The organism is Polaromonas sp. YR568, assembly GCF_943371715.1.
Lineage (GTDB): Bacteria > Pseudomonadota > Gammaproteobacteria > Burkholderiales > Burkholderiaceae_C > Polaromonas.
The window spans coordinates 56,767-113,911 of record NZ_CALRVW010000007.1 but is presented as its reverse complement, the minus strand read 5'-3'; the positions used below and the strand labels follow the sequence as shown (position 1 = coordinate 113,911).

The 57,145-nt window shown below is 64.3% G+C and carries 51 protein-coding genes (2 of these 51 running past the window's edge); 39 read left to right on the top strand and 12 right to left on the bottom strand.

Going from position 1 to position 57,145, the window contains the following annotated elements; translation table 11 throughout:
- From folD to AAG813_RS07520, 3 genes are all read right to left on the bottom strand, one after another.
- A protein-coding gene (gene folD / locus AAG813_RS07530) for a bifunctional methylenetetrahydrofolate dehydrogenase/methenyltetrahydrofolate cyclohydrolase FolD (protein ID WP_341913487.1) crosses the window boundary here: on the bottom strand, positions 1-61 show its start. The gene continues 785 nt to the left of window position 1, outside the view; only the first 61 of its 846 coding nucleotides appear in the window; its start codon is at positions 59-61; the stop codon falls past the left edge of the window.
- A gap of 86 nt (positions 62-147) precedes the next feature.
- Entirely contained in the window at positions 148-777 is a 630-nt protein-coding gene (locus AAG813_RS07525; protein ID WP_293592234.1) for a response regulator transcription factor, read from the bottom strand.
- Between the two features lie 34 nt (positions 778-811).
- A complete protein-coding gene (locus AAG813_RS07520; RefSeq protein WP_341913482.1) occupies positions 812-3,376 on the bottom strand; it encodes a PAS domain S-box protein in 2,565 nt (854 codons plus the stop codon).
- Positions 3,377-3,641: 265 nt separating this feature from the next.
- On the opposite strand from AAG813_RS07520, the gene aceE reads away from it, so the two are divergent.
- The 5 genes from aceE to AAG813_RS07495 all read left to right on the top strand — a co-directional run bounded on the left by aceE (position 3,642) and on the right by AAG813_RS07495 (position 11,938).
- Positions 3,642-6,419 (top strand): pyruvate dehydrogenase (acetyl-transferring), homodimeric type, encoded by a 2,778-nt coding sequence (aceE, locus tag AAG813_RS07515; protein ID WP_341913480.1) that lies wholly within the window; start codon positions 3,642-3,644, stop codon positions 6,417-6,419.
- A gap of 51 nt (positions 6,420-6,470) precedes the next feature.
- On the top strand, positions 6,471-8,168 hold the full coding sequence (aceF, locus tag AAG813_RS07510; RefSeq protein ID WP_341913477.1) for a dihydrolipoyllysine-residue acetyltransferase: 1,698 nt from the start codon (positions 6,471-6,473) through the stop codon (positions 8,166-8,168).
- Positions 8,165-8,749: an MFS transporter gene (locus AAG813_RS07505; protein WP_341913475.1), complete on the top strand. Its 585-nt coding sequence runs from the start codon at positions 8,165-8,167 to the stop codon at positions 8,747-8,749. Before aceF ends, AAG813_RS07505 begins: the two co-directional genes overlap by 4 nt.
- Positions 8,750-8,769: 20 nt before the next feature.
- Positions 8,770-10,632 (top strand): dihydrolipoyl dehydrogenase, encoded by a 1,863-nt coding sequence (lpdA, locus tag AAG813_RS07500; protein WP_341913473.1) that lies wholly within the window; start codon positions 8,770-8,772, stop codon positions 10,630-10,632.
- 307 nt (positions 10,633-10,939) lie between these two features.
- The gene (locus AAG813_RS07495) at positions 10,940-11,938 is read left to right on the top strand and encodes a tripartite tricarboxylate transporter substrate binding protein (RefSeq protein WP_341913471.1); all 999 of its coding nucleotides are present in this window, start codon (positions 10,940-10,942) and stop codon (positions 11,936-11,938) included.
- A 77-nt stretch (positions 11,939-12,015) separates the two neighbouring features.
- Here AAG813_RS07495 and AAG813_RS07490 read toward each other — a convergent pair whose 3' ends face one another.
- On the bottom strand, positions 12,016-12,564 hold the full coding sequence (locus AAG813_RS07490; protein WP_341913469.1) for a C40 family peptidase: 549 nt from the start codon (positions 12,562-12,564) through the stop codon (positions 12,016-12,018).
- A 236-nt stretch (positions 12,565-12,800) separates the two neighbouring features.
- Between AAG813_RS07490 and AAG813_RS07485 the strand changes: the two genes are divergently transcribed.
- The 3 genes from AAG813_RS07485 to AAG813_RS07475 all read left to right on the top strand — a co-directional run bounded on the left by AAG813_RS07485 (position 12,801) and on the right by AAG813_RS07475 (position 15,508).
- On the top strand, positions 12,801-13,946 hold the full coding sequence (locus tag AAG813_RS07485; protein WP_341913466.1) for a PQQ-dependent sugar dehydrogenase: 1,146 nt from the start codon (positions 12,801-12,803) through the stop codon (positions 13,944-13,946).
- A 53-nt stretch (positions 13,947-13,999) separates the two neighbouring features.
- Positions 14,000-14,857, top strand: a complete 858-nt coding sequence (gene asd / locus AAG813_RS07480; protein WP_341913464.1) for an archaetidylserine decarboxylase — start codon at positions 14,000-14,002, stop codon at positions 14,855-14,857.
- A gap of 336 nt (positions 14,858-15,193) precedes the next feature.
- Complete coding sequence (locus tag AAG813_RS07475) at positions 15,194-15,508, top strand: hypothetical protein (protein ID WP_341913462.1); 315 nt, start codon at positions 15,194-15,196, stop codon at positions 15,506-15,508.
- 108 nt (positions 15,509-15,616) lie between these two features.
- Here AAG813_RS07475 and AAG813_RS07470 read toward each other — a convergent pair whose 3' ends face one another.
- Complete coding sequence (locus AAG813_RS07470) at positions 15,617-15,790, bottom strand: hypothetical protein (protein ID WP_341913460.1); 174 nt, start codon at positions 15,788-15,790, stop codon at positions 15,617-15,619.
- A 14-nt stretch (positions 15,791-15,804) separates the two neighbouring features.
- Between AAG813_RS07470 and AAG813_RS07465 the strand changes: the two genes are divergently transcribed.
- From AAG813_RS07465 to AAG813_RS07415, 11 genes are all read left to right on the top strand, one after another.
- Complete coding sequence (locus AAG813_RS07465; protein ID WP_341913458.1) at positions 15,805-21,540, top strand: HAMP domain-containing protein; 5,736 nt, start codon at positions 15,805-15,807, stop codon at positions 21,538-21,540.
- Complete coding sequence (locus AAG813_RS07460) at positions 21,537-23,693, top strand: response regulator (protein ID WP_341913456.1); 2,157 nt, start codon at positions 21,537-21,539, stop codon at positions 23,691-23,693. The genes AAG813_RS07465 and AAG813_RS07460 overlap by 4 nt, the downstream gene beginning before the upstream one ends.
- Positions 23,694-23,703: 10 nt before the next feature.
- Positions 23,704-24,195, top strand: a complete 492-nt coding sequence (locus AAG813_RS07455; RefSeq protein ID WP_341913453.1) for a hypothetical protein — start codon at positions 23,704-23,706, stop codon at positions 24,193-24,195.
- Between the two features lie 3 nt (positions 24,196-24,198).
- Positions 24,199-24,456: a DUF5985 family protein gene (locus tag AAG813_RS07450; protein ID WP_341913451.1), complete on the top strand. Its 258-nt coding sequence runs from the start codon at positions 24,199-24,201 to the stop codon at positions 24,454-24,456.
- Between the two features lie 3 nt (positions 24,457-24,459).
- Positions 24,460-24,726 carry a DUF5985 family protein gene (locus tag AAG813_RS07445; protein WP_341913448.1) on the top strand — a complete coding sequence of 89 codons (267 nt, stop codon included), beginning with the start codon at positions 24,460-24,462 and terminating at the stop codon, positions 24,724-24,726.
- Positions 24,727-24,934: 208 nt separating this feature from the next.
- Positions 24,935-25,384 (top strand): response regulator, encoded by a 450-nt coding sequence (locus AAG813_RS07440; protein ID WP_341913446.1) that lies wholly within the window; start codon positions 24,935-24,937, stop codon positions 25,382-25,384.
- Between the two features lie 56 nt (positions 25,385-25,440).
- Complete coding sequence (locus AAG813_RS07435; RefSeq protein ID WP_341913444.1) at positions 25,441-25,869, top strand: hypothetical protein; 429 nt, start codon at positions 25,441-25,443, stop codon at positions 25,867-25,869.
- 58 nt (positions 25,870-25,927) lie between these two features.
- Positions 25,928-26,701, top strand: coding sequence for an ABC transporter permease (locus AAG813_RS07430; protein ID WP_341913442.1), 774 nt, complete (start codon positions 25,928-25,930; stop codon positions 26,699-26,701).
- Positions 26,702-26,751: 50 nt separating this feature from the next.
- Positions 26,752-27,756 (top strand): mammalian cell entry protein, encoded by a 1,005-nt coding sequence (locus AAG813_RS07425; RefSeq protein ID WP_341913440.1) that lies wholly within the window; start codon positions 26,752-26,754, stop codon positions 27,754-27,756.
- A complete protein-coding gene (locus AAG813_RS07420) occupies positions 27,753-28,424 on the top strand; it encodes a hypothetical protein (RefSeq protein ID WP_341913438.1) in 672 nt (223 codons plus the stop codon). The genes AAG813_RS07425 and AAG813_RS07420 overlap by 4 nt, the downstream gene beginning before the upstream one ends.
- A gap of 41 nt (positions 28,425-28,465) precedes the next feature.
- Positions 28,466-29,668: a YbfB/YjiJ family MFS transporter gene (locus AAG813_RS07415; protein WP_341913562.1), complete on the top strand. Its 1,203-nt coding sequence runs from the start codon at positions 28,466-28,468 to the stop codon at positions 29,666-29,668.
- Positions 29,669-29,772: 104 nt separating this feature from the next.
- Here AAG813_RS07415 and AAG813_RS07410 read toward each other — a convergent pair whose 3' ends face one another.
- Positions 29,773-30,351, bottom strand: coding sequence for a restriction endonuclease (locus tag AAG813_RS07410; RefSeq protein ID WP_341913436.1), 579 nt, complete (start codon positions 30,349-30,351; stop codon positions 29,773-29,775).
- A 278-nt stretch (positions 30,352-30,629) separates the two neighbouring features.
- Here AAG813_RS07410 and AAG813_RS07405 point away from each other — a divergent pair, with 278 nt between their 5' ends.
- The 3 genes from AAG813_RS07405 (at position 30,630) to serA (ending at position 35,283) form a co-directional block, all read left to right on the top strand.
- A complete protein-coding gene (locus AAG813_RS07405; protein WP_341913434.1) occupies positions 30,630-32,873 on the top strand; it encodes an ATP-binding protein in 2,244 nt (747 codons plus the stop codon).
- A gap of 113 nt (positions 32,874-32,986) precedes the next feature.
- The gene (locus tag AAG813_RS07400; protein ID WP_341913432.1) at positions 32,987-33,931 is read left to right on the top strand and encodes a DMT family transporter; all 945 of its coding nucleotides are present in this window, start codon (positions 32,987-32,989) and stop codon (positions 33,929-33,931) included.
- Between the two features lie 122 nt (positions 33,932-34,053).
- Entirely contained in the window at positions 34,054-35,283 is a 1,230-nt protein-coding gene (serA, locus tag AAG813_RS07395) for a phosphoglycerate dehydrogenase (RefSeq protein ID WP_341913430.1), read from the top strand.
- Positions 35,284-35,383: 100 nt separating this feature from the next.
- Here the strand turns inward: serA and AAG813_RS07390 are convergent, their stop codons facing one another.
- Positions 35,384-35,980: a thioredoxin fold domain-containing protein gene (locus tag AAG813_RS07390; protein ID WP_341913427.1), complete on the bottom strand. Its 597-nt coding sequence runs from the start codon at positions 35,978-35,980 to the stop codon at positions 35,384-35,386.
- Between the two features lie 366 nt (positions 35,981-36,346).
- Positions 36,347-37,318 (bottom strand): tripartite tricarboxylate transporter substrate binding protein, encoded by a 972-nt coding sequence (locus tag AAG813_RS07385; protein ID WP_341913425.1) that lies wholly within the window; start codon positions 37,316-37,318, stop codon positions 36,347-36,349.
- A gap of 288 nt (positions 37,319-37,606) precedes the next feature.
- Between AAG813_RS07385 and AAG813_RS07380 the strand changes: the two genes are divergently transcribed.
- The 3 genes from AAG813_RS07380 (at position 37,607) to AAG813_RS07370 (ending at position 40,006) form a co-directional block, all read left to right on the top strand.
- Complete coding sequence (locus AAG813_RS07380; RefSeq protein WP_341913560.1) at positions 37,607-38,041, top strand: hypothetical protein; 435 nt, start codon at positions 37,607-37,609, stop codon at positions 38,039-38,041.
- Positions 38,041-39,318 carry an Hsp70 family protein gene (locus tag AAG813_RS07375; protein ID WP_341913422.1) on the top strand — a complete coding sequence of 426 codons (1,278 nt, stop codon included), beginning with the start codon at positions 38,041-38,043 and terminating at the stop codon, positions 39,316-39,318. Before AAG813_RS07380 ends, AAG813_RS07375 begins: the two co-directional genes overlap by 1 nt.
- A 229-nt stretch (positions 39,319-39,547) precedes the next feature.
- Positions 39,548-40,006: an Lrp/AsnC family transcriptional regulator gene (locus tag AAG813_RS07370; RefSeq protein ID WP_096665338.1), complete on the top strand. Its 459-nt coding sequence runs from the start codon at positions 39,548-39,550 to the stop codon at positions 40,004-40,006.
- Positions 40,007-40,010: 4 nt separating this feature from the next.
- Here the strand turns inward: AAG813_RS07370 and AAG813_RS07365 are convergent, their stop codons facing one another.
- Both AAG813_RS07365 and AAG813_RS07360 read right to left on the bottom strand, forming a co-directional pair.
- Positions 40,011-40,898, bottom strand: coding sequence for a DMT family transporter (locus AAG813_RS07365; protein ID WP_341913418.1), 888 nt, complete (start codon positions 40,896-40,898; stop codon positions 40,011-40,013).
- A 224-nt stretch (positions 40,899-41,122) separates the two neighbouring features.
- Positions 41,123-41,824, bottom strand: coding sequence for a hypothetical protein (locus AAG813_RS07360; RefSeq protein WP_341913416.1), 702 nt, complete (start codon positions 41,822-41,824; stop codon positions 41,123-41,125).
- 306 nt (positions 41,825-42,130) lie between these two features.
- Between AAG813_RS07360 and AAG813_RS07355 the strand changes: the two genes are divergently transcribed.
- The 6 genes from AAG813_RS07355 (at position 42,131) to AAG813_RS07330 (ending at position 47,550) form a co-directional block, all read left to right on the top strand.
- Complete coding sequence (locus tag AAG813_RS07355; RefSeq protein ID WP_341913413.1) at positions 42,131-42,598, top strand: DUF2721 domain-containing protein; 468 nt, start codon at positions 42,131-42,133, stop codon at positions 42,596-42,598.
- An 89-nt stretch (positions 42,599-42,687) separates the two neighbouring features.
- On the top strand, positions 42,688-43,311 hold the full coding sequence (locus AAG813_RS07350) for an isochorismatase family protein (RefSeq protein WP_341913410.1): 624 nt from the start codon (positions 42,688-42,690) through the stop codon (positions 43,309-43,311).
- Positions 43,312-43,411: 100 nt separating this feature from the next.
- Positions 43,412-43,699, top strand: coding sequence for a ferritin-like domain-containing protein (locus AAG813_RS07345; RefSeq protein ID WP_341913407.1), 288 nt, complete (start codon positions 43,412-43,414; stop codon positions 43,697-43,699).
- A gap of 264 nt (positions 43,700-43,963) precedes the next feature.
- Positions 43,964-44,458, top strand: a complete 495-nt coding sequence (locus AAG813_RS07340; RefSeq protein WP_341913405.1) for a heme-binding protein — start codon at positions 43,964-43,966, stop codon at positions 44,456-44,458.
- Positions 44,459-44,629: 171 nt separating this feature from the next.
- The gene (locus AAG813_RS07335) at positions 44,630-45,607 is read left to right on the top strand and encodes an MDR family oxidoreductase (RefSeq protein WP_341913403.1); all 978 of its coding nucleotides are present in this window, start codon (positions 44,630-44,632) and stop codon (positions 45,605-45,607) included.
- A 29-nt stretch (positions 45,608-45,636) separates the two neighbouring features.
- Positions 45,637-47,550, top strand: coding sequence for a propionate--CoA ligase (locus AAG813_RS07330; protein ID WP_341913401.1), 1,914 nt, complete (start codon positions 45,637-45,639; stop codon positions 47,548-47,550).
- 147 nt (positions 47,551-47,697) lie between these two features.
- Here AAG813_RS07330 and AAG813_RS07325 read toward each other — a convergent pair whose 3' ends face one another.
- Both AAG813_RS07325 and AAG813_RS07320 read right to left on the bottom strand, forming a co-directional pair.
- A complete protein-coding gene (locus tag AAG813_RS07325; protein ID WP_341913399.1) occupies positions 47,698-49,116 on the bottom strand; it encodes a FecR family protein in 1,419 nt (472 codons plus the stop codon).
- Between the two features lie 63 nt (positions 49,117-49,179).
- The gene (locus AAG813_RS07320) at positions 49,180-50,508 is read right to left on the bottom strand and encodes a surface lipoprotein assembly modifier (protein ID WP_341913396.1); all 1,329 of its coding nucleotides are present in this window, start codon (positions 50,506-50,508) and stop codon (positions 49,180-49,182) included.
- 253 nt (positions 50,509-50,761) lie between these two features.
- Between AAG813_RS07320 and AAG813_RS07315 the strand changes: the two genes are divergently transcribed.
- The 8 genes from AAG813_RS07315 to soxB all read left to right on the top strand — a co-directional run.
- Positions 50,762-51,157, top strand: a complete 396-nt coding sequence (locus AAG813_RS07315) for a metalloregulator ArsR/SmtB family transcription factor (RefSeq protein WP_341913394.1) — start codon at positions 50,762-50,764, stop codon at positions 51,155-51,157.
- Between the two features lie 30 nt (positions 51,158-51,187).
- A complete protein-coding gene (gene soxC / locus AAG813_RS07310; protein ID WP_341913393.1) occupies positions 51,188-52,510 on the top strand; it encodes a sulfite dehydrogenase in 1,323 nt (440 codons plus the stop codon).
- Positions 52,497-53,648, top strand: a complete 1,152-nt coding sequence (locus tag AAG813_RS07305; protein WP_341913391.1) for a c-type cytochrome — start codon at positions 52,497-52,499, stop codon at positions 53,646-53,648. Before soxC ends, AAG813_RS07305 begins: the two co-directional genes overlap by 14 nt.
- A 105-nt stretch (positions 53,649-53,753) precedes the next feature.
- Positions 53,754-54,221, top strand: a complete 468-nt coding sequence (soxY, locus tag AAG813_RS07300; RefSeq protein WP_341913389.1) for a thiosulfate oxidation carrier protein SoxY — start codon at positions 53,754-53,756, stop codon at positions 54,219-54,221.
- A 153-nt stretch (positions 54,222-54,374) separates the two neighbouring features.
- The gene (gene soxZ, locus AAG813_RS07295; protein ID WP_341913386.1) at positions 54,375-54,686 is read left to right on the top strand and encodes a thiosulfate oxidation carrier complex protein SoxZ; all 312 of its coding nucleotides are present in this window, start codon (positions 54,375-54,377) and stop codon (positions 54,684-54,686) included.
- Positions 54,687-54,743: 57 nt separating this feature from the next.
- A complete protein-coding gene (gene soxA / locus AAG813_RS07290) occupies positions 54,744-55,541 on the top strand; it encodes a sulfur oxidation c-type cytochrome SoxA (RefSeq protein WP_341913385.1) in 798 nt (265 codons plus the stop codon).
- A 22-nt stretch (positions 55,542-55,563) separates the two neighbouring features.
- Entirely contained in the window at positions 55,564-56,208 is a 645-nt protein-coding gene (gene soxX, locus AAG813_RS07285) for a sulfur oxidation c-type cytochrome SoxX (protein WP_341913380.1), read from the top strand.
- A gap of 106 nt (positions 56,209-56,314) precedes the next feature.
- Positions 56,315-57,145: the start of a thiosulfohydrolase SoxB gene (gene soxB, locus AAG813_RS07280; protein WP_341913378.1), read on the top strand. 885 nt of this gene lie beyond the right edge of the window; 831 of the gene's 1,716 nt are visible here — the first part of the coding sequence; the start codon lies at positions 56,315-56,317; its stop codon lies beyond the right edge, outside the window.

Sequence of the window (57,145 nt, the reverse complement as noted above, 5' to 3'; positions counted from 1 at the left end):
TCGCGACGTCGGCGCGCAGTTGTTTCGACAGGGCGATGCCATCAATGATGTGAGCGGTCATGGTTTCTGGTCTTCAAGTAAAAACGCCCGCCAGTCCTTGAACCACGGGCGCTGTCAGCTATAAAAAAAGGAGTGAAGGAAGGTCGGTCAGGCGGCCTTGGGCGCGCTCGAGCCCAAGGCAATTTTCAGCAGGTCGGCCACGGTGTTGGCGTTGAGCTTTTCCATGATGTTGGCGCGGTGCGCCTCCACCGTCTTGATGCTGATGCCCAGGTCGTCGGCGATCTGCTTGTTCAGGCGGCCGGCGACGATGCGCTCCAACACCTGCGCCTCACGCGAGGTCAGCTTGGCCAGCAGGGCGTCGCGGCTGGCGGACTGCTGGTGTTCGCTGAAGGCTTCCTTGGCCTGGTCCAGCATGCGTTCGACCAGGCTGACCAGGGCCTCTTCCTGGAAGGGCTTCTGGATGAAGTCCATCGCGCCTTTTTTCATGGTGTCGACCGCCATGGGCACGTCGCCGTGGCCGGTGATGAACACGATGGGCAGCGGCGACTTGCGTTCGACCAGGCGGTCCTGCAGCTCCAGCCCGGTCATGCCGCCCATGCGGATGTCGACGATCAGGCAGGCGACTTCGCGCGGGTCGTAGCGGCTCAGAAAGGTTTCGGCAGAGTCGTAACAGCGAACGCGGTAGTCCTTGCCTTCCAGCAGCCACTGGAGCGAGTCGCGCACGCCCTCGTCGTCATCGACGACATAGACGGTACCTTTTTTGGGAATCAAGCTCATGCCAAACCTTTGCGTAAACGGTTTCAGAACCCTGTCAGGAAATGCCGGTCGGGGCGGCGGGCGCTTCTGCGGCAGCCGGAGCTGACGACAGCAGGGGTGTCACGGGGATCCAGAAGGTAAACCGGCACCCAACCACCTCGTCCCCATTGTAGAGGTTCTCGGCCTGCATCCTGCCCTGGTGCGACTCCACGATGCTGCGGCACAGCTTCAGGCCAATGCCCATGCCTTCGGCCTTGGTCGAGTAGAAGGCTTCGTAGAGACGGCCCATCACTTCGGGCGACAGGCCCTTGCCCGAATCCAGCACCGAAAACTCGATCACATTCTGCTCGGCGATGGTTTTGGGTACCACGCGCAGCTCCACACTGCGCCGCGCGGTGGGGCGCTGCGCCTGCGCGATCGACTCGGCGCCGTTTTTCATCAGGTTGATCAGCACCTGCTCGATCAGGATGGGGTCCACCATCACCGGCGGCAGGCGCGCGGCGATGTAGTGGCTCAGTCGCACGTTGTGGCGGCGCAGTTCGATGTCGGCCAGCTCCATGGCATTGCTGACCATGGTGGCCACGTCGGCCGAGGTGCGGTTCGGTTCGCTGCGTTTGACGAAGGAGCGTATGCGCTGGATGATCTGTCCGGCCCGGTGCGCCTGCCGGGCGGTTTTTTCCAGCGCCACCAGCAGGTCCTCGTTGCTGATCTGCTGGCCCTTGATGCGCGAGACCATGCCGTTGCAGTAGTTGTTGATGGCGGTCAGCGGCTGGTTCAGTTCGTGCGCCACGCTTGACGCCATCTCGCCCATGGTGATCAGGCGGCTGGCTGCCTGGGCCCGCTCGGCTTGCAGCGCGGCCTGCTCTTCGGCATGGCGGCGCGGCGTGATGTCGGTGGCAATCACCATCTGTGCGAGGCGACCGTCCACCCAGGTCAGGTAGCGTGAGCGCACCTCCAGCCATTTGCCGAGTTCGGGCACAAAAATCTCGGCGTTCTCGGTCTGGGCCGCGGTCAGGGTATCGGTCGGGAAACCGGCCATGCCGTCGACCGCGTCGAGCGTATCGTCCGTGGGCGCCACGGCGGGCACGCCGGCCTGGGCGATCAGGCTCATGTGGCCGGCCACATCACCGCCGAACCAGGCACGGTAGAGTTTGTTGGCAAACAGCAGTTCCTCGCTGCCCAGCGGCGCCACCGATACCGCCGCGTCCAGCCCTTCGAGCACCGTGGTGAAACGCTCGTACGACGCGGACAGTTCCTCGCGGATGCGCTTGGGCTCGGTGATGTCGGTCATCGAGGTCATCCAGCCGGTCTGCTGGCCGCGCGGGTCGATCAGCGGCGAGACATACATGCGGCCGTCGAAAATCGCGCCGCTCTTGCGTTTGACCCGTACCTCAAAACCGCCCGGCGTGGAGCGGCCGTGCAACTCGTCGTCGAGCCGTGCTGCAAGCATCTCGCGGTCCTGCTCGGGCCAATAGGGGAAGGGCGCAGTGCGGCCCACCAGCTCGCCTTCGCTCCAGCCGGTCATCTGGCAGAACGCCGGATTGACATAGGTGATGCGGCCCTGCAGGTCCAGCGCCCGCATGCCGGTCAGCATGGAGTTCTCCATGGCGCGGCGGAAGTTGGTCTCCGAGATCAGCGCTTCCTGCGCCTGCACGCGCCGGCGCGTGTGGCGCCAGGTGCCCAGCAGCATCCAGACGGTCAGCGCGCTCAGGGCGCTGACGAGCCAGAAGAAGCCGCTGCCGACCACACCCAGCGAGGCCCGGTAGCCCTGGGCCTTGAGCAGCAGGCCATTGCCGACCGGCGACACCGGAATCTCATACTCCTGCGCCTCGTCGGACATCGGCAGCAGCTTGGCCGCCGTGTTTCTCGGTGGCGGCAGGTTGCCGGCCAGCACCTTGCCCTGGTCGTCGAGCAGGGCCACCGCGTATTTGGCGGTCACTTCATTGGGCACGCCAAAGCGCAGCAGGCCGTCGATGGAGTATTCGCCCATGATGACGCCGTCGAATTTGCCCTGGTCGTCGAGGGGCACCTGCAGTTGCAGGCTGGGGGTGTTGTAGCTGGGGTCGTCCTTGACGGTCAGCGGGCGCGAATAGACAGGTTGTCGCAAATCGCGCGCCAGGCCAAAGGTGCTTTCCGTTTCCCCGCGTTTGAGCTGCTCGCCGGGCGCCTGCTGCTGCGACGAATTCGCGCTCGGCGAGATATAGGCAGAGCGGACCCGGCGGCGGGCGTCAATCCAGGTCACGGCCAGCAGTTCGGGGTACTGGTTGACCAGGGATTCGGCTTGCGCAATGAACTCCTCGCTGTCCACGTCCTTGTTGGACACATCGCGGCCCAGCCGCATCAGCTGCTCCTGTCGCTCCAGCAGGCGCAGGCGCAGCCGTTGCTGTGCGTACTCCACATCACGCTTGACGGCCTGCTGTTCGCGGTCGATTTCCTCGATGCGCAGGTAGGCAAACGCGGCGATCACCGCGGCCAGGAAAAGCATCACTGCCAGCAGGGGGCCGAGGGTGACGAAGCGGTCCTGGCGGGTCGGTGATTGTTTGCGCCACCAGCGCCGCCAGCGGGTCAGCGGCGCGCTGCCCTCGGGGGCGTCAAAAGTGGAGGGTGTGGGCTGAGTCATGGCGGGATGTCGAGTTTACGGGACTTCCCCCTGTGCCCGTGGGCCACCTTGGCCATGACCGCAGCGCCAGCGCGCTCCGGCGACGTATCTGTCGGGTCTGTTCAATCAGGAGGATGAGTGTTTCATAATGCGAAAGTAAAAAGCACTATTTGAAAAAATCTAAAAATTGTGGGAAACTAAAAGCCGGAATCCAAATTGCGTTAACGTGATGTTGACGCCACCAAATCAACAGCTAGGAATCTAGCGACCAGCAGGAGACAAAACCATGGCTGCAAATCCGGAACAGGCACGTGCCGACACATTGGGCAAGACTGCCAACGAGGTCCAGGACACGGACGCCCAGGAAACCCGCGAGTGGATTGACGCACTGAGTGCCGTCATTGCCAACAGCCCCAGCAACGACGAGGGCCGCGCACGTGCCCACTTCCTGCTGGAGCAGTTGCTGGAGCAGGCGCGCCAGGAGGGCATCGACACGCCGTTCTCCGCCACCACCGGTTATGTCAACACCATCGAACCCAGCGACGAGGTGCCTTCGCCCGGCAACCTGCTGATCGAGCAGCGCCTGCGCGCCTACATGCGCTGGAATGCCATGGCCATGGTGGTCAAGGCCAACCGCCTGCACCCTGCCGACGGGGGTGACCTGGGCGGCCACATCGGTTCGTTTGCTTCGCTGGCCAGCCTGTTCGGCGCCGGCTTCAACCACTTCTGGCACGCGGAAAGCGCCGAACCCGGCAAGGAGCACGGCGGTGACTGCCTCTACATCCAGGGCCATGTGTCGCCCGGTGTGTATGCCCGTGCCTACCTCGAAGGGCGGCTGACCGAAGAGCAGTTGCTGAACTTCCGCCAGGAGGTCGACGGCAAGGGCCTGTCGAGCTACCCGCACCCCAAGCTGATGCCCGAGTTCTGGCAGTTCCCCACAGTCTCCATGGGCCTGGGCCCGCTGATGGCGATTTACCAGGCGCGTTTCCTCAAGTACCTGCACGCGCGCGGCATTGCCAACACCGAGAACCGCAAGGTCTGGGTGTTCTGTGGCGACGGCGAGATGGACGAGGTGGAATCGCTGGGTGCGATCAGCCTGGCGGCGCGCGAGAACCTCGACAACCTGATCTTCGTCATCAACTGCAACCTGCAGCGCCTGGACGGCCCGGTGCGCGGCAACGGCAAGATCATTCAGGAGCTCGAGGGCGAGTTCCGCGGTTCGGGCTGGAACGTGATCAAACTGATCTGGGGCAGCAACTGGGACCCGCTGCTGGCACGTGACAAGAACGGTGCGCTGCGCAAGGTCATGATGGACACGCCCGACGGCGACTACCAGGCCATGAAAGCCAACGACGGTGCCTACGTGCGCAAGCATTTCTTCGGCCAGAACCCCGAGACGCTGGAGATGGTATCCAAGATGAGCGACGAGGAAATTTTCGACCTGCGCCGCGGCGGCCACGATTCGAAAAAAGTCTATGCGGCGTTTCACAAGGCGGTCAACCACACCGGCCAGCCGACCGTGCTGCTGATCAAGACCGTCAAGGGTTTTGGCATGGGCAAGATCGGCGAAGGCAAGAACAACGTCCACCAGACCAAGAAGCTGTCCGACGAGGACATCAAGGCCTTTCGCGACCGCTTCAACATCCCGATTCCCGACAGCCAGCTACCGGAGGTCCCGTTCTACAAGCCGGCCGACGACACGCCGGAAATGAAATACCTGCACGAGCGCCGCAAGGCCCTCGGCGGCTACCTGCCGCACCGCCGGACCAAGGCCGACGAGAGCTTCACCGCGCCGTCCCTGGAGACGTTCAAGTCGGTGATTGAGCCGACGCCGGAAGGCCGCGAAATCTCCACCACCCAGGCCTATGTGCGCTTTCTGACGCAGTTGCTGCGCGACCAGGCGCTGGGCGCGCGCGTGGTGCCCATCCTGGTGGACGAGGCCCGCACCTTCGGCATGGAAGGGCTGTTCCGCCAGATTGGCATCTACAACCCGGCAGGCCAGAAGTACACCCCGGTCGACAAAGACCAGGTGATGTATTACAAGGAAGACAAGAAGGGCCAGATCCTGCAGGAAGGCATCAACGAGGCCGGCGGCATGAGCAGCTGGATCGCCGCCGCCACCTCCTACAGCACGAACAACCGGATCATGATCCCGTTCTACGTGTATTACTCGATGTTCGGCTTCCAGCGTGTCGGTGACCTGGCCTGGGCGGCCGGCGACATGCAGGCGCGCGGTTTCCTGCTCGGCGGCACCTCGGGCCGCACCACGCTCAACGGCGAAGGCCTGCAGCACGAGGACGGCCACAGCCACATCCTGGCCGGCACCATTCCCAACTGCGTCAGCTACGACCCGACCTTTGCCCACGAAGTGGCGGTGATCATGCAGGACGGCCTCAAGCGCATGGTCGAGCGCCAGGAAAATGTTTTCTACTACATCACGCTGCTCAACGAAAACTACGCCATGCCGGGCCTGACACCGGGCACCGAATCGCAGATCGTCAAGGGCATGTACCTGCTGCAGGAAGGCGGCGAGGGCTTGCCCAAGGGCCAGGCCGCGACCGCACCGCGCGTGCAGCTGCTCGGCTCCGGCACCATCCTGCGCGAGTCCATCGCGGCCCGGGAACTGCTGGAAAAAGACTGGGGCGTTGCCGCCAACGTCTGGAGCTGCCCGAGCTTCAACGAACTCACGCGCGACGGCCAGGACGCCGAGCGCTGGAACCTGCTGCATCCGCTGGACACGCCGCGCGTTCCCTTCGTGGGTCAGCAGCTCGAGAAGCACACCGGACCGGTGGTCGCCTCGACCGACTACATGAAAGCCTATGCCGAGCAGATCCGTCCCTTCATTCCGCGGGGCCGTACCTACAAGGTGCTCGGTACCGACGGTTTTGGCCGCAGCGATTTCCGCTCCAAGCTGCGCGAGCACTTCGAGATCAACCGCCACTACATCGTGGTGGCCGCGCTGAAGGCGCTCAGCGAAGAAGGCACCGTGCCGGTGGCCAAGGTTGCCGAGGCGATCAAGAAATACGGCATCCATGCCGACAAGGTCAACCCGCTTTACGCCTGATCCGCCTGATCACCACGCGCAGAAAAACACGGACGAACTGGAGACAAGAACATGGCATTGGTAGACATACAGGTTCCCGACATCGGGGACTTTGACGAGGTAACGGTCATCGAGCTGCTGGTCAAGCCGGGTGACACCGTCAAGGCAGAGCAGTCGCTGATCACGGTCGAATCGGACAAGGCCTCGATGGAAATTCCCTCGAGCCAGGCCGGCGTGGTCAAGGAGGTCAGGGTCAAGCTGGGCGACAAGGTCAAGCAGGGATCGGTCGTGCTGGTGCTCGAAGGCGAGGGCGCGGCTACGGCCGCAGCACCAGCTACTGCTCCTGTTTCTGAACAAAATGCGGCGCCAGCCCCCGCTGCACCTGCGTCGGCAGCTACTGATTCAGTAGCATCCGCCGCCGCACCGACTGCCACCGCCGGCCCGGTCGAGGTCCGCGTGCCGGACATCGGCGACTTCAAGGACGTGGCCGTCATCGAGGTGCTGGTCAAGGTCGGCGACACGGTCAAGGCCGAGCAGTCGCTGGTGACCGTGGAGTCCGACAAGGCCTCGATGGAGATTCCGTCATCGAGCTCGGGCGTGATCCGGGAACTCAAGGTCAAGCTCGGCGACAAGATCAACATCGGCGACCTGCTCGCGATTCTGGAGGGCACTTCGGCACCGGCCGCTGCTGCGGCACCTGCCTCCGCTCCAGCTCCAGCTCCGGCAGCGGCACCCGCCGCCGCAGCAGCGCCCGCTGCCAGCCGGGCCAGCGCGCCGGCGCCAGCCGCTGTACAGCCGGCCGCCTTGCCGGCCCACGAGCCGTCTGCACCATCGGGCCAGTTGCCGCATGCCTCACCGTCCGTGCGCAAGTTCGCGCGCGAACTCGGCGTTCCCCTGGCGGAGGTCAAGGGCAGTGGTCCCAAGGGCCGCATCACGCTGGACGACGTGCAGGGTTTCACCAAGGCGGTGATGGCCGGCGAAGCACGCACCCAGGCGCAGGCTGCCAAAGCGCCCGCTACGTCGGGCGGCGGCGCAGGTCTGGACCTGCTGCCCTGGCCCAAGGTGGACTTCACGAAGTTCGGCCCGGTCGAGCGCAAGGACATGTCGCGGATCAAGAAGATCAGTGGCGCCAACCTGCACCGCAACTGGGTCATGATTCCGCACGTCTGCAACCACGACGATGCGGACATCACCGAGCTGGAAGCCTTCCGCGTGCTGATGAACAAGGAAAACGAAAAGGCCGGCATCAAGATCACCATGCTGGCTTTTCTGATCAAGGCCTCGGTCGCAGCGCTGAAGAAATTCCCCGAGTTCAATGCCTCGCTGGACGGCGACCAGCTGGTGCTCAAGCAGTATTACAACGTGGCCTTCGCCGCCGACACGCCCAACGGCCTGGTCGTTCCCGTCATCAAGGACGCCGACAAAAAGGGCGTGGTGCAGATCTCGCAGGAGATGGGCGAACTGGCGAAAAAAGCGCGCGACGGCAAGCTCAGCCCGGCCGACATGCAGGGCGCGGGGTTCACCATCTCGTCGCTGGGCGGCATAGGCGGGCGTTATTTCACACCCATCATCAACGCGCCGGAAGTCGCCATCCTCGGCGTCTGCAAATCGAGCACCCAGCCGGTGTGGGACGGCGAGGCCTTCCAGCCGCGCCTGATGTTGCCGCTGTCCCTGAGCTGGGACCACCGCGTCATCGACGGCGCTTCGGCCGCGCGCTTCAATGCCTACCTGGGCCAGATCCTGGGTGACTTCCGTCGGGTTCTTTTGTGACGACTCTGGTCGCTGTCAGGAAAGCCGGGCAGGCGGTGATCGCCACCGACGCGCTGATCACCTTCGGCGATACGCGCCTGGGCAGCCGCTTCGAAGCCAACGAGAAGATCTTCAAGGTCGAGACACCGGCCGGCGGCAGCTACGTCGGCATGGCCGGCACAGCGGCGCATTTCCCGGTGCTGCGCAAGGCCATGGCGGCACTGCCCAAGGACCAGCTCCGGCTGGGCAGCAAGGACGAGGTGTTCGACACCTTCCACAAGCTGCATCCCGTGCTGAAAGACATCTTTTTCCTGCAGACCAAGGAAGACGACAACGATCCCTACGAGTCCAGCCAGTTCAGCGCGCTGATTGCCAACGCCACCGGCATTTACGGGCTTTACAGCTACCGTGAGGTCTTTGAATTCAAGGAGTTCTGGGCCATCGGCTCGGGGCGCAGCTTTGCACTGGGGGCCATGCATGCCACCTGGGGCAAGGCGAAAACAGCGCGCGAAGTGGCGCTGGCCGGCGTGCACGCGGGCTGCGAGTTCGACAAGAACTCCGGCGGGCCGGTGGAACTGTTCACCGTCAGGCTGAAAAAGTAAATCAAGCGGAGACAAGAGACATGGCATTGATAGACATTACCGTTCCCGACATCGGGGACTTCGACGAGGTCACCGTGATCGAACTGCTGGTCAAGCCCGGCGACAGCATCGCGGCCGACCAGAGCCTGCTGACCGTGGAAAGCGACAAGGCCTCGATGGAGATTCCGTCCAGCCATGCCGGCGTCGTCAAGGAGCTCAAGGTCAAACTCGGCGACAAGGTCAAACAAGGGTCTCTCATTGCGGTGCTTGAAAGCACCACAACGAGTTCCCCTTCGGGTCAAACTGGCTCTCCCTCACCCCAACCCTCCCCCCAGGGGGAGGGCTCGAAAATCCAGCAGCCAGCCCCCGCTGCATCTGCGCCGGCAGCTCCTGAAAAAGTAGCGGCACCAGCCGCCGCCAGCTTTGGCGGTAAAGCCGACCTGGACTGCGACCTGCTGGTGCTGGGCGCCGGACCCGGCGGTTATTCGGCCGCTTTCCGCGCCGCCGACCTCGGCCTGAAAGTCATCATCGTCGAGCGTTACGCCACCCTGGGCGGCGTCTGCCTGAATGTCGGCTGCATCCCGTCCAAGGCCTTGCTGCACGTCGCCGCGGTGATGGACGAGGTTAAACATTTCGACAGCCTGGGCGTGAGCTTCGGCGAGCCGGTACTCGACATCGACAAGCTGCGTACCCACAAGGAAAAAGTCGTGGGCAAGCTGACGGGCGGCCTCAGCGCGATGGCCAAGATGCGCAAGGTCACAGTGGTTCGCGGTTACGGCGCCTTCGTCGGCGCCAACCATGTGGAAGTGGAAGAAACCGCCGGTGGCGCACAGGAAAAAACCGGCAAGAAGCAGACGATAACCTTCAAGAACTGCATCATCGCGGCCGGCTCGCAGGCGGTGCGTTTGCCTTTCATGCCCGAAGACCCGCGTGTGGTTGACTCCACCGGCGCACTGGCGTTGAAAGAGGTCCCCAAACGCATGTTGATTCTCGGCGGCGGCATCATCGGGCTGGAGATGGGCACGGTCTATTCCACGCTGGGCGCGCGCCTGGACGTGGTCGAAATGATGGACGGGCTGATGCAGGGCGCCGACCGCGACCTCGTCAAGGTCTGGCAGAAGATGAACGCACCGCGTTTCGACAACATCATGCTCAAAACCAAAACCGTCGGTGCCAAGGCTACCCCCGCCGGCATCGAGGTGACGTTTGAAGGCGAGGGCGCTCCGGCACCGCAAACCTACGACCTGGTGCTGCAGGCTGTCGGTCGCACGCCGAACGGCAAGAAGATTGCGGCCGAGAAGGCCGGCGTCTCCGTCACCGACCGCGGCTTCGTTCCGGTGGACATCCAGATGCGCACCAACGTGCCGCATATTTTCGCCATCGGCGACATCGTCGGCCAGCCCATGCTGGCGCACAAGGCGGTGCACGAAGGCCATGTGGCCGCTGAAGTGATTGCCGGTGAGCTGCAGGGCAACAAGGAACTGGCCAGTGCCGCCTTCAACGCCCGCGTGATTCCCAGCGTGGCTTACACCGACCCCGAAATCGCCTGGGTGGGCCTGACCGAAGACCAGGCGAAGGCGCAGGGCATCAAGGTGAAGAAAGGCTTGTTCCCGTGGAACGCCTCCGGGCGGGCCATTGCGAATGGCCGCGACGAAGGTTTCACCAAGCTGCTGTTCGATGACTCACCCGAGGCGCATGGCCACGGCAAGATCCTCGGCGGCGGCATCGTCGGCACGCATGCCGGCGACATGATCGGCGAGATCGCACTGGCCATCGAGATGGGCGCAGACGCGGTGGACATCGGCAAGACGATTCACCCGCACCCGACCCTCGGCGAAAGCATCGGCATGGCGGCGGAAGTGGCGCACGGCAGTTGCACGGATTTGCCGCCGGCGCGCAAGTAAACCAGGCATCCAGGTCACCCTCCAAAGCCCGAGCCTTTACCGGTTCGGGCTTTTTGCCTTGTGGGTGTGGCTGTTCGTCGGTGTGGTGAGCGAGGCAGTCTCCATCGTGGATGTCAGGGGGCCCCCAAGGAAAAAGCCCCTCGGATCGCCTGCCGGACGCGTCCGGTTTGCGCCGCATTCTGCCTTGCAGAACAGCGCGCGTCGCGCAGGTGTCAGCCCGGGGGCCGTCGCATCTGTTTTCGGGGGCAAACCCGGTGGCCGCTGTCTGGACTGAGGCCCAGAATGAAGGACATCCTCCGGAGAACCCATGTCTGAAATCAAATCTTCGCGCTCGCTGTCCCGCCGCCGTTTCAACCTGGCCATCACGGCGGGCGCGGCCACCGTCTGTGCGCCGCTGCTGGCCCAGAGCGCCTGGCCGAACAAGCCGATCCGCATCATCGTGCCCTACACGCCCGGCGGCTTCACCGACCAGATGGCGCGCATTGTGCAGGTGGGCCTGCAGAACCGGCTGCAGCAGACCGTGACCATCGACAACAAGCCGGGCGCCAACAGCATCATTGGCGTGGACCTGCTGGCCAAGGCGCCGGCCGACGGCAGCACCTTTGCCGTGGTGATTGCCGCCTATGCCGCCAACACCACGCTCTACCCCAAGCTGCCCTACGACCCGCGCAAGGATCTGACCGGTGTCTCCCTGATGGGCATTTCGCCGCTGCTGGCCGCCGTCAACAACGACGCACCCTTCAAGACGGCGAAAGAGCTGATCGACTATGCGCGTGCCCACCCCGGCAAGGTCAGCTTCGGGTCTTCCGGCAACGGTTCAGCCGCCCACCTGACCAGCGAGCTGCTCAAGTCCATCACCAGGACCTACATGGTGCACATTCCCTACCGCGGCGCGGTGCCGGCCCTGACGGATCTGATAGGCGGGCAGATTCAGCTGTTTTTTGACGCGCCGACCGGGCTGATCAACCAGGGCAAGGCAGGCCGGGTGCGGCTGATCGGCGTCGCGAGTGATCGCCGTCTGCCGGCAGTGCCGGACGTCCCGACCTTTATCGAGCAGGGGTTTGCCGGCTTCACCGGCAGCACCTGGGCCGGCATGCTGGCACCGGCGGCCACACCGAAGGACATTGTCCGGCGCATGTCGGACGAGGTCGGGCGCATCATCCGCAGCGATGACACACGTGCGCGGCTCGATGCCATGGGGACCTTCGGTGTCGGCGGAACGCCCGAGGAGTTCGACGCCTTTATTGCACTGGAGACGACCAAATGGGCGAAGGTGATCCGGGAGGCCGGCGTCAAGGCCGATTGAGGCCGGCCCGCTAAAGCAGGGCAGGAAGTAAGACGGAAAAGAAGAGGAACGGGAAGGGGGCCGCGGGCGGCCGCTGCTTATTCGCCGGTCGCGTTGGCCTGGGCGGTGCCCTGGACGCGGCGCGCACCGTCGAAGCGGTGCGCCCAGTAAGCCACGCTCAGGCTTTCAACCCGCACCTGGGCGCCCGGCTTGGGCGCATGGATGAATTTGCCTTCGCCGACATAAATGCCGACATGGCTGAAGGCCCGCTTCATGGTGTTGAAAAACACCAGGTCGCCGGGCTGCAATTCTTTTCTGTCGATGTTCTGTGTGGCGGCAGCCTGCTGTTCGGCGCGCCGTGGCAAGACCAGACCCACGGTCTGCTCGTAGATGGCTTTCACAAAACCGCTGCAATCCACCCCGCTCTCGGCGGTGTTGCCGCCGCGCCGGTAAGGCACGCCCAGGAATCCCATGGCATTGACCACCAGCTCGGAGGCCTTGTGGCTGACCGACTGCCGCACCTGGTCCATCCTGTTGAGCAGACCCTTGTCGGCGAGGAATTTGTCCATGTCGTCACCGGAATGGCCCGGTGCAGCCTGCACAGCGGAAGCGAGCAGAAGGCAGGTCAGAAGCAGGGGGATACGCATGGCCGCAAGAGTACTTGAAGGACAAGTCCTACGTCAAGCTAAAGTTTTTTCTAGAATGCGTTGGTAAGCCATTGATTTGTAACGATTTACGACAATAAGCGCTTTTTGGGCTGAATAACCGCGCCTTTCTCAGGGAAAACCCATGGGCCGACACCGACAAGGCGACGGTGGCATATTGCGACAAGAACCGGCGCCAGTCGTCGTGCGGATTTTTGGTCTGAATCTAGGAGTGAAAAATGCGCCTAACCCTTATTCCGTTTGCGCTGTGTGCTACTGTATTTATAGCAATTTCCGGTGCCAACGCACAGGCGCAGGCGGTTCGACCGGAGGCCGTCGCCACCGGCCTGCAAAACCCCTGGGCCCTGGCTTTTCTGCCGCAGGGCCGCTTCCTGGTCACGGAAAGGCCGGGCCGCCTGCGGGTGGTGGAGCCCGACGGCCGGCTCGGCCCGCCCGTGGCCGGTCTGCCCGCGATTGACGCCGGCGGGCAGGGCGGGCTGCTCGATGTCATCACGGATGCCGGCTTTGCGACCAACCGCAGGATCTACTTCTGCTTTTCCGAGCCGGCCGTCTCGGGTGGCGGCAACAGCACGGCGCTGGCCCGCGCCACCCTGGCCGCTGACAACAGCCGGCTCGAAGACGTGCAGGTGCTGTTCAGCCAGAAACCGAAGTTTTCCAGCAGTGCGCATTTTGGCTGCCGCATTGTGGAAGCCCACAAGGACGGCAAGCCCGACGGCACGCTGTTCCTGACCCTGGGCGACCGTTATTCGCGCATGCAGGACGCGCAAAAACTCGACAACCACCACGGCAAGGTGGTCCGCATCAACAAGGACGGCAGCGTTCCGAAAGACAACCCCTTTGTCGGGCGGGCCGGCGCCTTGCCGGAAATCTGGAGTTATGGCCACCGCAACATGCAGGGCGCAACCCTGGCGCCCGACGGCGGCTACTGGACCCACGAGCACGGCCCGCAGGGCGGCGATGAAATCAACCTGCCGCAGCCCGGCCGCAACTACGGCTGGCCGGTGATCACCTATGGCGAAAACTACGGTGGTGGCAAGATGGGCGAAGGCATCACCGCCAGGGCCGGCATGGAGCAGCCGCTGCATTACTGGGTGCCATCCATCGCACCGTCGGGCATGGTGTTCCTGACGAGCACGCGTTACGGCCCGGCTTGGCAGGGCAACCTGTTTGTCGGTTCGCTGAAGTTCGCCTATCTCAATCGCATCGAATTGAGCGCACCGTTCAAGGGCCAGGTCGTGCGCGAGCACAAGCTGCTCGATGGCGGTGGCGAGCGCATTCGCGATGTGCGGCAGGGGCCGGACGGCCTGCTTTATGTGCTGACCGACAGCCCGCGCGGGCGCCTGCTGCGGCTGCAGCCCGGTTGATGCAGGGTCTGCCTCTATAGAATGGGCGCTTCTCCAGTCCACAGTGAGCGCGCGTGTCCGAACGATTTGAAGTATTTCTGCAATACCTCCTGCCCAAGCAGGCACTGACGGAATTCGGCAGCCACATTGCCTCCATGCGGGGCGGCGCGGTCACGACACGCATCATCCGCTGGTTTGTCGGCAAATACGGCGTCAACATGGCCGAGGCCGCCAACCCTGACATTGCCAGCTACCCGACCTTCAACGAATTTTTCACGCGGGCGCTCAAGCCGGGCGCACGTCCGCTGGCCGCGGCCGACCTGGTCTGTCCGGTGGACGGCGCGATCAGCCAGTTCGGCGCGATCGAGGGCGACCGGATTTTCCAGGCCAAGGGGCATCACTACTCGACGACTGCCCTGGTCGGCGGCGACCGGGAACTGGCCGCGCGGTTCGAAGGCGGCAGTTTCGCCACGATTTACCTCAGCCCCAAGGACTACCACCGCATCCACATGCCCACGGGCGGGCGCCTGCAACGCATGATTTATGTGCCGGGCGAGCTGTTTTCGGTCAATCCGGCCACGGCGCGCGGCGTGCCCGGGCTGTTTGCGCGCAACGAGCGGGTGGTCTGCGTGTTCGAGTCGGCGCGCGGGCCGTTTGTGCTGGTGCTGGTGGGCGCCACCATTGTCGGCAGCATGGCCACGGTCTGGCACGGCGTGGTCAACCCGCCCCGGACGAAAGAAGTGCGCGAGTGGCGCTACGACGAGGGTCAGCCGCCGGTGGAACTTGCGCAGGGCGACGAAATGGGCCGCTTTCTGCTCGGCTCTACCGTGGTGATGCTGTTTCCCAAGGGGCCCTGCCGCTTCAACCCGGCCTGGGCACCGGGCGCAGCGGTCCGGCTCGGGGAAATGATGGCGAACTGCCCAGCCCCTTGATACTGGCGGCTCGACCGCAGTGTCCTTCCTTGCTATGAATAACATAGCTGCCTGCGCCCGTTAAATAAGGGTTAGAGGCATTTTTTTTCAGAAAAAAGGCGGTCCGGCTGGCTTGCAGCGGACCGGGCTGAGGTACGCCGGAACCGCCGCCACGCATTGCCGCGCCGGCTGAACGGGCCCCTGCTTACCCGCCACCCCTGTCAGAGTTGACAGGGGTCTGGCTGCTCGCCCTGGCCAACGCTTATAAATTCCAGTTCTGGTGGTTGTGCAAACGGCGGCGACGGGCCTGCCGTGCTGGAAGAGCATCCCGCAGCTTCCCGGGGAAACGAGGACGTGATGAATTACCTCATACGCTTGGTGGACAACGAGGAATTTCCGGAGGAACAGCGCCGACTCATCGAGCGGCGGTATGACCAGGTCCTGATCCAGCAGCTCGGTAGTCCGGAGCAGGTGGCGCAGGCGCGCCGCGCCTGGGTGCAGGCCAAGACCCGGGAGGACGAGGCGACAGGGCTGGATCTCTCACTGGAAGAAAAGCAGGCCATCGTGCGCTGGGAGCGTGCCGAAGCCGCCGCGCGACTGCTCGCTTTTGAAGGTTACACCGGTGCGCTGGAAGAGCTTTATATCGACGTCAGGCTGGCGCCGGCTCGCTAAACCACAGCCTGATCGGCCAGCGGTCTTTCTTTTTTTGCATCCCCTTGCCGCCAGGCAGCATGGTTGCCCGAGCTTCCGTGCCCGGCCGGATATTTTTAGAAAAACCGGTCAATATAAATCTGCAGACCCATATTTTTTGTAGTCCTTTTTCCATAGTTCAACGGTTTGCTGGCGTTGCCCAACACCTGTTGGTGTTTTTTTGAAAACGGCGTTTGCTTTTGTTGTCTGCCCCGGTTCTGAACGGTAAATTCGCAGTCCGGTAACCAGACGTGCATATTTCAAAAAGGGACACTTCCATGGCGGCATTAGCGGGACAGCCCTTGGTCGAACGGGATACCGAACTCAAGACATTGCTCGAGGCCCTGAACGCATTGCGCCGCGGCGATGCCAATGTCAGTTTGCCCACGGGGTGGGACGGCATTCACGGCAAGCTGGCTGAAGAATTCAACCAGTTGGTGGCGGTCAGCGGCTTTGCGGCCAGCCGGCTCAGGGCGCCGCACCCCCGCAAGGCGGCCGGCCAGCGCGGGTCGTCGCGGACGGAGCAGCCCAGGCTGACGGGCTTCTGGCAGGACAGCGTCGCCGCAGTCGACAGCGCTTGCGCAGAAACCGAGGCCGCGGCAGAGCAGAACAGGATTTTTCTGTCGGCCCTGGTCGCTTTGCGCAAGGGCGACGCGACGGCGGCCTTGCCGCAGGACTGGACCGGCCTTCCCGGCAAGCTGGCCGATGCATTCAACGACGTGGTCGCAGAAAACGTCAGCATGGCTGAAGAGGTGGCCCGTCTGAGCCGTGTTGTGGGCAAGGAAGGAAAACTCAGGGAAAGAGCCCGGGTGCCCAATGCCAGCGGCTTCTGGCGCGAGTCCGCCGAGTCCATCAACTCCCTGATTGCCGACCTGGTGCATCCCACCAGCGAAGTCGCACGTGTGATTGGCGCCGTTGCGCAGGGCGATCTCTCCAAAAGCATGGCACTGGAGGCCGAAGGCCGGGCCCTCGAAGGGGAGTTTTTGCGCACGGCCATGATCATCAACAAGATGGTCGAACAGCTCGGGACCTTTTCGGCCGAGGTCACCCGTGTCGCACGCGAGGTCGGAACCGAAGGCAAGCTCGGTGGCCAGGCGGACGTGCAGGGCGTGGCGGGCACGTGGAAAGACCTGACAGATTCGGTCAACTCCATGGGCTCGAACCTGACGGCACAGGTGCGCAACATTGCCGAGGTGACAACGGCGGTGGCAGCCGGCGACCTGTCCAAGAAAATCACGGTGGACGTGAAGGGTGAAATTCTCGAGCTCAAGAACACCATCAACACCATGGTGGACCAGCTGCGCTCCTTCGCGTCGGAGGTCACGCGTGTGGCCCGCGAGGTGGGAACTGAAGGCAAGCTCGGTGGCCAGGCCGATGTGCAGGGCGTGGCGGGTACTTGGAAAGACCTGACAGATTCGGTCAACTCCATGGGCTCGAACCTGACGGCGCAGGTGCGCAACATTGCCGAGGTGACAACGGCCGTGGCAGCGGGTGACCTGTCCAAGAAGATCACGGTGGACGTCAAGGGCGAGATCCTCGAGCTCAAGAACACCATCAACACCATGGTGGACCAGCTGCGCTCGTTTGCCTCCGAGGTGACTCGGGTGGCGCGCGAGGTCGGTACTGAAGGAAAACTGGGCGGCCAGGCCGATGTGCAGGGTGTGGCCGGGACCTGGAAGGATTTGACCGACAACGTGAACTTCATGGCCGGCAACCTGACCAGCCAGGTGCGCAACATCGCCGACGTGACCAAGGCCGTCGCGGCCGGTGACCTGTCCAAGAAAATCACGGTGGACGTGAAGGGCGAGATTCTCGAACTGAAAAACACCATCAACACCATGGTGGACCAGCTCTCCTCGTTCGCGTCCGAAGTGACACGGGTGGCGCGCGAGGTCGGTACCGAGGGCAAACTCGGCGGCCAGGCCGATGTGCAGGGCGTGGCGGGTACCTGGAAAGACCTGACCGATTCGGTCAACTCCATGGGCTCGAACCTGACGGCGCAGGTGCGTAACATTGCCGAGGTGACGACCGCGGTGGCAGCCGGCGACCTGTCCAAGAAGATCACGGTGGACGTGAAGGGCGAGATCCTCGAACTGAAAAACACCATCAACCCCCTGGTGGACCAGCTCACCTCGTTCGCGTCCGACGTGACACGGGTGGCGCGCGAGGTGGGTACCGAGGGAAAACTCGGTGGCCAGGCCGATGTGCAGGGCGTGGCGGGTACCTGGAAAGACCTGACCGATTCGGTCAACTCCATGGGCTCGAACCTGACGGCACAGGTGCGCAACATTGCCGAGGTGACGACCGCGGTGGCAGCGGGCGACCTGTCCAAGAAGATCACGGTGGACGTCAAGGGCGAGATCCTCGAACTCAAGAACACCATCAACACCATGGTGGACCAGCTGCGCTCGTTTGCGTCGGAAGTGACGCGGGTCGCGCGCGAGGTGGGTACCGAGGGCAAACTCGGTGGCCAGGCCGATGTGCAGGGTGTGGCCGGCACCTGGAAGGACCTGACCGACAACGTGAACTTCATGGCCGGCAACCTGACCAGCCAGGTGCGCAACATCGCCGACGTGACCAAGGCCGTTGCGGCTGGTGACCTGTCCAAGAAGATCACCGTGGACGTGAAGGGCGAGATTCTCGAACTCAAGAACACCATCAACACCATGGTGGACCAGCTGCGTTCCTTTGCCTCAGAGGTGACACGGGTGGCGCGCGAGGTGGGGACCGAAGGCAAACTCGGTGGCCAGGCCGATGTGCAGGGTGTGGCCGGCACCTGGAAGGACCTGACCGACAACGTGAACTTCATGGCCGGCAACCTGACCAGCCAGGTGCGCGGTATCGCCAAGGTGGTGACGGCCGTGGCCAACGGCGACCTCGGCCGCAAGCTCACGGTGGAAGCCAAGGGTGAAATTGCCGCGCTGGCCGACACCATCAACGGCATGACGGACACGCTGGCGACTTTCGCTGACCAGGTCACCACCGTAGCGCGCGAAGTCGGGGTCGAGGGCAAGCTGGGCGGCCAGGCCAAGGTGCCGGGTGCTTCGGGCACCTGGAAGGGGCTGACCGAAAACGTGAACCAGCTGGCTGCGAATCTGACGACCCAGGTGCGTGCGATTGCCGAAGTAGCGACCGCCGTGACGCAGGGTGACCTGACACGCTCCATCACGGTCGAGGCGCTCGGCGAGATGGCGGCGCTGAAGGACACCGTCAACGAGATGATCCGCAACCTCAAGGACACGACCCAGGTCAACACCGAGCAGGACTGGCTCAAGACCAACCTCGCCAAGTTCAGCCGCATGCTGCAGGGCCAGAAGGACCTGGTGGCGGTGGGCCATTTGATTCTCTCGGAGCTGGCACCCGTGGTCGGTGCCCAGCAGGCGGAGTTTTACGTGCTGCGCTACACCCAGGACAAGCCGCGCCTGCGCCTGATGGCCAGCTACGCCTCGGAAGGCCAGGGCGCGTACGGCAAGGAAATCGATCTGGGCCAGGGCCTGGTAGGCCAGTGCGCTTACGACAAGCAGAAAATCCTGCTCACCTCTTCCATGCCCGCCAGCCTGAAAATTTCCTCCGGCCTGACCGAAGTCGCACCGCTCAACATCCTGGTGTTGCCCATCATTTTTGAAGGGCAGGTCAGGGGGGTGGTGGAGCTGGCATCGCTGGAACGCTTCAACCCTGCGCACCAGGCCTTCCTTGACCAATTGACGGAAAGTATCGGCATCGTGATCAACACGATCGAGGCCAACATGCGTACCGAAGACCTGCTGACGCAGTCCCAGTCGCTGGCGCAGGAGCTGCAAAGCCGTCAACAGGAACTGCAGCAGACCAACGAGGAACTGCAGGAGAAAGCCCGGCTGCTGGCGCACCAGAACCACGAGGTCGAGCGCAAGAACCAGGAAGTCGAGCAGGCGCGCCAGGCCCTGGAGGAAAAGGCCAAGCAGCTCTCGCTGACATCCAAGTACAAGTCCGAGTTCCTGGCCAACATGTCACACGAGCTGCGCACGCCGCTCAACAGCCTGCTGATCCTGTCCGACCAGCTTTGCAAGAATCCCGAAGGCAACCTGCGGCCCAAGCAGGTCGAGTTTGCGAAGACCATCCATTCTTCGGGCAACGACCTGTTGATGCTGATCAACGACATTCTTGACCTGTCCAAGATCGAGTCGGGCACGGTGGTGGTCGACATCAGCGAGATTCGCCTGTCCGACCTCCAGCAGTATGTGGAGCGCACCTTCCGCCATGTGGCCGAAGCGAAAAACGTCGAGTTCCTGATCACCACCGGCACCGAGCTGCCTACCTCGATGATCACCGACCTCAAGCGCCTGCAGCAGATTCTCAAGAACCTGCTGTCCAATGCCTTCAAGTTCACCCACCAGGGGCATGTGGCGCTCGCGATCGAGGAGGCCTATTCGGGCTGGAGTCCGGACCACGACGAACTCAACCGCGCCCAGCAGGTCGTGGCCTTCACCGTCAGCGATACCGGCATTGGCATCTCGGCCGACAAGCAGCAGATCATTTTTGAAGCCTTCCAGCAGGCCGATGGCTCTACCTCCCGAAAATACGGCGGCACCGGCCTGGGCCTGGCCATCAGCCGCGAACTCTCCAAGCTGCTGGGCGGTGAAATCCGGCTGTCCAGCCGGCCCGGCGAGGGCAGCAACTTTGTGCTTTACCTGCCGCTCAACTTTCCGACCACGCGTGCGGTCCGCAAGCTGGCTGCCCTCGCCGATGCTCGGGTCGAGGGAGCTGGCCTGTTTGCCAAAACACTCGCGCTGCCGCCGGCCGGTGAAATGCTGGCCATGCAGGGCGATGACGCGAAGGACGACCGCCAGAACATCCAGCCTGGTGACCAGGTGCTGCTGATTGTTGAAAACGACATCGCTTTTGCGGAATTCCTGCTCGATGCGGCGCGTGCCAAAGGCTTCAAGGGCCTGGTGACGTCCCGCGGCGCGGGTGCGCTGACGCTGGCCACCCAGTTCATGCCTTCGGCCATCACGCTGGACATGTACCTGCCGGACATGGACGGCTGGCGCGTGCTGGACCGGCTCAAGCAGGACATGGGCGTGCGGCACATTCCAGTTTGCGTGATCTCCACCGACGATGCCATGGAACGGGCCTACCGGTCGGGCGCCTTCGCCTTTGTCGGCAAGCCGATCGCGCAAAAGGAGATCCTTGACCGGATGCTCGAGCAGCTGCATCTCTATGTGACCCGGCCGGCACGCAGCGTGCTGCTGCACATCGGCGATGCCGAGGTCCGCCGGCAGATCAGCACCCACCTGGAGGACGAGCGCGTCAGCACCGTGAAGGCGGCGTCCAGCCAGGACATCGCCGAGCTGCTGAGGACCGGCAGCTTCGATTGCCTGATTGCCGATGAAGCGTCCCTGGACGAGGGCCTGGCCGGGTGGCGCGACGTGCTGGCCTCCCGCTCGTCGCTCGGGCCCCTGCCGCTGGTGGTCTACCGCGACGGACTCATTGATGCAGAGGAGTCCCGCGCGTGGCATTCCCGTGGCGAGATCAACGTGCGGGAGGCGCGCTCCGTGCCCAAGCTGCTGGACCAGGTGATCCACGCGCTGCACATCAACCCGGCGCGCCTGTCCATGCCGCAGCATGCCCTGCTGAAAAACCTGCACGAGTCCAACAAGTCGCTGGCCGGCAAGCGGGTGCTGATCGTGGACGATGACATGCGCAATATTTTTGCGCTGGCCACCGTGCTCGAGGAGGAGGCCATGGACATCGTCTGGGCCGACAACGGGCGCGATGCGATCACGCGGATCACCGAGGACCCGCAGATCCAGCTGGTCCTGATGGACATCATGATGCCGGAGATGGATGGCATGGCCACCATGCAGGCCATCCGCAAGCTGCCGGCTGGCAGGAACCTGCCCATGATTGCCGTCACCGCCAAGGCCATGAAAGGCGACCGGGAAAAATGCATCGAAGCCGGCGCCTGGGACTATCTGTCCAAACCGGTCAACACCGAGGACCTGCTGGCGGTGTTGCGCGCATGGTTGCCGCAATGAGCGCCGTGCTTGCACCGGCGGGAGTCCCGCAGGGTGGCGACGAGGACAGGGTCAACATCCTGGTGGTGGATGACCTGTCGGAAAAACATGTCGTGTTTGGCAGTGTCCTGGAGGAACTCAACCAGAACCTGGTTCATGCCCGCTCAGGCAAGGAGGCGCTGCGCTTGATCCTGAAGATGGAGTTTGCGGTGATTCTGCTGGACGTCAACATGCCCGACATCGATGGGCTGGAAACCGCCAAGCTGATTCGCCAGTACCGGAAAACCGCCAAGACGCCGATTCTGTTCATCACGGCCTATGCGGATGAACTGCAGACCATCCAGGGTTACGCCCTGGGCGCCGTGGACTACATTTCGACCCCCGTGGTGCCGGAAATCCTGCGTTCCAAGGTCAGGGTGTTTGTTGACCTGTACCGCATGAATCGCCAGCTTCAGGTGCAAATGGTGCAGCGCGAGGCGCTGGCCCGCTCCGAAGCCGCCCGTTCGGCGGCGGAGGATGCCATCCGGCGGGCCAACTACTTGTCCGAGGCGAGCCAGCTGCTGTCTCGATCGCTCAACACCGGTGACACGATTCGTACGCTGCTCCAGATTGCCCTTCCTTCCCTGGCCGACCTGGCGGCCGTGGCGCTGATGGATGACCACGGTGACCTGCGCTGCACGGGTTTGCAAGATTCGGCCAGCGGCTCATTGCCCGTTTCCGGCCACGGCCTGGCGCGGCGGCGCAAGCTTCATCCGCAGCTGGCGCAGGTGATCCGCCTGGCCACGGCGTCCCGCCAGATCGAGCTGGTTCCGCCGCTGGCCTTGTGGGAGGATCCCGGCAGCCTGACGCCCCTGCCCGAAAACATCGAGCAGACCGCGGTTTGCCCCCTGTTTGCGGGCGACCGGCCGCTTGGGGCGCTGCTGCTGTTTGGCCAGCACCAGCATTTTCACCATGCCCGGATGTCCCTGATCGATGAGGTGGTCAGCCGGGCCTCCATTGCGATGGAAAATGCGCGGCTTTATACCCTGGTCCAGGAGGCCGATGCGCGGAAAAATGAATTTCTCGCCATGCTGGCTCACGAGTTGCGCAATCCGCTGGCGCCCATCAGCAATGCGGTCCGCATCCTGCATGGCACCGAGCTGTCGGATCCCACGGTGGTGTGGGCTCGCGATGTGATCGGGCGCCAGGTCGATCACATGTCGCGCATGGTCGATGACTTGCTGGATGTGTCGCGCTTCGCGCGCGGCAAGGTCAGCGTGAAGACGGAGTTGCTGGCCCTGGTCACACTCTGCGAACGCGCCGTGGAGGCCAGCGAGCCGCTGATCAGGGCACGCCAGCAGCAGCTGTCAGTGAAGCTTCCCGGGGAAGCTGTCGTGATCGAAGGCGATATGGTGAGGTTGTCCCAGATTCTGGCCAATTTGCTGAACAACGCATCGAAGTTCACGCCGGTTCACGGGAAGATTTCCCTGGCCGCTGCGTTCTCGGGACAGGAACTGCGGATCTCGGTGAGGGACAACGGTCAGGGAATCGACCCGGCCTTCCTGCCGCACGTGTTTGACCTGTTTGCCCAGGGCGATCAGGCGTTGGACCGTCCCCATGGTGGTCTGGGTATCGGACTGACCCTCGTCAAGCATCTTGTGGAGCTTCACGGCGGGACGGTCAGTGCCTTCAGCGAAGGGCAGGGCCGGGGCACCGAAATATCGCTGTCCCTGCCGGCCCGTCTTGCGACTGCCGCCGACCTCCCGCTGGCCGCGGCCCGTCCTCCCGCCGTGGCCGCACGACCAACCGGGCAGGTTCGGGTTCTCGTGGTGGACGATTTGCTCGCTTCCGCCGATACCATGAAGGTGCTGCTGGAGTCTGAAGGTTATGTGGCAAGGGTTGCCACCGACGGTGAGTCGGCCCTGGCGGCTGCCAGGGAGTTCCTGCCTTCCGTCGTGATCCTCGACATCGGCCTGCCGGGCATGAATGGTTTCGAAGTGGCGCAGCAGCTGCGCAAACTTCCCGCGACATGCGACGCGCTCCTGATTGCGCTGACCGGTTATGGCGAGGCCGAAAGCCGGCAACGCTCGCAGAGGGCCGGCTTTGACCACCACGTCGTCAAGCCGGCTGACATCGACTTCCTGCTGTCTGTCATCAGCCAGGCCGTGCAGAAGAAGAGCGGGCTCGCGTCATGAGCATGGCTTCATGCTGCCACGTAAGGGAGCGCGTGGGTCCCTGATGAGCGCAACGCCGCCAAAACAACCCGACTTTGCCGCGTCCTCGCTGTCCGGCGTCACCGCGGGCCTGCCCGATGACGTGCGGCGTTTTCTGCTGGGCAGTGTCAGTTCCATCCCCTATCTGGAGGCACTGCTGTTGCTGCGCAGCCAGCCCGAAACGCGGTGGTCGGTCCGGCAAGTGGCGCAGCGGCTGTATGTGAGCGACAGGAGGGCGCAGGAACTGCTCGCCGAGCTGGAGGCCACCGGCGTGGTCGAAGGCTCGCCTGCGGAGGGTCCGCAGTTCCGCTACCAGCCCGCTTCGCCAGAAATGCGCCAGATGTTGAATGGCCTCGCGGAGGTGTATGCCCATCACCTGGTCGAGGTGACCCACCTGGTTCATTCCAGGGCAGACAAGCGGGACAAACGTGACGACCGGGCCCAGAAGTTTGCTGATGCCTTCCGTTGGCGAAAGGATGCCTGAACCATGGCCGAACTGATTTATTCCCTGTGCGCGTTGACCTCGGTCGCCTGCGCCTGGCTGTCGTGGCGCGGCTACCAGCGCTCCGGTCACCGATTGCTTTTCTGGAGCGGTCTGTGTTTCCTGGGTCTGTCGGTCAACAACGTCCTGCTGGTCCTGGACAAGCTGGTGTTCACCACGACCGACCTGACCCTGTGGCGCCTGGTGGCTGCGCTGGCGGCTGTTGTGCTCATGCTGTTTGGCCTGATCTGGGAAGAGGAGTAAGCCATGGTCCAGGACATGCTGGCCGGTGCCATCTCGCTGGGCTCCCTCGCAGTGGGGCTTTTTTTCTTCAGGTACTGGCACACCAGCAGGGACCGCTTTTTCCTCTACTTTGCCCTGTCGTTCTGGATCGAAGGCTTCAGCCGCATCCACATGGGCCTGAACAGCGACATCCCCGAGGATGTTCCGGTGTATTACATGATTCGCATCCTGAGCTACGGGCTGATCCTGCTGGCGATCTGGGAAAAGAACCGGCCCGACGCCGAACCCTGATGTGCATGGCCCCCTGCCGCCCGAACCGCGCTGCGCGATCGGCGTGCTCCCACTTGTCCTACATCACGTCGCGCTTGAACAGCGATTGCAAAGAGACAGCCCCTGCCTAGACTGTTGGCTGTTGCAGCTTTCCGAGAGTGACCATGGCAAAAAATCACATCCACCGCAGACTGCGGACTGACCGGGCGCGAGCCCGGTGGATGTGCTCATGAACCGGGTGGGCGCAATCGGCGGCAGGGCGGGGCCTTACCCCCTGAGGGTGTTCGTGATTGAAGACGACAGGGTGCTGAGATCCCTGATCGTGGACGCACTCGGGCAGATCCCCGGGGTGGAGGTGCTGTTTTATGCCGACAACGAACTCTCGGCGACGAACTGGCTCTCGTCCCACGACAGCGCCTGGGATCTCGCGGTGGTCGACCTGCACTTGCGGCAGGGCAGCGGCGTGGGGGCGCTCAACTGGTGCATCACGCGCCGGGAGGACCAGCGGGTGGTGGTGCTGAGCAGCCAGCTGAGCCAGGAGGTGCGCCGCAAATGCCTGGCGCTGCGCGCCGACGCGGTCTTCGACAAGGCCAGCGAGATGGATGACTTCCTGGCCTACTGCGGTGCCCTGGTGGGCCCGCCCGCCGGCGCACCAGCGGCCACGCCTCGCATGCCCTAAACTTTCGGCCATCGCCGCCGCTCCGGCTGCGAACCATGGATAGGAAGACCACACGCATGAGTGCACTGTTTCGCGAGCAACTGCTGGCCGCCGCCGAACAGGCCGCCTTTCCCGCCGAGAGAACGCTGGACCCGGTCACCGGTGAGGAGGTCTTCGACGCTGCTTCCGAGGCGACGCTGGCACAGGTTTTTTCCCTGTTCGGGGTCACCGCATTGAATCCCCAGGACGAGGATGTCGACCGGGTCATCAACACCGCCTGCACCCTGGCCACCGAGGTGGCGGCGCATGTGCAGAGCCTGATCTCCGCCGGCGGTGTGCTGGACACGCTGGAAGAAGCCGGCGACTGGCACCCGGCCTACCGGGCCTACCTCAGCGCCTTGTGGCAGGGTGATCGCGACGAGGTGGCGCGCTGCGCGCAGGCGCTCAACCTGTCCGCGGGCATTCCGAACGGATCGCTCCCGCTCGAAGCAGGGCCGCTGGCCTGAGGCCGGTCGCGCGCAGTATCATGGCCGCATGACTCCCTTGGCTGGTCGGCGCGGCACGATGGCAGAACTGAACCACAGGGCGCGGAACTGGCTGGTGGGCTGGTGGCGCCTGATCCATCTCGGCGCGCTGATCCTGGTGCTGGCCATCTCGCCGTCGAGTTATGCCCGCGACAACCGCCGTTCGCTGGCGCGCCACATCTACCTCAACACCGCGCCCAACCTGCTCGGGTTCACGCTGATGTGTGCGTTGATCACGGTTGTCATCACGCGCATCGTCATCGTTACCGCACTCAGTTACGGCCTGTCGCAGTACGCCTTGCAGGTGGTCATTCGCGTGCTGGTGCTGGAACTGATTCCACTGACGGCCGCCATGTTCGTCGCCCTGCGCTGCGCCATTGCCAGCGGCGTGGAGCTTTCGCTGATGCGCCAGCGCGGTGAGCTGCAGGGCATGCAGCAGCGCGGCGTGGACCCGGTCCGCCAGGAGGTGCTGCCGCGTGTGACGGCCGGCATTTTTGCCACGGTCACGCTGGCCGCGCTGAGTTGCGTGGTGGCGGTGGTGATGGCCTACCTGGCCAGTTACGGTTTCACGCTGTCGGGCGTGGCGGTGTACACCCGGCTTTTCGGCCAGGTGTTCAACCCCGACGTGACCCTGATCTTCGTGCTGAAGACCCTGTTTTTCAGTCTGGCCGTGTCGCTGATCCCGATGGCCTCGGCCCTGTACGACACGGCCGAGCTGCGTTTTCGCGCCAGCGCCGAGCTGCGCATGCTGGTGCGCATGTTTGCGGTCATCCTGGTCATCGAGGTGGTGTCCCTCGTGGGCAATTACTATTAACCAGTAGCCGACTTCAACCCACATTCCGTCCGGACCCTACCTTCCAATCCATGAGTCAACCCCTGCCACCCCCATCCCCGCCTGAGCCAACCGAGCCGCCGCCCGGCAGCAGCGTGGCCATGCCGCCCGTCGCCAACCTCGAGTTCAAGGCGCTGATGCTGCTGGTCTTCATGGCGGTGCTGGTGGTAGGTTCGGCGCTTTATGTGCTGTATGCGCGCGGCGCTTTTGAGAGCACCCAGAAACTGGTGCTGCTGTCCGACGACTCCGAAGGCGTGGTGGTCGGCATGGACATGACGTTTTCGGGTTTCCCGATCGGCCGCGTGCGCCGCATCGAACTGGCCGAAGACGGCAAGGCGCGCATCATCGTGGATGTGCCGACCAAGGACGCGCACTGGCTGCGCACCTCCAGCGTGTTCACCCTGGTGCGCGGGCTGGTGGGCAGCACCAACATCCGTGCCTACACCGGCATGCTCAAGGACCCGCTGCTGCCGGACGGCGCAGTGCGCGAGGTGCTGCGCGGCGACACGGGCGCCGAGATACCGAAGCTGGTGGCCGCGGCGAAAGAGTTGCTGGAAAACCTCAACAGCCTGACCGCCAGCGAAGGATCCGTGGGTGCCAGTCTGGGTAATTTCCAGAAGCTGACCGAGCGGCTCAACGGCCCCGGCGGGGCGCTCAGCGTGCTGCTGGGCAACGACGCCGAAGCCAAAAAACTGATTGCCACGCTGGACCGCACCAACGCCTTGCTGACCAAACTCGATGGCCTGGCCGCCAAGACCGACACCCAGGTGTTCGGCGCCAAGGGTGTGATGCCGGAAGCGCGGGCCACGGTGGTGCAGCTCAACACCCTCCTCGGCGAGGCACGCAACAGCCTGAAGAAAGTCGATGCGGTGCTGGTCGAAGCCCAGGCCGTGGGCGCCAACGCCCGGGCGGCGACCGACGACCTGGGAGCGCTGCGCGGCGAGGTCGAGTCCAGCCTGCGCAAGGTGGACGGCCTGATCAACGAGATCAACCGCAAGTGGCCGTTTGCCCGCGACACGGAGATCAAGCTGCCATGAGACTTTTTTCGCATTCCCTGTCCGTTCTGGCCCTGCTGTTGCTGGCCGCCTGCAGCAGCGGGCCCAAGGCCCCCGACTGGCAGATGGAGGCCAAGACCGCGATGGAGCGGGCGGTCGCCGCCTACCTCGAAGGCAATTCGCGCGTCGAGGCGCAGGAGTTTGCGCGCGCGCGCAGCGAACTTTCCAGCACCGGCCGCCCCGACCTGATGGCGCGGGCCGAACTGTTGCGTTGCGCCAGCCGCGTCGCCAGCCTGGTGCTGGAACCCTGCGCCGGGTTTGAACCGCTGCGGCCGGACGCACCGGCCGCCGAGCGCGCCTATGCCGATTACCTGGCCGGCCAGTTGCAGCCGCAGGACATCGCCTTGCTGCCCGCAGCGCAGCGTGCCGCGGCCGCCGCCGGCGCCGATGCGGCGGCGCTCAAAGCCGTGGCCGACCCGCTGTCGCAGCTGGTGGCCGCCGGCGTGATGTTTCGCGCCGGCCGGGCCAGCCCGGCCGTGCTGCAGCAGGCGGTGGATACGGCCTCCAGCCAGGGCTGGCGCCGGCCGTTGCTGGCCTGGCTGGGCGTGCAACTCCAGCTGGCGGAAAAGGGCGGCGACCTGGCGTCGGCCGAGCGCCTGCGCCGTCGCATCGCGCTGACGCAAAACCCGGCTGTGGGCAGCAAGCCTTGAGCCGGGCGCCGGTGAGCCGCTGGGCGATTGCCATCGCCGGCATGTTGTCGCTGGCCGCGGCCATGGGCATAGGCCGTTTTGCCTTCACGCCGCTGCTGCCCATGATGCTCAGCGACGGCGTGATCGACCTGCCGTCGGCCAGCTGGCTGGCCAGCGCCAATTACCTCGGTTACCTCGTCGGAGCGCTGCTGTGCACCTTCCAGCCCTGGATCTGGAAAAACCTGCGGTTTCTGCCGGCCGTCGCCGCCTCCAGCTGGGTGCGTGCGGGCTTGGTCGCCACCACGCTGCTGACCCTGGGCATGGCCCTGCACCTGCCGGCCGTCTGGCCGCTGCTGCGTTTTGCCGCCGGTGTGGCCAGCGCGCTGGTGTTTGTCTACACCTCGGGCTGGTGCCTGGCGCAGCTGGCCCGGCTGGGCGCGCCGGCGCTGGGCGGCATCATGTACGCCGGCCCGGGCGCGGGCATTGCCCTGAGCGGGCTCTTTGCCAGCGCCATGGTCGCGTTGCAGTGGAAGGCCGCCACCGGCTGGCTGATTTTTGGCGTGCTCGCCGCGGCGCTGACGGCCGCCGTGTGGCGCACCTTCCAGGAGCGGGGACAGGGGCAGGGCGGCAGTGCGGCCAACGCAGCGCCCAACACGCCAGCCACTGGCCATGCGCCGGCCGGCCGCAAACAGATGCTGCTGCTGGCCCTGGCTTACGGGCTGGCCGGTTTCGGCTACATCATCACCGCCACCTTCTTGCCGGTGATCGCGCGCGAAGCCATGCCGGGTTCGGTCTGGATCGATTTTTTCTGGCCCATCTTCGGCCTTGGCGTGGTGACCGGTGCCTTGCTGGCCACCCGCATTCCGGCCACCGGCGACTTTCGTTACCTGCTGGCCGGCGCCTACACGGTGCAGGCGCTGGGCATTGCGGCGAGCGTGTTCAGTCCCAACCTGGCCGGTTTTGCGATCGGCAGCCTGCTGTTGGGCATTCCGTTCACCGCCATCACTTTTTTTGCCATGCAGGAGGTGCGGCGGCTGCGACCGGCCGCAGCCGCCAGTTACATGGGCCTGTTGACCGCCATGTACGGCATCGGCCAGATCGCCGGCCCGCCGCTGGTCGCCGTGCTGCTGCGGCATAGCCGCAGCCTCGGCGAGGGGTTCACGCTATCGCTGGAAATTGCCGCGGCCGCCTTGCTGGCTGGTGCGCTGATGTACCTGTGGATGGCCAGTGCCTACCCGGTGATGAAGGCCGTGCACCAGCGCTGAACCCGGCTGGTTGGGGTCTTATAACGAAAAGGTTTATAGAAAAAAGGCCTCTGGCCCAATAAGCACCTGCGCAGGCAGCTACGAAAACAGGAGCAAAGCCGGGCTCAGGCCCTGCCGCTTTTCGCCAGCACCGGCTTGAGCAGCTGGGCCAGCTCGGTACCCTGCAAAACGCGGATCTGGTGCTCGGCCGCAAACTGGCGTGCCTTGTCGGTCACCTGCCCGGTGGCGATGCACAGGGCGCTGTCGGCCTGATGTGCGCCCAGCGCAGCCTGCAGACTCTGGAAGGGCTCGATGCCCAGGTGGGCGGCCTTCCAGCGCTTGCAGGCTAGCAGCGTGGTGTGGCCGGCCTTGACCAGAACGAAATCCGCCGCCGCGCCGTCGATGCGCCGCACCGCGTATCCCTCGCGGACGAAGGCCTGCTCGACGGCGGCCGAGAAATCGCGCCAGGACAGGGCCTCCAGCTGCGCCAGCGTGTCCTCGACGTGGGCGGTGCTGGGCGCGCTCAACTGCCTCCAGGCGGCGATCACACCGATCACGACGAAGGGGAAGCCGCCGAGGGCGCCAAACACGAAATACTGCGCGGGCAGCAGGGCCTTGGAGGCCAGCCCGAAGGCGAGGGCAATGACAAAGCTGATCCACCAGGGCGAGCGCAGCAGGATGGCAAAAAGCGACTTTTCAGCCATTTTGAATTTCAAGGTCTTCCTTTCGGGGGCAGGGCGTTGGTCGGGGCGGTATCGGGCCGGCGGCGCTGCGTCGCCACGCAAAGCGGGCTTTGGCCTCACAATCCGCTTTTTGCCTACATTGGCGTCAGGCCGATTTCCTTATAGTAAAGCACCATGCCTATTCCGCCCCAGCCTGTTGGCAGCATTCTCCGTCCCTCGCACCTCCGGCCGCGGCCGCGTGTGTTGGCCGGCGTGGTGTCGCCGCTCCCGCCTGAGGGCGAGACGCGGGAAGAAGCACGATGACGAAGAGCGACGACGAAGACCGTCTGCTGCGCTCGGTCCCCCTGCAGAACGCGCAGAGCATTCTGCGGGCACGCCAGCAGGCCGAAGGTGTGCTGGTGACGGCCGGCGAAGGGCTGGAGCAGAAAACGACGGAACTGGCGCTCTCGCTGTCCATGGTCCGGGCCACCCTGGAGGCCAGCCGCGATGGCATCCTGGTCACCGACGACAACGCACACGTCACCGGCTTCAACCAGCAGTACGTCCGGATGTGGGGGCTGTCCGACGAACTCATGGCCTTTCGCGACCACGAAAGGCTGCTGCACGTGGCGAGCCAGCAGGTCGAGGATGCGCAGCACTACCTGGACCGGGTCCATGAGATCTACCGCCACTCGCCGGCGGAAAGTTTCGACCTGCTGCAACTGCGCGATGGCCGGGTCTACGAACGTTCTTCCAAGATCCAGATCGTGGAAGGCCAGCATGTCGGGCGGGTCTGGGTGTTCCGCGACATCACGGAACAGCGGCGCACCGAGGATGCCCTGCGCAAGAAGGCGCGTGTGCTGGAACTGCTCAACAAGACCGGCACCATCCTGACGGCCAAGCTCGACGTGCGCATGCTGGCGCAGGCGGTCATTGACGCGGCCACGGAAATCAGCGGCGCCAAGGTGGGTGCTTTTTTCTACAACACCGCCGCCCCGGGCGGCAACCGGCCTTTCCTGCGCACGGTGGCCGGCATCGCTGCGGAAGACTTTGACAGTTCCGGCCTGCCGCAGGCCGGTGCGCTGTTCGACCTCACGCTCAGCGGCGCGCCGCTGGTCCATCTCGACGACCTGTCGAAGGACGCGCGTTACCAGGCTCCGGCCCGGCCGGGGGCGGTGCCGATCCGCAGTTACCTGGCTGTGCCGGTGGCTTCGGGTTCTGCGGATGTGATCGGCGGCCTGTTTTTCGGTCACCCGGATGCCGGTGTTTTCGACGAACGTGCCGAAAGGCTGGTGACCGGCATTGCGGCGCAGGCCGGCGTGTCCATTGACAACGCCCGGCTGTATGAGGTGGCCAGGCAGGCCGCGCAGGAACGTGAAAAGCTGCTCGACAACGAGCGTGCCGCGCGCAGCGAGGCCGAACAGATGAGCCGCATGAAGGACGAGTTCCTCGCCATGCTGGCCCATGAGTTGCGCAACCCGCTGGCGCCGCTGCGCGCCAGCGCGGAAATCCTGCGGCTGGGAGCGGGCGACCCGGTCGTCCTGGAGCGCACCCGGGCCATCATGGAGCGCCAGATTGCACACATGACACGGCTGGTCGATGACCTGCTGGATGTCAGTCGCATCAGCCGCGGCAAGCTGGAGCTGCGGCTGGAGCAGATCACGCTCGACGATGCCATTCGCAGCGCGGCCGAGACCAGCCGGCCGGTCATCGCCGAGCGGCAGCACAGCTTCAGTATCAGCATGCCGGAGCAGCCGATCGAGGTGAGTGCCGATCCGGTGCGCCTGTCCCAGGCCTTCACCAATCTGCTCAACAACGCCGCCAAGTACACGCCGGAAGGCGGTTCGGTGGAACTGCGGGTGGCGGCAGACGCTCACGGCGTGACCGTGAGCATCGAGGACAACGGCATCGGTGTCCCGGAACACCTGAGCACGCGCATCTTCGACATGTTCGTTCAGGGCGAACCCAGCCCGGCCACGCCGCAGGCCCAGGGCGGTCTCGGCATCGGCCTGACGCTGGTGCGCAAGATTGTCGAGATGCATGGTGGCAGCATCCGTGCCGAAAGCCGCAGCGACGGCCCCGGCAGCCGCTTCATCGTCTGGCTGCCCGTCGCCGGCAGCGGCGCACCGGCCCTGCCGGCGGCAGACGCGGGGGCTGCTGCTGCGGTCAACGGTCCGGTCCGACGCCACGTGAACGCTTTCGAGCCGCGCCGGATCCTGGTGACCGACGACAACGTTGATGCCGCGCTGACACTGGCGAGCCTGCTGGGCATGTGGGGGCACGAGGTGCGTGCTGCCCATGACGGCGCCGAAGCCATCGCGGCGGCTGCGAGCTTCCGGCCCGACTTCATCTTTCTGGACATCGGCATGCCGCACATGGATGGCTACGAAGCCTGCCGCAGGATTCGTGCCCTCGGCCAGGTGCCGGCCCCGGTCGTCGTCGCGCTGACCGGATGGGGCCAGGCCGATGACAAACGCAAGGCGCAGGAGGCGGGCTTTGACCACCATTTCACCAAGCCGGTGGACCCGGCCCGGCTGGAGGCGCTGGTTGGCAGCAACTTCTGAAGCCCTGCCAGCCTCGCCGGCGTCTGGATCGCTTCCAAATTGATAGCTGGTAGCGCCTGTATTGATTGGGCTGCAGCGCTTTTTGACCTCACATTTTCACGAAAAACGGCGCGATGACTCCTGAACAGAAAAAACTCCGCCAGGCGTCCATGGCCCTGGTGGCCGCGCTGGTGCTGGTGGTGATCTGGGGCATCAACTTTTCGCTGCAGAAGTTTGTCTTCAACGTGGTCGGCCCCGGCGGCTTCCTGTTTGCCCGCTACCTGATCATGCCGCTGTGTGCGCTGGGCTTGCTGGCCTGGCGTTTCGGGACGCGTTTTCCGCGCATCACGCGCCGCGAGTTCTGGCAACTCGCGCGTCTGGGTTTTGCCGGGCACTTCCTGCACGTGGGCATGGTGACTTATGGCATCCACTGGTCCACCGCGTTTTCGAGCTCGCTGATCCTGGCCTGCGGGCCCATCTTCACGCTGCTGATCCTGCGTTTCATGGGGGTGGAGAAACTGCACAGGGCGCAGATCGTCGGCGTGGCCGTGGCTTTTGCCGGCGTGCTGATTTTCCTGTCCGACAAGCTGCTGGGCGGCAACTGGCGGGCCACCGGCGGCGACCTGTTTTTGCTTGTCGCAGCGAGTTTTTTCTCCTGGTACACCGTGGCCGCCAAGCCGCTGATCGAGCGCCATGGCGGCGTCGTGACCATGGCCTACGCGACCCTGCTCGGCAGCGTGCCGGTGCTGCTGCTGTCGCTGCCCGCCGGCCTGGCCGCGCCCTGGGGCGACGCTTCGCTGGCGGTGTGGGCCAGCCTGGTCTGGTCGGTCACGGTGTCGGCTTTTCTCGGCTGGCTGGTCTGGGGCTGGGTCAACGCGGTGCGCGGTGTGGCCCGCACCGCGCCGCTGATGTATTTGATGCCGCCGGTCGCTGGCCTGGTGGCCTGGCTGTTTGCCGGCGAGCAGTACACGGCCATCAAGCTCGCCGGCGCCGCGCTGACGCTGGTGGGGGTGGCGCTGGCGCAGTTCACCAGCCGGCGGCAGGCGCTGGCGCGCGCGGCGCCCGCACCGGTGGACTGAGACGAAAAAACCGCGACCGCGCGGTTGCGACAACCTTTTTGCCGGGCGGGCAAAAGCGGCCTGAAGGACCCGCCTGCAGGCCTTGGTTCATACTTCGGTGCTCCACAACCCGCGTGAGCGCCATGAGCAAAACCTCGACCGACAAGAACAAAATCAAGTTTCTCCTGCTGGAGGGCATCCATCCCTCGGCCGTGACGGTGCTTCAGGCGGCGGGTTACACGCAGATTGAAAGCCTGACGGGGGCGCTGGAAGGCGACGAGCTCAAGCGCAAGATTGCCGACGCCCATTTTGTCGGCATCCGGTCACGCACCCAGCTGACCGCCGACGTCTTCGCCCATGCGACCAAGCTGGCGGCCGTGGGCTGTTTTTGCATAGGCACCAACCAGGTGGACCTGAACGCGGCGCGCGAGCGCGGCATTGCGGTGTTCAACGCGCCGTTTTCCAACACCCGCTCGGTGGCCGAGCTGGTGCTGGCCGAGGCGATTTTGCTGCTGCGCGGCGTGCCCGAGAAAAGCGCCGTCGCCCACCGCGGTGGCTGGCTCAAGACAGCCGAGAACGCCTACGAGATCCGCGGCAAGACGCTGGGCATCGTCGGTTACGGCTCCATCGGCACGCAGCTGTCGGTGCTGGCCGAGGCGCTCGGCATGCATGTGGTGTTTTTCGACGTGGTCACCAAGCTGCCGTTGGGCAATGCGCGCCAGGCCGCCAAGCTCACCGACCTGCTGGCCCAGTCCGACGTGGTCACCCTGCATGTGCCCGAGACCCAGGCCACGCAATGGATGATCGGTGCGGCCGAGATCGCCGCGATGAAGCCTGGCAGCGTGCTGATCAATGCGTCGCGCGGCACCGTGGTCGAGATCGAACCGCTGGCCGAGGCCCTGCGCCAGAAAAAACTGCTCGGTGCGGCGATCGACGTGTTTCCCGTCGAGCCGAAGAGCAACAAGGACGTGTTCGAGTCGCCGTTGCGGGGCCTGGACAATGTGATCCTGACGCCGCATGTCGGCGGCTCCACCATGGAGGCGCAGGAAAACATCGGCGTCGAAGTGGCGGAAAAACTGGTCAAGTACAGCGACAACGGCACCTCGACCTCCTCGGTCAACTTCCCCGAGGTGGCGCTGCCGGCGCACCCGGGCAAACACCGGCTGCTGCACATCCACCGCAATGTGCCCGGTGTGCTGGCGGAGATCAACCGCGTGTTTTCCGACAACAACATCAACATCGCGTCGCAGTACCTGCAGACCAACGAAGCCATCGGTTATGTGGTGATTGACATCGACGCCGCTTCGTCGGACATGGCGCTGGCCAAACTGGCCGGCGTGCCCGGCACCATCCGCAGCCGCGTTCTGTTTTAAGCGCTGCCGGCGCGGGTCGGTTTCATTTTGCTATCACTTCAATAGCTGCTCGCGCCCGCCTGAATTGGGCGGGAGCCACTTTTTGCCTGAATCAGGCGCCTCAGGGTGCCGTCGGCACCTGCAGGCCGAGCAGCGCGGCCAGGGCCGCGGTAGGCATGGAGCCTTCCTGCGTCACCAGCGCGCCGCTCTGGGCGTGGGTGCCGATGATGGTCGGGATCGAGCCAAAGCCGAGGCGGGTCAGCAGGGCGGTGTTGCTCGCCACCATGTCTTTCTGGGCCGCGATGTCGCTGCCGGCGCTGATGCCGCCGCTTTTCGCCTGCATGGACGCCTCGTGTTCGTCCATGGCAGCCGCCGGATCTTTCGCGGCCAGCAGCGTCGCGCCCTGGGCGGTGCTGGACGCATTGAGGAGGCCCACGGGAATCCAGACAAATTTCGCCTGCGACTTGAGTGGTTTGGCGGCCAGCCACAAGGCGTTGCAGTGCGGGCACTGGGGATCAAAGAAAACATACACCGTGCGTGCGCTCATGGTCGAACCGACGCTGAAACCCTTGGCCTCGGCGGCCACGACGGCGGTGGACACCGGTGTGGCGCCAGTTTTGGCCGGGGCCTCGGGCGCGGGCGCGTCCTTGCAGCCGGTCATCAACAGCGTGGCCGCCATCAGCAGGGCAGGAAGGATCTTGAAAGCTTGGAAGGTCATGTCGGCACCGGGAAAAAGGGAGACGGCCAGCATAACGCAGGGCGGCCCTGGGCAGGGGACTTGCCGCTGTCCGGCTTCTGGGGACAACAGGCCGGCGCCTGAGGTGCTGGAAATTGAAACAAAATGAAAATAACGTCAGAAATACTGAGGCGAAGCGGCTTTCCCCCATGACCTCATGGGTCCCCGCGGGCCGGCCCTGCGCCGGGTGTCCCACCGATGCGGTACCCAGGTTGCCCACGCATCCTGTGTACGAATCTGTGGATAAGCACGCAAAAAAGCCACGAAAGGCTTGCCAGTCGTGGCTTGCGACAGTTTGCCTGTCAATTAAGCGCCGGCAAGCGTCGGTGGCCGGCCGGGGTGGGACTCTCAGCCTTTGAAGCTCATGCCCAGCCGCTCTATCGTCGCTTTTTCGGCGGCGAAGGTTTCGCGGGCGAACTTGGTGTATTGCGCGGTGTTCATGTAGATCACCGATTGGTCGTACTTGTCGAAGGTGGCCAGCACGGCCGGGTCGTTCAGCGTTTTCCGGAAGGCTTCGTGCAGCGTCGCCACGATGGCCGGGTCCATGCCCTTGGGGCCGCACACACCGAAAGGCGAGTCCGACACGGTGTCGTAGCCCAGCTCGGTCAGCGTAGGAACGTTGGGCCAGCGTTTGGTGCGTTTGCTGCCGTAGGTGGCGATCAGGCGCAGCTTGCCCGACTCCACATGCGGGCCCCAGCCGGTGGCGTCGCTGGCGGCCATCACGTGGCCACCGAGGATGGCCTGCATGTTGTCGGCATTGCCCTTGAACGGCACGTGGGTGAGCTTGATGCCGGCGCGCTGCGCGAACTCCTCGACCGCCAGGTGCGGGCTGGTGCCGGTGCCGGTAGACCCATAGGTGAACTTCTCGGGGTTGGCCTTGGCGTAGGCCACCAAGTCCTTGATGCTTTTGATCGGTGAATCGGCGGGCACGACCAGGCCGAAGGTGTAGCCGGTCAGGCAGGCGATCCAGGTGAAGTCCTTGAGCGGGTCGTAAGCGACTTTCTGCATGTGCGGAATGCGGAACACGCCGTGCGGTATCTGCGTCAGCGTGTAGCCGTCGGGCTTGGCGCTCAGCATCTCGATGGCGCCCAGCATGCCGCCGGCGCCGGGCTTGTTCTCGACAATGATGGTCTGGCCGAGGGCCTTGCCCGCGCTTTCGGCCAGCGAGCGGATGACCGCGTCGGTGGAGCCGCCTGCGGGCCAGGGACAGATGTATTTGATGGGGCGGGACGGGTAGGCCTGCGCACGGCCCAGGGAGGGCAGGGCGACACCGGCCACGGCCGCTGTGGTGCTGGCAATAAACGCGCGGCGGTTGGTCATGAAAAGTCTCCGAAAGTTGCAGGACATCTGAAGATTCGAGCGTAGCGGCCTGCTGCCGGCGTGTCATCAAGGTTTACGCGGGGAGCGTATTCTGCAAGGCAGAACAACCGGCCGGCGCGGGGCCGCGCACCGGGGTGCAGGCGTAAAATAGCGGGCTGCAGACAGCGCACCGCCGCGCATTTTTTTGACTGAAACGACCCCCCTGTGACCGATACCGCCAGCTTCCCGTCCGACCCTTCTTCCTCCGACTCTTTTCCCGATTCCGACACCCCTGTCCAGCAGCCGCGCCTGTGGTGCGGCGACGGCTGGACGGCCCGTGTGCTCAAGAACGAAGACGACGACGGCTGGGCCGTCGCCATGATCAAGGACGGCGAACCCGAGCCCGCGCTGGTGGGTCCCTGGACCATGGGGCGCGACAAGAAAAATCCCAAGCCGCTCGACGGCCCGGCCTTCAGCACGCTGGTCAAGACCGCGTCGGAGTTTGTGCGCCGCCACGAGCAGCAGCTGCATGCCACGCTGCACCAGAGTCTGGAAGTGGAATCGCGCGGTGCGCGTATCACCGTGTCGCTGGACATCGTGCCCGATGAAGACAATCCGTCTGCCATGCTGAGCGCGCATGACGAGGCCGGTGAACAACTCGCGCAGCAGCGTGTGTCGCCGGCCTTCAAGCTGAGCCGCGCCAGCGCCACGGCCTGGGCCGACGGCGGCTTTCCCAAGCCCTGATGGCGGGCGCTTTTCCCGCATCGATCGATGCCTGTGGCATCGACTTCGGGACCTCCAACTCCACCGCGGGCTGCGGCAGCGCCGGTCCGGGGCAGGTGGCCTTGCTGCCACTCGAAGACGGCAAGGTGACCCTGCCGTCGGTCGTGTTTTTCCACGCCGAAGACGGGCACATCAGTTACGGCCGCGCCGCGTTGGCCGACTACCTGGCGGGTGACGAAGGGCGTTTGATGCGCTCGCTCAAAAGCCTGCTCGGTACCTCGCTGATCAACGAGCAGACCGAGGTGGCCGGCCGCGCACTGCCGTTTCGTGCGCTGCTGGCGCAGTTCATCGGCGAGCTCAAGCGCCGTGCCGAACACGCGGCGGGCCGTGACTTCAGCCGCGCCGTGCTGGGGCGGCCGGTGTTTTTTGTCGACGGCGACGTCGCGGCCGACCGGCAGGCGGAAAACACGCTGGCCGAGATCGCGCGTGGCGTGGGTCTGCGCGACATTGCCTTCCAGTACGAACCGATTGCCGCGGCCTTTGACTACGAGTCGCAGGTCACGCGCGAAGAGCTGGTGCTGGTGGTGGACATTGGCGGCGGCACCTCGGACTTTGCGCTGGTGCGCCTGGCGCCCGAGCGCGCGGGCCGGGCCGATCGGCGTGACGACATCCTGGCCAGCAGCGGCGTGCACATAGGCGGCACCGACTTCGACAAGTCCCTGAGCCTGGCCAGCGTGATGCCCATGCTGGGCCTGGGCAGCCGGCTCAGGAATGGCCTGCTGATGCCGTCGTCGATTTACTTCAACCTGGCGACCTGGCACACCATCAACTTCGCCTACACCCGGCAGGCGGGCGCGCAGATCGCCGAGCTGCAGCGCGAGGCGCAGGAAAAAGACAAACTCGCGCGCCTGCAAAACCTGGTGAGCGAACGCGCCGGGCACTGGCTCGCGATGCAGGTGGAGGGAGCCAAGATCGCGCTGTCGGATGCGCCGCACACTTCCATGGACCTGGGGCGCATCGCGCCCGGTGACACCCTGGTGTTGCAGCGCGAGGATTTCGACAGCGCCATCGGGGAGCTGGTCGGCGCGGTGGAGCGCAGCGTGACCGGCCTGCTGCGTGATGCCGGCGTTGCAGCCGGCGCGGTGGACACGGTGTTTTTCACCGGCGGGTCGAGCAGCGTGCCGCTGCTGCGAGCCCGCATCGCGGCGCTGCTGCCGCAGGCGCGCCGCGTCGAGGGCGATCTGTTCGGCAGCATTGGCACCGGGCTGGCGCTCGATGCGCTGCGCAAGTTTGCCTGAGTCTGAGCGTCAGGCCGGGAAGACATTCCAGGAGCGGCAGACATGCCCAGGCGCAGCAAGGGGCGGTAACCCCTTGCTGCGCCTGCCTTGCAACACACACCGGTAAATGTGCTTGCCAGAAAGAAGTATCGGCCAGGCGCTGCAGAAAGTGCTTCTGTATTTCTCCTGATTCACCGACGATTAAGTAATAATTCCTTCACATATCTAAAAAAGAAGGAAATATTGCTGTATGGATAAAACAGACCGGAAAATATTGCAGGTGCTGCAGGCCAATGCCCGTGCCAGCCTGCAGGAGATCGGCCAGGCGGTCGGCCTGAGCCACACGCCGTGCTGGACCCGCATCCGGAAGATGGAAGAGTCCGGCGTCATCGAGGGTTACACCGTGCGCATCAATGCCGCGGCGCTGGACCTCAGCGACACCGTGCTGGTGCAGGTCACGCTGGACAGCCACTCGGACAACACGCTGGAAAAATTCGGCGAGACGCTGGCGAAAATTCCCGAGGTGATCGAGGCCTACCTGGTCTCGGGCGACTACGACTACCTGCTGCGTATCGCCGTCAGCGGCACGCGCGACTACGAACGCCTGCTGCGCGAGCGCCTCTACAAGATCAAGGGCATACGCCACAGCAAGTCCAGCTTCGTGCTGCGCACGCTGAAAAAAGCCGACCTGCCGCTGTTTCAGGCCTGAGGTGTCAGCCGGCCTCGCGCAGCGCGCGCGAGCGGACCCAGGCCAAACGTGCCTCGGTCAGCGCCACGCCCAGGCCGGCCAGGCAGATCAGCGTGATGCCCAGCGCCGTGGTCCGGCCCGGCACCTGGCCAAACACCAGCCAGCCCAGCGTGGCGGCGGCGACGATTTGCAGGTAGCTGAAGGGCGCGAGCAGGGTGGCCGGGCTGTGGCGGAAGGCGGCAATCTGCAGCCAGTGCCCGAGAAAGCCGGTGAGGCCGGTGGACACCAGCAGCAGCCACTGCCACGGCGACAGGTCGGGCGTGGTCCAGAACCAGGGCAGGGCCAGTGTCAGGGCGATGGTGCCGGACAGGCCGCCGTAGTAGTTGGTCGTCAGCGGATCGTCATGGGCAACGCGGCGCGTGGCGATCTGGAAAAACGCAAAGGCCAGCGCGGTGGCCAGGCCCAGCGCCACACCGATGGGGTCCAACTGCGCACCGGGCCGCACCACGATCAGCATGCCGGCAAAACCGGCCAGCACACCCAGCCAGCGGTGCAGCCGGTGCGGCTCGTGCAGCAGCCAGGGCGCCATCATCATCAGGAACAGGGGTGCCATGAAGTTGATGGCGGTGGCTTCGGCCAGCGGCAGGCGGCCCAGCACCGAAAAGAAAAGCACGGTGGTGGTGATCATCAGCAGGCCGCGCACCAGCTGGCGCGACAGCGACTTGGTGCGGAAGATGGCCCAGCCACGCGAGGGCAGGACAACGGCGGTCATCAGCGCTGTGTGCACGGCGTAACGCATCCAGGCCACCATCAGCACCGACACGCCGGCCATGACCAGCCATTTGCCCGAGGCGTCCAGGGCAGACAGCAGCCACAACCCGGCGATGTGAAGAAGAATGCCGCGTTTGTTCATGAAGCCAGGGGAGATGGGGATGTTGGCGGGGTGTTGGGGGAAGACTGGCCGCGGGCCCAGTCCGTCGTCCAAGCATAACCACTGCGCGTGCCAAGGCGCGCGTCCCTGCGGGTCGGCAGACGAGTCCGCCAGCTGCCTTTTCTAGGATCAGGTGTAAAAACGGCTTCCAGCCCTTATGTACCGGGCGCTGACAGCTACCAAAAGCAGAGCAGGCGGAGCCTGCTTCAGGCAGTCACCAGCGCCTGTTCGATCCGGTTGAACAGCATGTCGGCGTGTGACGCGCTGTAGCGGATGCTGACCTGCTCGGCGTCCGCCAGGGCCTGCACGTCGTCCCAGCCCAGGGAGCGGTAGCCGCGCCCCTCGTCCGGCGCGGCGGTGCCCTCGGTGCGGGTGACCGTGATGCAGACCCGGGTCTGCTCGCCGGCGGGTTCGCTGCTGAGCACCACGCTGGCGGGGGCGTGCGCCACGTCGGTCAGCGCAATCAGGCAGGCGGTGAACACGGTGCGCAGCGCAAACACAGAGGTGGTCACCTCGGGTGCATTGACCTGGTTGGCGACCGTGAAGCCGCGAAAGGCCAGATCGGTCGCCAGCATGCCCAGCGCTTCCTCGATACCGGCCTCCAGCGCGATGCTGCCGTTTTCCTTGGGAACGACCCAGGTGATCAAATTCATGCTGGCGGCCGATGCCGAGCGCGACAGCGTGCTGATCGACTTGCTGTTGTCGCGCAGCACGGTCAGGTCGGGTGACTCGGCCTGCAAACGCCGGTCGAGAATGGCGGCAATCATGCCGATGGGCTGCAGGGTGCCGGCCATGTGGTGGCGTATGGCCGGCGCGATGCGGCGCAGCAGCGCGTAGCGGGCGGCCTCCTCGCGGAGCAGATCCTGGGTGGGGGCGGCTGCAGGCAGGAGGACAGGGTTGGGTGTCATAACTTTTGATTCAGGTTCAGGGAGGTAACTCAAACATCCTATCATCGGGGGCACGCTGGATGCCCCGGTGGCGTGCACGGTCGGGGGGCCAGTCGGCAACGTGGACCGATTGTCCCGTCCGGCGCGGCCGCATCGCCACGCACAGCCGGCAGTTTGCCGCAGCAGGCGGGTACGGCGTGTCGGACAGCAACGACTCTTGCGTAGGAAGGGCGCGGCAAAAGCGTTGCCGGGCTGATCCATAGGTGCGCAGGCGGATCGTCGCATGACAAAATACCGCTTTCCCCAACCGCTGAGCTGGAGCCCTGCATGAACTTTGCGCCTGACCTTGCCGCTGTCACCCACGGCATACAGCTCGCTGTGGCGCCCGTCTTCCTGCTCACCGCCGTGTCCGGCATGATCGCCGCCGTGGCGGGCCGCCTGGCCCGCATCATCGACCGCGCGCGTTTTCTGGAAAACCGGCTGGAAAGTGGTGGCGTGGAGGAGGCCCGGGCCGTCAGGATGTATGCGGAGCTGGGCGAACTGCGGCACCGCGGCTGGCTGGTCAATGGCTGCCTGGCCTTGTTGACCTTTTGCGCCATCCTGATCGGCCTGACCATTGTGTTGCTTTTCCTCGGCGAGACCAGCGACCTGCCCACGCTCAAGATCGCCACGGTGAGTTTCCTCTCGGGGGTGTTCTGTTTCCTGCTGGCGTTGCTGTGTTTCCTGGCCGAGACCCTGCTGGCAACGCGCCTGCTCAAGTTTGCACAACTGCCGGTGCAGCCGCCAGCGCCCTGACATTCCACCGGCTTGCGGAAAAACAGAGCCTGGTGCTCCCGCTGCGCCGGGCCGACAAACCTTTTTGAACCCAACTCTCAGGACTATCCATGTTGCTCGATGCCGATGACTCCCAACTGGTGCTGGTGGACTACCAGGTTCGCCTGATGCCCGCCATTTTTGAAGGCGACCTCGTGCTTGCCAACGCGCTGCGCCTGGCCGGCATGGCCAGGCTCATGGAAGTGCCGGTCTGGGGCACGGCGCAGACGCCCGGCAAGCTGGGCCCCAATGTGCCCGGGGTTGCTGCGGCCATCGTGGCGGGCGGCGGCCGGACGCTGGACAAGATGCATTTCAATGCGGTGGACGATGGCCTGGCCGAGTGGCTGCGGCCACCTGTGCGCAAGGCGCCTGCAGGCGGCAATGCCCGCAGCCTGCCCAAACACCTGCAGAAGGCCGCACCGGCGGAAGAAGAAGGGCGGGGCGTCATCGTGATGGCCGGCTGCGAGGCGCACGTGTGCCTGCTGCAGACCGCGCTGGGCCTGCTCGAAGAAGAGTTCGAGGTCTGGGTCGTGACCGACGCCTGCAGCTCGCGCACCGAACGCAACCGCGACGCGGCCTTCGACCGCCTGGCCGGCGCCGGCGCCGAACTGGTGACGACCGAGATGGTGGCCTTCGAGTGGTTGCGCAGCGCGGAGCATCCGGCGTTCAGGGACGTGCTGGCGCTGGTGAAGTAGGGCGCGGAATCCATTGCGCGGAGCGATCGGACCAGGCCCCTGATCACGGTCCATCGGGCCGGGTTTGTTATAAGAACTGACAGCAACAGGAGAACACACCATGTCCAGTGTTGGTTATCACGAACCCATCAACGAACTGTCCGACGAAACCCGGGACATGCATCGCGCCATCGTCTCGCTCATGGAGGAGCTGGAGGCGGTGGACTGGTACAACCAGCGCGCCGATGCCTGCAAGGACCCCGAGCTCAAGGCCATCCTCCAGCACAACCGCGACGAGGAAAAGGAACATGCGGCCATGGTCCTCGAGTGGATCCGCCGGAAGGATCCGAAGTTTTCCAGTGAGATGAAGGACTATCTCTTCACCGACAAGCCCATCGCGCACAAGTGAGCCACGCGTGATCCCCGCGCTCCTGGCCGTGGCGCAGCCGGCAGCCAGGGGACAGGGGGCCTGACGCGGACGGGAGCCCCCGGGCTTTGCCAAACCGGCGCCAGCCGCTACGATGGCGGTGGACTGGCCCTTCAGTTGGGTGAGCAGTGTGACTTTTCCCGAGCGGCGGGGTGTCACTGTCCACCCCACCAATGCGGGCGCGGCCCGCCCGGAAGTTGGCCGTCCCGTTTCTTCCCTGAAACCCAGCGATCTGCAGGAGACACCATGCGTACTTCAACCCTTCTGGCGCCTGTGCTCTTCGGGCTGGCCGGACTCGCCTTTGCGCAACAGGCCACGTTTCAGACCAAATCACTCACGCCGGAAACGGCGCTGACCGCAGCCAGGGCGGCCATGGAGGCTTGCCGCCAGCAGGGCTACCAGGTCGGCGTGGCCGTGGTGGACCGTGCCGGCCTGACCCAGGTCTTTCTGCGTGACCGTTTCGCGGGTCCCCACACCGTGGAAGTCGCCACCAACAAGGCGTGGACGGCCGTCAGCTTTCGCACCTCCACCTTGGCGCTGGCGGCGGAAACCCAGGCGGGCCGGCCCATGAGCGGCATTCGCGGCGTGCCACGCATGCTCGCGGTGGGTGGTGGCCTGCTGATCGAAGGCGGCGGCTCCATCTATGGCGCCATTGGTGTCTCCGGTGCCCCTGGCGGCGAAGTCGATGAGGTTTGCGCCCAGGCCGGCCTCAAGGCCATCGCCGACGCGGTGGCGTTCTGAAGCGCCCTTCGGGGCCGAATCCGGGGCACGGCCTGCGCTGGCGTCCGATGGCAATGCAAGGGGCTTTCGCAGGTCGTCCGGCTTCGGAACCGTCCCGAACACCCTGTCAGCCCCATGCAAGTCTGTTATAAATAATTATGAATTCAGTTTGAAGAATAACCGGAGACAAGCGTGTTCAAGGCCCTGCAACTCAACAAGTCCGATGCCGGCTTTTCTGCCGCGCTTGTTTCTCTGGATGAAGCCGCACTGCCCGCCGGCGATGTGCTGGTGCAGGTCGAGTATTCGACCCTCAACTACAAGGACGGTCTGGCCATCACCAACACCGGCCCGGTGGTGCGCAGCTGGCCCATGGTGGCGGGCATTGACGGTGCGGGCAGGGTACTCGAATCCAGCCATCCGGCCTGGAAAATCGGCGACCCCTTCATCCACAACGGCTGGGGCCTGGGCGAGACGCGCTGGGGCCTGCTGGCCGAACGCGCGCGCCTGCAAGGCGACTGGCTGGTCAGGTTGCCGGCGACTTTCACCGCACGCCAGGCGATGGCCATTGGCACGGCGGGTTACACCGCCATGCTGTGTGTGCTGGCGCTGGAAAAGCATGGGCTGAAGCCCGGCGACGGCGAGGTGCTGGTCACCGGCGCCACCGGCGGCGTGGGCAGCGTGGCAGTGGCATTGCTCGGCAAGCTCGGCTACCGCGTGGTGGCGGCCACCGGCAAGGCCAGTGAGGAAGCTTATCTGAAACAGCTGGGCGCCGGCGCCGTGATGGACCGGGCCGAGCTGGCTGCACCCGGCAAGCCGCTGCAAAAGGAACGCTGGGCCGCGGTGGTGGATGCTGTCGGCTCGCACACGCTGGCCAATGCCTGCGCGCAAACGCGTTACGGCGGCGTGGTGGCGGCCTGCGGCCTGGCCCAGGGGGCGGACTTTCCGGTCACGGTAATGCCTTTCATCCTGCGTGGGGTGACGCTGGCGGGCATCGACAGCGTGATGGCTCCGCTGGCGCGCCGCCAGCAGGCGTGGGACAGGCTGGCGACGGACCTGGACCCGGCCAAACTCGAAGCCATTGTGGAAGAAGTACCGCTGAGCCGCGCTGCAGAAAAAGCCGCTGACTTGATGGCCGGCAAGGTCCGCGGCCGCATCGTGGTCAAGATCTGAGTCAACAGAAACATTCCGGAGACAAACGCATGTCAAGTTACGCCGATTTTTACCGCCAGTCGATAGCCCAGCCCGACGCCTTCTGGGCCGAGCAGGCCAGACTGATTGACTGGCAGCAGCCTTTCACGCGGGTCTGCAACTACGACAAGCCGCCGTTTGTTCACTGGTTTGAAGGTGGCACCACCAACCTGTGCCACAACGCGGTGGACCGGCATCTGAAAGACCGGGCCAATCAGGCGGCGCTGATTTACGTGTCGACCGAAACCGGCATTGAAAAAACCTACAGTTTTGCCGAATTGCATGCCGAAGTGCAGCGCATGGCAGCCAGCCTGAAGGCACTGGGCGTGCAAAAGGGCGACCGCGTGCTGATCTACATGCCGATGATTGCCGAGGCCGCGTTTGCCATGCTGGCCTGCGCGCGCATTGGCGCTATCCACTGCGTGGTGTTCGGCGGGTTTGCCAGCGGCTCGCTGGCCTCGCGCATCGAGGACGCGACGCCCAAGGTCATCGTCAGCGCCGACGCGGGTTCGCGCGGCGGCAAGATCGTGCCTTACAAGCCGCTGCTCGACGAGGCGATCCGCCTGTCCAGCCACAAGCCCGAGGCGGTGCTGCTGGTGGACCGCGGGCTCTCGCCCATGCAACTGGTGGCCGGGCGCGACCAGTTGTGGTCGGATCTGCGCGCCAGACACCTGAGCGACCAGGTGCCCTGCGAGTGGATGAAGTCCACCGACATCAGCTACACGATTTACACCAGCGGCACCACCGGCAAGCCCAAGGGTGTGCAGCGCGACACCGGCGGCTACGCGGTGGCGCTGGCTGCCAGCATGAAACACATCTTCGACGGCCGGCCGGGCGAAACCTATTTCTCGACCAGCGACATCGGCTGGGTCGTGGGCCACAGCTACATCATCTACGGCCCGCTGATTGCCGGCATGGCAACGCTGATGTACGAGGGCCTGCCGACGCAGGGCCTGGACAAGCAGCCTGACGGTGGTATCTGGTGGCGGCTGGTTGAAAAGTACAAGGTCACGGCGATGTTCAGCGCGCCCACGGCTGTGCGTGTGCTGAAGAAGCAGGACCCGGCGCTGCTCAAGAAATACGACCTGTCCAGCCTGCGTGCCCTGTTTCTGGCGGGTGAACCGCTGGACGAGCCAACTGCCCGCTGGATCAGCGAGGGCTTGAACGTGCCCATCATCGACAACTACTGGCAGACCGAAAGCGGCTGGCCGATTCTGACCATTGCCAATCCGGTGGAAAAAAAGCCCAGCCGATTCGGCAGCCCCGGCATTCCGATGTACGGCTACAACGTCAAGCTGCTGCACGAGTCCACCGGCGAAGAGCTGACACAGCCCAACGAAAAAGGCGTGGTGGTGCTGGAAGGCCCGACACCGCCGGGCTTCATGCAGACGATCTGGAAGGACGATGCCCGTTTCGTCAACACCTACTGGAAAAGTGTACCCGGCAAGATGGTCTACAGCACCTTCGACTGGGGCATTCGTGACGAGGACGGTTACTACTTCATCCTGGGCCGCACCGATGACGTGATCAACGTGGCGGGACACCGGCTGGGCACGCGCGAGATCGAGGAGAGCATTTCCGGCCATGCCGGTGCAGCGGAGGTGGCGGTGGTCGGTGTGGCGGACAGTCTGAAGGGGCAGGTGGCCATGGCGTTTGTGGTGCCCAAGGACAGCAGTGTGCTGACCGACAGCAGTGCCGCGCTCAAGCTCGAAGGCGAGATCATGAAGCGCGTGGACCAGGACCTGGGCGCGCTGGCCCGGCCCTCACGTGTGCGTTTTGTGTCGGTGCTGCCGAAAACCCGCAGCGGCAAGCTGTTGCGGCGCGCGATCCAGGCCGTGTGTGAGGGGCGCGACGCCGGCGACCTGACCACCATGGATGACCCGGCGGCCCTGCAGCAGATCCGGGACTTGATGGGCGCGGCCTGACAGCCCGCGCTGTTTTTGATGATAAAAATGGTTCTAGCTCTCATGGATCATGCGTCATCAGCTATGAAAAATGTAGCATTACTGCGACTTCAGCAGCCCTGAACGGGTGCGGGCAGGCGGTCGCGGTGGACTGCGACCGGGTCGCGGCTATTTCTTGAAGACCACCGCGCCGGTGATCATGCCGGCGCCAGGGTTATTGGCATAGGTCAGGCCGGCGTAGGCGGCATTGGTGCCTACGAACATGCCCTTTATGGATGTGCCGCTGAACGATGGCGTGCTGCCGGATGCCGAGTCGGTGAAGTTGCCAAACGAGGTGTTGATGGCCACCGATATGGTGTAGCCCGTCTGGAAATTGACCGAGAAGGTCGCGCTGTTGAGCGTGCCGGCAGCCCCGTTTTGCGTGGGAGCCGTGTTGCCCACCAGTGTGTAATTGGCAACGCCGCTGTAGGACAGCGAGGTCAGTTCTGTCTGTGCTGTCGGCCGTCCTGCGACGTAGTGCACGTTGGCCAGCGAGAGCACACTGGGATCTTCTCTCTGACCGGTGGTCCACATGCCCCAGCCGATGAAGTTGGCGTCACTCACATTGCCGACAGACTTGAAGCTGGTCACCGGCTGCGCCGTGCCGGCTTCCGACCACTTCGGCGTGTTGGCCGAGGTGTCCTGCAGCTTGAGCAGCTTGTTGTCGCTGAAAACGGTGGTGGCGCCGGTGGCGGTCGACAGGGTGTAGGCCGAGCCCCCGCTGACACCGACTGCCGCGACCTTGATGTCCGTGAAGGTGCGCTCGACGGGGGGCGTCGTGGCGGGCGGTGTTGTCGTGGTGGGCGGTGTTGTCGTGGTGGTGGCGGTTTTGTTGTTGGTGGTGGTGCTTTTGTTGGAAGCTGTTGCCACTTTTTCGTTCACAACTTTGACCTTGCCTGCCTGGTCCACCTTGTCACCCGCAACCACGGGATCCTTCCGGGTGTCGGGTGTCGCGACCCTGGGTTGTTCGCTGGTACGCACCGGCGGCGTCACGTTGTCGAGAACCTTCACCGACTCTCCGGCCACCAGGCCGATACAGCCGCTCTGGTTGCAGACCTCTATTTTGTCGAGTTCGCTGGTGATGCCCAGGCTGCCGTCCGGGTTGTAGCCGACCTTGAAGCCCGATCCGCGGATGCCGATGGTGGCGGTGGTCGTGGTGAGCCGGTAGTTGTCCCGGTTGCGTTTGCCGATCAGGCCGGTGATGGCGCGCATGCTGCCGCGCAGCAGGTCAACCAGGAAGCGGTCTTCCTTGGGGTTGTTCTGGTCGACATAGTTGGCAATCCTGAACTCGGTGTTCGGTTGCAGGGACACCAGGCCACCGTCGGTGAAGCGGACCTGGGCCCGGCCATCGCCTCCGGTGACGATGGCATGGCCGCTGTCGATGGTGCCGCCTTTCGCCAAGGCGACGGTTTTGCCATCCGTCTGCCGCACGTTGACCTCACCGGACGTGAACTGGGCGATCCCGGCCAGCGCACGGGCCTGCAGTGGCCAGGCGGCCACCAACGCCATCAGCAGGGCGGCATTTTTCAGCGGGAAGTGTTGTTTCATGATGGGCCCTGACGGATCGTTGGATGGCGGAGCTGGGGTAAAACGGCAACGACGGACAGCTGTCTAAAAGTCCTTGCGGACGGTCACCGACAGCACACGCTTGCTGAAGTCCGAAACGGCAATGTTGGAGTGTGTTCTCAGCAGCGACAGCTGCGGCGTCACGCGCCAGCTCACCACCGGCACCCAGGTCAGGCCGAGATTCAGGTTGCTCTGCCGGTCACGGCGGGTCACCAGGAAAAGCGGGTCGGCGCCGCCATAGTGGCGCGTTTCATACCCGGCGTTGGCAAACAGGTCCACGTCCGCGTTGATCGACTGCTGCAGCCCGACGCGAAAGCCCGCGAGCCGGTGTCCCAGATGGGGCACGGAGGCGGCGCGTTCGTCTTCGGTGCCGACGTACAGTCCGCCGAAACCCACCATCCCGCCGCGAAACGCCCTCGCGTAGGACGTGCCCAGCACATGGCGGTGGGCATCCCGTAGGTTCTGGCCGGGGTAACGCAGGGTGGACAGCTGCAGATAGGTGGTCCACTGGCTGGCACCGTCCGGCCGATGAGTCCATTCGCCCACCACACCGCGCTGGTCGCGCACGGTGCTGTTGTCGGCGGCATAGGTGCCGATCTGAACAGCCGCGCTGAACTCGTCCTTGCCGATCCGGTAGCTGGCGCCGCCGCTCAGGTCAAACTGGCGGGTGTCGAAATCGTTGTGGTCCTGATTGAAGCGGTAATTGCCCGAGGCGCTGGCAATCAGTGACAGACGCGGATCGATCACGAACCGGCCGGAGACACCGGCGCCCAGGCTGTAAAAATCGTCTTTCAGTTTGACACCGGACGGACCCAGGGTCAAAACCAGTCCCCCCAGCGACGGCACGGCCACGTTGGCATTGCCAGGACCGCTGTTGATGTTGCTGTCGATGCCAGCGGCGGTTTCCACATAGGCCCTGACCGACGATCTGGCGGCCTCTTCATTGCGGTCAATGGCCTGGAGAAATTCGTCGATCTTGCGGGCCACTTCGGCGGGGATGGCGTCCCGTTTTGTGTCCTGCAGCACCTGCCGCGCGGCCTGGTTGTCGCCCAGTGCAAACAGGGCGCGGCCCAGTTCGGCGCGGGCGCGCGAGTTGCCGGGCTGGACCGTCAGCACCCGCTCGAGCGCAAACACGGCTCGGGTGAACTGGCCGGTGTCGTTGGCGGCGATGCCCAGGACGGTGTCGAAGTCCGGGTCACCGGCACGCTCCGGCTCCGCAGCGGCAAGCTGGTCAAACGCCTGCTGCGCCTTGCCCTGTTCCACCAGCGCCAGCGATTCACGCACCAGGACGTCGGCCTCGGCATGGGCGATGCCAGAGAGCGCTACGGAAAGCCAGGCGGCCGTCGTCAGGACAAAAAAGCGTTTGAATGACATAGGCACCTGACCCAGAAAAAAACATTGGACGCCGAAGGTTTTATATCACGCGTTAACACAAAAGCATCATTTTTTACGGTGACTTTGTCCCCGATGGGGGATGTTTCCTTTGTTCCGCCTATGCCATAGCGCCGCGCCCGGATCAGATGCACCGGTTCTGTGCATGCGTTCTAAGGGTATGTCCGGTGTATTTCGCAGTGCAGCTTGCTTTCTAATATCAGTCATTACTTATATTCAATTGGCCACACCGTTTATGAACGACATGATTCAAGCTGGAGCCAGGTCCGAGCAGGGGCGGGTCTTTGAGCTGGCGGCGGAATTGTTCGCTGTCCTCGCCACCCCGATGCGCCTGCGTGTCCTCAGCGCCCTGTGCGAGCGCGAGAAGTCGGTCAACGAGCTGCTGGCCGAAATCCAGACTACCCAACCCAATCTTTCGCAACACCTGGCGGTCCTGTACCGGACCGGGGTGCTGGCCAAACGCAAGGAAGGCACCCTGGTGATCTACCGGGTGCAGAGCGAAAAGGCAGTGGCCCTGTGCCGCAGTGTCTGCACCCAGATCGCCATTGAACTCGACGAGCCGGGCCTCGTCCCCGCCAGTGAAAGCCTGTCCCCCCTCCAGCAAGCCAAAGCGCACACCTATGACATCTGAAATGACATCTGTTTTTTTGGGGAATGACCCATGCTGAACCGTTTTATCCGGCGCGCACCAGAGAACTTCCTGAGCCGGGACCAGATCCAGGAAGTCCGTGCCGGCCGGCGCGGCTTTTTGTCCGGTGCGGTGGCCGCGGCTGCCAGCGCCATGGTGATAGGCCGCGCGATGGCGGCGGACGACCCCGAGATCATCAACCTGCCGGCCCACAGCAAGGGGCTGGGCCAGCCGGTGGCGGCGCGCGGCTACGGCCTGCCCAGTGAGTGGGAGAAAAACCTGCAGCGCCGGGAAAGCCCGGGCCTGACCCGTGTCAGCCAGTCCAGCGTGAGTTTTTGCCCGCTGCAGGGTCTGTTCGGCATCATCACGCCAAGCGGCCTGCATTTCGAGCGCCATCACCAGGGCTGGTGGGACATCGACCCGTCGAAACACCGCCTGATGGTCAACGGCTCGGACGACACCATGCTCAAGCGGCCCATGGTCTTCAACATGGACGAGTTGATGCGCCTGCCCAGCGTCAGCCGCATGCACTTCATCGAATGCGGTGCCAACACCGGCATGGAGTGGGGCAATGTGGCGGTGCCGACGGTGCAGTACACCCACGGCATGCTCAGCTGCAGCGAATTCACCGGTGTGCCGCTGCGCACGATTCTGGAGCTGTGCGGTGCCGACTTCAAGCGCGCCAAATTCGTTCTGGCCGAGGGCGCTGACGGTTCCGGCATGACGCGCACGATTCCGATGAGCATGGTGATGGACGGGCAGGTGCTGGTGGCTTATGGCCAGAACGGTGAGATGTTGCGCCCCGAAAACGGTTATCCGCTGCGCCTGATCGTCCCTGGCGTGCAGGGCGTCAGCTGGGTCAAGTACCTGCGCCGCATCGAACTGGGCGACATGCCTTACGCCACCAAGGACGAAAGCATTCATTACATGGACCTGATGCCCGACGGCCTGCACCGGCAGTACACCAGCATCCAGGAGGTCAAAAGCGTGATCACCTCGCCGAGCGGCGGGCAGGTGCTGCTGGAAAAAGGCGTTCACAACCTGACCGGCCTGGCCTGGAGCGGGCGCGGCAAGATCCGGCGGGTCGATGTGTCGGTCGACGGCGGCAGGAACTGGAAGCCGGCGCGCCTCGAGGGGCCGGTGCTCTCCAAGTGCCTGACACGTTTCAACAGCGACTTCGTCTGGGACGGCAAGCCGGCTTTTTTCCAGAGCCGCGCCGTCGACGAAACCGGTCATGTCCAGCCGACCTATGGCGAACTGCGCAAGGTCAGGGCCTCGCGCAGCATCTATCACAACAATGCGATCCAGTCCTGGGCGCTCGAAGAAAATGGCGAGGTCAAAAATGTCCAGATCTAGGTCCTGGTGCGTCGGGTCGGCGGCCGCTCTCGCGGTCATGGCCTTCAGTGCCGGCGCCGCGCACGCCGAGGTCAAGGTTGCCGACAGGTATGCCGGCCTCGGCCGCGCCGCCACACCCGCTGAAATCAAGGCCTGGGACATCGATGTACGGCCCGACTTCAAGGGCCTGCCGAAAGGGCAGGGGTCGGTGCGCCAGGGGGAGGTCGTCTGGGAGGGCAAATGTGCGTCCTGCCATGGCAGCTTTGGCGAATCGTCGGAAATCTTCACGCCGATTGCCGGCGGCACCACGGCCGCAGACATCAAAACCGGGCGGGTTGACAGTCTGCTGCCGGGCGCCAACCAGCCGCAGCGCACCGCATTGATGAAAATGGCGACCCTGTCCACGCTGTGGGACTACATCAACCGCGCCATGCCCTGGAACATGCCGAAGTCGCTCAGCACCGATGAGGTTTACGCGGTCACCGCCTACATCCTGAACCTGGGCAGCATCGTTCCTGCGGAGTTCACCCTGTCCGATGCAAACATCCGAGAGGTGCAGGAACGCCTGCCCAACCGCAAGGGAACCACCACGGCCCACGCGATGTGGCCGGGGCCCGAGTTCGGCGGCACGGTCAAGCCGGATGTACAGGGTTCGGCCTGCATGCGTGACTGCCGCAAAGAGGTCGTCGTGAAAAGCTTTTTGCCGGACTATGCCCGCAACGCCCACGGGCAACTGGCGGACCAGATGCGTCTGGTGGGCTCCACCCGCGGCGCCGACACCAGCCGGCCCGCTCCCGAGGCTTTTGTGCCAAACAAGCCTGCAGCCCTTTCTGTCAAAGCGCAGGCAGCTCCTGAAAAAGTAGCAAGCGCGGCGCCTTCATCCAATGCCGCGGGCGCCGCCACAGCGGCGGTCATGCCGCTGCTGCAGAAAAACGCCTGTGTTGGCTGCCACGCGATGGACGGCAAGCTGGTCGGGCCGTCCTTCAAGGATGTGGCGAGCAAATATAAAGGCCGCGCCGACGCGGTGAATTACCTTGCGGGCAAAATCAAGAGTGGTGGACAAGGTGTCTGGGGCAGCATGCCCATGCCGCCACAAACCTTGAGTGATGCCGAAGCGGCCCAGCTGGCCCAGTGGCTGGCGCGGGATGTTGCGCCCTAGGTCGCCAGTGGGTGGGAGAAACACCCTGTCGTGAGTTCGGGTTTTTGTGTCAAATCGTGTTCAAGTTTTTAACAAGCTGAAGTTATATCCAAAGGAGTTCAGACCATGGAACGTCGTCATTTTCTAGCCACCAGTTCAGGCGCGACCGCGCTGGCGCTGGCCGCCTCTGCCGGCCTGGTGCCAGCCCACGCGCAGACTGCGCCCCCCTGGAACAAGGCGGCTTTTGAAAGCAAGACGCTGGCCGAAGTGGCCAAGGCCCTCGGTGCGTCCGGCGCCCCGGTCGAAAGCAAGGACCTGGTCCTGCAAGCCCCCGAAATTGCAGAGAACGGCAGCGTAGTGCGTGTCGGCGCCCAGAGCAACATCGCCGGCACCACGCAGCTGGCGCTGGTGGTCGAGAAAAACCCGAGTGCCCTGGCTGCGCTGTTCGACATTCCCGCAGGGACCGACGCCAATGTGTCGACCAACCTGAAAATGGGGCAGTCCTCGAATGTGTACGCCCTGGCCAAGGTGGGCGACAAACTGTTCTATGCGGTCAAGGAAGTCAAGGTCACCCTGGGCGGCTGCGGCGGCTAACGGCTGCTGCGCGGCTGTGATCCGTCGTTGCGGTTCCCGTCTGGCAATCCTCACGTACCTGAAGTACGTTCCGGTTCCCAGCCACCCGCGCCCAGGCTGACAGCCGCTCGCTACGCCGGCAGGCGCTATCAACACTATTGAAGGAAACAGAAAATGTCAGATCCGATGAGAATCCGGGCCCAGGCCCAAGGCGAAAAAACCACCGTGCGTGTGCTGGTCAGCCACGAAATGGAAAGCGGCCAGCGCAAGGACGCTGCCGGCAAAACCGTGCCGGCCTGGTTCATCCAGAATATCAGCGCCACCCACAACGGCAAGACCGTCATGAACGCCCAATGGGGCCCGGCCGTGTCCAAGAACCCGTTCCTGCAGTTCGCTTTCAAGGGCGGCAAGGCCGGCGACAAGGTGGTGGTGAGCTGGGTCGACAACAAGGGTGACAAGCGCACCGACGAAGCAGTGATTTCCTGAACAGTGATTTCCTGAACCGTTGACAAGCGAACAAGCAATAACTACGAGGAGCACGCGATGAGATGGAATCTTTTGGGGCTGACGGCCGTGTGTCTGCTGCCTTTGTCGGCGGCGGCGCAAAAAAGCACGGCCGAGGGCATTGCCGAGTACCGTGCCATGCTGGCCGACGGCAACCCGGCCGAGCTGTATGAGGCCAAGGGCGAAGCGCTCTGGAAGCAGGCCCGTGGACCGAAAAATGCCCCTCTCACGCAGTGCGACCTCGGCAAGGGCCCGGGCGTCGTCAAGGGAGCTTTTGTTGAATTGCCGCGTTATTTTGCCGACACCGGCCGTGTGCAGGACCTCGAGTCGCGCCTGCTGACCTGCATGGAAACCTTGCAGGGTTTCAGCGCCGAGGCGATTGCCAAAACGCCGTTTGGCCGTGACGAGCAGAAAAACATGGAGTCGCTGGTCGCCTACATTTCCGGCGAATCACGCGGCATGAAGTTCAACCTGCCGCAGGCCCATGCCCAGGAAAAACTCATGTACGCCGTTGGCAAGCAGGTGTTTTACCAGCGCGGCGGTCCTTATGACTTCTCGTGTGCATCCTGCCATGGCGAGGACAACAAGCGGGTGCGCCTGCAGGACCTTCCCAACCTGACCAAAAATCCTGGCGCCGGGGATGGTTTTGGCGCCTGGCCGGCTTACCGGGTGTCCAGTGGCGACCTCTGGGGCATGCAGCGGCGCCTGAACGACTGCTACCGCCAGCAGCGCTTTCCGTTTCCAGGCTATGCCTCGGACGCCACCATCGCACTGGGGGTGTTCATGGGTGTGAATGGCAAGGGAGGTGTTTCCACGGCACCGGCCCTCAAGCGTTGAAACGAGAACAGGAAGCATAGACATGAAAAAGACATACAAGCAGGCCGGCATGCTGGCCCTGAGCGTGCTGCTCGCCGGCTGTGCCACCGGCCCCTCGCCGCAGCAAGTGGCCGAAGCCACCCAGAAAGTGATCAAGTCCTCGTTCCGTGACCAGGGCATTGCCAAAACCTCCTGGCTGGACCAGGACGCCTCCAACAAGGCCTGCTCGGAAGCCCAGGGCGCGGCGCTGGAGCCCCAACTGGCCAAATCCATCGAGGAAGCCAACCTGAAGACCATCAAGATGCCTTCGGACGGCAAGTTTCTGGGTGACTGGAAAGAGGGCGAAAAAATCGCGCAAAACGGCCGCGGCATGACCTGGACCGATCAGCCTGGCTCTGCCAATGGCGGCAGCTGCTACAACTGCCACCAGATCAGCAAGGAGGAATTGTCCTTCGGCTCCATCGGCCCCAGCCTGTACAACTACGGCAAGCTGCGCGGTGTCGCGGACCCTGCGGCTGCGGCCAGCAAGCCCATCGTGGACTACACCTGGGGCAAGCTCTGGAACGCCAAGGCTTACAACGCCTGCTCGGGCATGCCGCGTTTCGGCCATGCCGGCATCCTGAACGAAACCCAGCTGCGTCATGTGATGGCTTTGCTGCTGGACCCGCAATCGCCGGTCAACAAATGATTTGATGGTCATTTCTGCCTGCAGCCCTTGTTCGACGGGCGCAGGCAGCTCCTGAATTTATAGCAACCTAACAGCGCCTGTTTGCACGGGCAGGATACCTATCGCCATGAATCTGTCTCGCCGCGAGTTTGCAAGTGTCATGGCGGCCGCGCTGGCCGCCGGTTTTCCGCTCCAGCGCGAGGCCGGCGCTGCGCAGGCCGCCAGCCTGTACAACGTGCCGCGCACCGGCAACGTGCATTTGCTGCACATGACGGACTGCCATGCCCAGCTGATGCCGATTTACTTCCGCGAACCGTCGGTCAATATCGGTGTGGGCGCCATGCAGGGCCGCCTGCCGCATCTGGTCGGGCACAACTTGCTCAAGGCGGCGCACCTGAAGGCCGGCACGGCCGAGGCCCACGCCTTCACCTATCTGGATTTCGAGCGGGCCGCCCGCCAGTACGGCAAGGTCGGCGGGTTCGCCCACCTGGCCACGCTGGTGAAACAGCTCAAGGCGGGTCGCCCGGGCTCCCTGCTGCTCGACGGCGGTGACACCTGGCAGGGCAGTGCGACGGCGCTGTGGACGCAGGGTCAGGACATGGTCGATGCCGCCAAGCTGCTCGGCGTGGACGTGATGACCGGCCACTGGGACTTCACCTATGGCGAGGAGCGCATCAAGACCATCGTCGAAAAGGACTTTGCCGGCAAGGTGGATTTTGTCGCGCAGAACGTCAAGACCAGCGATTTCGGCGACGCGGTGTTCAAGCCCTATGTCATCAAGGAAATGAATGGGATCGCCGTGGCCATCGTCGGCCAGGCCTTTCCCTACACGCCGATTGCCAACCCCTCCTGGCAGACGCCCAACTGGACCTTCGGCATCCGCGAAAGCGAGATGCAGGAAACGGTCAACGAGGCCCGTGCCAAGGGTGCGCAGGCCGTCGTCCTGCTCAGCCACAAC

Excerpts from the sequence above, each read along its gene's own strand:
- AAG813_RS07485 (WP_341913466.1), top strand. The coding sequence starts at position 12,801 with ATGCGCCTAACCCTTATTCCGTTTGCGCTGTGTGCTACTGTATTTATA.
- lpdA (WP_341913473.1), top strand. The coding sequence starts at position 8,770 with ATGGCATTGATAGACATTACCGTTCCCGACATCGGGGACTTCGACGAG.
- serA (WP_341913430.1), top strand. The coding sequence starts at position 34,054 with ATGAGCAAAACCTCGACCGACAAGAACAAAATCAAGTTTCTCCTGCTG.
- AAG813_RS07350 (WP_341913410.1), top strand. The coding sequence starts at position 42,688 with ATGTTGCTCGATGCCGATGACTCCCAACTGGTGCTGGTGGACTACCAG.
- AAG813_RS07525 (WP_293592234.1), bottom strand. The coding sequence starts at position 777 with ATGAGCTTGATTCCCAAAAAAGGTACCGTCTATGTCGTCGATGACGAC.
- AAG813_RS07435 (WP_341913444.1), top strand. The coding sequence starts at position 25,441 with ATGAGTGCACTGTTTCGCGAGCAACTGCTGGCCGCCGCCGAACAGGCC.
- AAG813_RS07425 (WP_341913440.1), top strand. The coding sequence starts at position 26,752 with ATGAGTCAACCCCTGCCACCCCCATCCCCGCCTGAGCCAACCGAGCCG.
- AAG813_RS07385 (WP_341913425.1), bottom strand. The coding sequence starts at position 37,318 with ATGACCAACCGCCGCGCGTTTATTGCCAGCACCACAGCGGCCGTGGCC.
- AAG813_RS07345 (WP_341913407.1), top strand. The coding sequence starts at position 43,412 with ATGTCCAGTGTTGGTTATCACGAACCCATCAACGAACTGTCCGACGAA.
- AAG813_RS07420 (WP_341913438.1), top strand. The coding sequence starts at position 27,753 with ATGAGACTTTTTTCGCATTCCCTGTCCGTTCTGGCCCTGCTGTTGCTG.
- AAG813_RS07375 (WP_341913422.1), top strand. The coding sequence starts at position 38,041 with ATGGCGGGCGCTTTTCCCGCATCGATCGATGCCTGTGGCATCGACTTC.
- soxX (WP_341913380.1), top strand. The coding sequence starts at position 55,564 with ATGAAAAAGACATACAAGCAGGCCGGCATGCTGGCCCTGAGCGTGCTG.
- AAG813_RS07450 (WP_341913451.1), top strand. The coding sequence starts at position 24,199 with ATGGCCGAACTGATTTATTCCCTGTGCGCGTTGACCTCGGTCGCCTGC.
- soxZ (WP_341913386.1), top strand. The coding sequence starts at position 54,375 with ATGTCAGATCCGATGAGAATCCGGGCCCAGGCCCAAGGCGAAAAAACC.
- AAG813_RS07305 (WP_341913391.1), top strand. The coding sequence starts at position 52,497 with ATGTCCAGATCTAGGTCCTGGTGCGTCGGGTCGGCGGCCGCTCTCGCG.
- aceE (WP_341913480.1), top strand. The coding sequence starts at position 3,642 with ATGGCTGCAAATCCGGAACAGGCACGTGCCGACACATTGGGCAAGACT.
- AAG813_RS07355 (WP_341913413.1), top strand. The coding sequence starts at position 42,131 with ATGAACTTTGCGCCTGACCTTGCCGCTGTCACCCACGGCATACAGCTC.
- AAG813_RS07440 (WP_341913446.1), top strand. The coding sequence starts at position 24,935 with ATGAACCGGGTGGGCGCAATCGGCGGCAGGGCGGGGCCTTACCCCCTG.
- AAG813_RS07390 (WP_341913427.1), bottom strand. The coding sequence starts at position 35,980 with ATGACCTTCCAAGCTTTCAAGATCCTTCCTGCCCTGCTGATGGCGGCC.
- aceF (WP_341913477.1), top strand. The coding sequence starts at position 6,471 with ATGGCATTGGTAGACATACAGGTTCCCGACATCGGGGACTTTGACGAG.
- AAG813_RS07465 (WP_341913458.1), top strand. The coding sequence starts at position 15,805 with ATGGCGGCATTAGCGGGACAGCCCTTGGTCGAACGGGATACCGAACTC.
- AAG813_RS07365 (WP_341913418.1), bottom strand. The coding sequence starts at position 40,898 with ATGAACAAACGCGGCATTCTTCTTCACATCGCCGGGTTGTGGCTGCTG.
- soxY (WP_341913389.1), top strand. The coding sequence starts at position 53,754 with ATGGAACGTCGTCATTTTCTAGCCACCAGTTCAGGCGCGACCGCGCTG.
- AAG813_RS07370 (WP_096665338.1), top strand. The coding sequence starts at position 39,548 with ATGGATAAAACAGACCGGAAAATATTGCAGGTGCTGCAGGCCAATGCC.
- AAG813_RS07325 (WP_341913399.1), bottom strand. The coding sequence starts at position 49,116 with ATGAAACAACACTTCCCGCTGAAAAATGCCGCCCTGCTGATGGCGTTG.
- AAG813_RS07410 (WP_341913436.1), bottom strand. The coding sequence starts at position 30,351 with ATGGCTGAAAAGTCGCTTTTTGCCATCCTGCTGCGCTCGCCCTGGTGG.
- soxC (WP_341913393.1), top strand. The coding sequence starts at position 51,188 with ATGCTGAACCGTTTTATCCGGCGCGCACCAGAGAACTTCCTGAGCCGG.
- AAG813_RS07330 (WP_341913401.1), top strand. The coding sequence starts at position 45,637 with ATGTCAAGTTACGCCGATTTTTACCGCCAGTCGATAGCCCAGCCCGAC.
- soxA (WP_341913385.1), top strand. The coding sequence starts at position 54,744 with ATGAGATGGAATCTTTTGGGGCTGACGGCCGTGTGTCTGCTGCCTTTG.
- AAG813_RS07430 (WP_341913442.1), top strand. The coding sequence starts at position 25,928 with ATGGCAGAACTGAACCACAGGGCGCGGAACTGGCTGGTGGGCTGGTGG.
- AAG813_RS07490 (WP_341913469.1), bottom strand. The coding sequence starts at position 12,564 with ATGCGTATCCCCCTGCTTCTGACCTGCCTTCTGCTCGCTTCCGCTGTG.
- AAG813_RS07415 (WP_341913562.1), top strand. The coding sequence starts at position 28,466 with ATGTTGTCGCTGGCCGCGGCCATGGGCATAGGCCGTTTTGCCTTCACG.
- AAG813_RS07360 (WP_341913416.1), bottom strand. The coding sequence starts at position 41,824 with ATGACACCCAACCCTGTCCTCCTGCCTGCAGCCGCCCCCACCCAGGAT.
- AAG813_RS07445 (WP_341913448.1), top strand. The coding sequence starts at position 24,460 with ATGGTCCAGGACATGCTGGCCGGTGCCATCTCGCTGGGCTCCCTCGCA.
- AAG813_RS07495 (WP_341913471.1), top strand. The coding sequence starts at position 10,940 with ATGTCTGAAATCAAATCTTCGCGCTCGCTGTCCCGCCGCCGTTTCAAC.
- AAG813_RS07520 (WP_341913482.1), bottom strand. The coding sequence starts at position 3,376 with ATGACTCAGCCCACACCCTCCACTTTTGACGCCCCCGAGGGCAGCGCG.
- AAG813_RS07460 (WP_341913456.1), top strand. The coding sequence starts at position 21,537 with ATGAGCGCCGTGCTTGCACCGGCGGGAGTCCCGCAGGGTGGCGACGAG.
- AAG813_RS07475 (WP_341913462.1), top strand. The coding sequence starts at position 15,194 with ATGAATTACCTCATACGCTTGGTGGACAACGAGGAATTTCCGGAGGAA.
- AAG813_RS07315 (WP_341913394.1), top strand. The coding sequence starts at position 50,762 with ATGAACGACATGATTCAAGCTGGAGCCAGGTCCGAGCAGGGGCGGGTC.
- AAG813_RS07455 (WP_341913453.1), top strand. The coding sequence starts at position 23,704 with ATGCTGCCACGTAAGGGAGCGCGTGGGTCCCTGATGAGCGCAACGCCG.
- AAG813_RS07340 (WP_341913405.1), top strand. The coding sequence starts at position 43,964 with ATGCGTACTTCAACCCTTCTGGCGCCTGTGCTCTTCGGGCTGGCCGGA.
- AAG813_RS07320 (WP_341913396.1), bottom strand. The coding sequence starts at position 50,508 with ATGTCATTCAAACGCTTTTTTGTCCTGACGACGGCCGCCTGGCTTTCC.
- AAG813_RS07400 (WP_341913432.1), top strand. The coding sequence starts at position 32,987 with ATGACTCCTGAACAGAAAAAACTCCGCCAGGCGTCCATGGCCCTGGTG.
- AAG813_RS07405 (WP_341913434.1), top strand. The coding sequence starts at position 30,630 with ATGACGAAGAGCGACGACGAAGACCGTCTGCTGCGCTCGGTCCCCCTG.